The sequence below is a fragment of the Massilia sp. IC2-477 genome, from assembly GCF_020707265.1.
GTDB lineage: Bacteria > Pseudomonadota > Gammaproteobacteria > Burkholderiales > Burkholderiaceae_D > Telluria.
The window spans coordinates 1-54,595 of record NZ_JAJFEQ010000006.1; the positions used below are offsets into that span (position 1 = coordinate 1).

Consider the following 54,595-nt stretch of genomic DNA (forward strand, 5'->3'; position numbering starts at 1 on the left):
CCTGCCCGATTCCGGACAGATGCCGCTGCTGCTGGCGATGCTGGTGCTGCTGGCGACCCTGGTGGTGACCTTTACCGCCTGGAGCAGCGCCAAACGCAGCGCCGAAAGCCAGCTGCTCGAGACCTTCGACTACCGCACGCGCGACATGGTGTACAGCATCAGCCGGCGCATGGCGATCTACGAACAGGTGCTGCGCGGCGCGCGCGGCTACCTGCGCGGCTCGGTCGAGCTCGAGCGGCGCGACTGGGAAGAATACTATCGCGTGCTGCGCCTGGACCAGTCCTTCCCCGGCATGGAAGCGCTCGGCATCGCCAGCATCGTGCCCCCAAGCGAGGTGGCCAGGCACGAAGCCCTCATGCGGCGCCGCGGCCATCCCGACTACACGCTGCACCCGCCCGGCCCGCGCGAGCTGTACACGGCAATCACCCACATCGAACCTTTCGGCGGGCGCAACCTGCGCGCCTTCGGCTACGACATGTTCAGCGAACCGGTGCGCCGCGCTGCGATGGAACGCGCGCGCGACAGCGGCCAGGCGGCCCTGAGCGGCAAGGTGGTGCTGGTACAGGAAGGCCTCTCGCACGAGGGTCCGGGCCGGCAGCAGGCCGGGGCCCTGATGTACCTGCCGGTGTACCGCGCCGGCGAGCTGGCCGGCACCGTCGAGCAAAGGCGCAGCGCGATCGTCGGCTGGGTCTATGCCCCGTTCCGGATCAACGACCTGATGCGGGGACTGGGCGGCGCCCATTCGCTCGACCTCGAGGTCGAGATCCACGACGGCGAGCCGGTCGACGGCGCCAGCTTGCTGTACCGCTCCCCGAACACCTGGAATGGTCCGAGCGACCGCGCGCGGCTGCGCACCAGCGCCCAGATCATCCCGGGCGGGCGCACCTGGACCATCACGATGCGCTCCAGCGCCGCCCTCGAGGCCAGCCTCGACACCACGCGTCCGCTCCTGATCGCGGCGACCGGCATCGGCCTCAGCGTCCTGCTGAGCCTGGTTGTCTGGCTGCTGGCCAGCGAGCGCCGCCGCGCGCTGCAGCTGGCGCAGGACATGACGCTCGAGCTGCGCCAGTCGCACGACCGCATCGCCAGTGAGCAGAAGCGCATCCAGGTGATCCTCGAGAACGCGCCGGACGCATTCGTCACGCTCGATGCGCAGGGCTGCATCACCGGCTGGAATACCCAGGCCAGCCGCCTGTTCGGCTGGAGCGCGGCGCAGGCGATCGGGCGCAACGCAGAGGAACTGCTGCCGGAAGAACGGCGCGCCGCCTTCCGCGCCGGCTTCGCGGTGTTCGCGCGCGGCGGCAGCTGCGCGATGCTGGGCGCGCCGACCGAACTGCTGGTCGTCGACCACGAGGGACAGCGTATCCCGGCCGAGGTGACCGTGGCGCAGCTGGTGGTGGAAGGCGGTTTCGGCGCCACCGCCTTCGTGCGCGACATCCGCCAGCGCAAGGAAGCGGAAGCGCGCGAGCAGCAGCGCCAGCAAGGCCTGGTCGAGGCGCGCCGGGCGCTGGCGCGCGCCCAGAAGCTGGAAGCGGTGGGCAAGCTCACCGGCGGCGTGGCGCACGACTTCAACAACATCCTGCACATCATCAGCGCCAACGTGCAGCTGATGCTGCGCGCCGACAACACCAACCGCAAGCGCCTGCTCAGCATCCTCGACGCGGTCGAGCGCGGCGCGAAACTCGCGGGCCAGCTGCTGGCCTTCGCGCGGCGCCAGCCGCTGCACCCGCAGGAAGTGCACGTGGACGCGCTGCTGGAACGCATGGACAGCCTGGTGCAGCGCGCCGCGGGCGACCACATCACGCTGGAAAAGCGCGTCCCGCCCGGCCTGTGGGCCACCCTGGTCGACCCGAACCAGCTGGAAAACGTGCTGCTCAACCTGGTCATCAATGCGCGCGACGCGATGGAAGGCAACGGCCGCATCGTGCTGGCCCTGGACAATGTGCACATCGGCGAAGACCCCGACCTGGCGCCGGGCGACTACGTCACGGTGGCGGTCGCCGACAGCGGCCACGGCATGCCGCAGGACGTGATGGAGCGCGCCTTCGAGCCCTTCTTCACCACCAAGCCCGAGGGCAAGGGCACGGGCCTGGGCCTGTCGATGGCGCATGGCTTCGCGCGCCAGAGCGGCGGCGACATCCGCCTCGCGAGCGAACCCGGCAAGGGAACGACGGTGACGATCTACCTGCCGCGCCACGTGACTTGACAGGATTGCATTTCGGTAGGGTGGGCGGGTCTCCCGCCCACGCGGTCAACCAACGCATACCCTGTTACAACGCCTATTCAAAACGCATTCCTTCACAATCCGGATTGCCTCCCCAATCCACTGCATAGATTCCGTCTCGCACACACCGTGCAAACGTCGAATACGGCCATTCCGACACTGCACCCACCAAGCCATGCTTCACCGGATTGAAATGGATGTAATCGACGTGGCGCTCCATGTCGATTTCGTCCTGGATCTGATGTTCCCAGAAGCGCCGCTGCCAGATGGGAGCTTCACGCTTTTGCCGGCGTGATGTGGAAAGGCTTAACTCGTATGCATCGCGGCATGCGTAGGACACGGCATGCTTGATCTGAGACCAGCGTGTCGAGAAATTCGTGTCTCCGTCTGACAGCGTCCAGATGCAATGCAAGTGGTCAGGCATCAGGACCATCGCGTCGATCCTGAATGGCAGACGAAGACGGACGCGTTCGATTGCAGAACGCAAAGCCTCCCGTATTGGCTGGTCGCACAAGATCGGACAGCGCCTGTGGCTGACGACGGTAAAGAAGTACGAAGTGCCAGTAGTGGCGCGACGGTAGCGGGACATCGGCGCATCGTACGGTAGAGCCGGACGTAAGCCGTGTGGCGGATCAAACGTGCGTAGACCGCGTGGGCGGGAAAACCCGCCCACCCTACGCCTGGTAGGCGGCGGTCACGCGGTTGCGCCCGTGCGCCTTGGCGTCGTACATCGCCAGGTCGGCCGCGTGCAGCAGGGCTTCGGCGTCCATGCCGTCGTCGGGGAACAGGGCGATGCCCAGGCTGCCCGAGATGCGCAGCACCAGTTCGCCGTCCTCGAAGGGCTGGTTCAGCTGGTACAGGATGTTCTCGGCCACGGTGGAGGCATCGGCCAGGCTGTCGCAGCGCGGCAGCAGCACGACGAATTCGTCGCCGCCCACGCGCGCCAGCGTGTCGGCTTCGCGCAGGCCAGCGCGCAGGCGCCGCGCCACCAGCTGCAGCAGGCGGTCGCCGACGGCGTGGCCATGGGTATCATTGACGGGTTTGAACTGGTCGAGGTCGAAATAGATCACCGCCACCTTGTGGCCGTCGCGGCTGGCGGTGCGGATGGCCTGGCGCAGGCGGTCGCCCAGCAGCACGCGGTTGGGCAGCCCGGTCAGCGCGTCTTCGTGCGCCAGGCGGCGCATGCGCGCTTCCTCGTGCTTGCGGGCGTCGATATTGGAGAAGGTGCCGACCATGCGCATCGGCATGCCGAGTTCGTCGCGCTCGCTGACGGTGCCGCGCGCGTCGGTCCAGCTCCAGTCACCATTGCGCAGGCGTACACGGAACTCGGCCGCGAAGTCCTCGGTCTTGCCCGCCAGGTGGCCGCGCAGTTGCGCACGCAGCTCCGGCAGGTCGTCGGGATGGACAATGGCGTCGAGCGCGCTGCCGTACCAGGAGATCACCGAGCGCTCGGTGTCCAGGATCTTGCGGGCGCGCGCCGACAGCGTGGCCAGGCCCGTTACCACGTCGCAGTCCCACACGCCGTCGCCGGTGGCGCTCAGCGCCAGCTTCCAGCGCGCCTCGGCCGCGGCCAGCGCCTTCAGCGCCCGGCGCCGGCGGTCGGTGGCGCCCAGGGCGGCCCAACCCAGCAGGGTCAGGACGAGCGAGACGGCGGCGCCGACCCAGGTCAGCACCGCGCGCTGCTGGGTGAAGCGGGCCTCGGCATCCTGCACCGCTTCGCCGACCGTCACTACCATGCCGTATTCGGGCAGCTTGTGCCAGGTGTAGAAGCGCTCGATGCCGTCGATCTGGCCGACGCGGCGGAAACTCCCCGTCACCGGGCTGTGCGACGCATGCGGATTGTCCTTCAGCACCTGGCCGGTGCCGTGGTTGATGCTGCCGCGGGTGCTGCGCGCGATGACGGTGCCGTCGGTGCGCATCAGCGACACCGAGGCGTTGGGACCAAGGTCGATGTCGTCGTAGAAGCGCACGAAGTAATCCGGCGCGACGGTGGCCATGATCACTCCCTGCAGGCGGCCTTGGGCGTCGCGGACCGAGCGGCTGAACTGCACCGCCCAGGCGTGCGTGAGCGGACAGATCACCGGCCGGCTCACGTAGATGCGGTCGTCGCTGATCCCGAGGTGGGCCTGGTAGCTGATGGCCTGCTGCATGTCGCGCCCGCCGTGCGAGGGGGCGGCATTGGTGTAGGCCACCCTGCCCTGCGCGTCGAACACGGTGACCATCAGCGGCACCCGCTGGCGCAGGTGGCGCGCATGCTCGCCGACGGCCTTGGGAAAGTCGGCGCGGTCGTTCTGCCAGATACTGCGCAGCTGGATCAGCGACAGGTCGACGATGCCGACGGTGGCGCGCACTTCCTCGGTAAAGACGCGGGCATAGTTGCGCAGGTCGCGCTTGCTGCCGGCCTGGGCCAGGCTGGCGAAGCGCGACTGCTCGACCGCCACCAGACCCCAGACGATGGGCAGCATCAAGGCCAGGTAGATGGCCAGGTCGCGCAGCACGCGGGGCCGGAAGAAATCGCCCAGGCGTACGCGGGATGGGGGCTTGGCGGAGGGAGTAAGCGAAGGCATGGACGACGGACTGCGGCAGCGGAACAATGGCGAAGGAGGCGAAGCCGGGCGTCTTGCTTGCGCCTGCTATAAGTTCTCGATCGCGCCCGTCGTGATGGAGTCGATTATACCTGTCGTTTCCTTGTGGAACTTATTGTTGGCTTAAATTTGATGGATTTGATGCCGCAAAGCAACGCTATTCCCGGCCAGGAGCTGCATGCTAGAGTGCGAGCATGAAACCCTTCTATAACGCGGCGGGGGTGCTGGCGCTGTTGCTGGGCATCCTCGGCATCTTCCTGCCGCTGCTGCCGACCACGCCCTTCCTGCTGCTGGCGTCGTGGTGCTTCGCGCGTGGCTCGGAGCGCCTGCACGGCTGGCTGCTGTCGCACCGCGTGTTCGGGGAATACCTGCGCAACTTCGAGGGCGGCCGCGGCATTCCGCTGAAGGCGAAGATCGTCGCCACGGCCATGCTGTGGGTATCGCTGCTGCTGGCGATGCGGCGCCTGCTTGAAACGGATCGCCCGCTGCTGGTCGGCGTGCTGCTGCTGACCGGCGCGGGCGTCAGCATCTACCTGTGGCGCTACCTGCCGACGCTCCGGCTGGAGCGCCCGGGGCGAGGCTAGACTGCCTCAGGAACAGCCGCGCTTGAAGCGTCCGCGGCTGTCGGCCGGATAGCTGAGCACAATGGTGTCGGTGCGCTCGCCCGGCAGCCAGGTCATCTGGACGTCGCCCTCACGCGAGGCGAAACGGTGCGGACCGACTTCGTCCAGCCGCACCCGGCTCCATTTGCCGAAATCGGCATACACCTGCTGGTCGAGGTCGATCAGCTCGAGCCGGCGGCCATTCGACAGCGCATAGCTGCCCTCGACTTCACTGGCAAGCTGGGCGCCAGTGGCGATGAAGCCGTTCGGGCCGGCCACGGTGGCGCGTTGCGCGGTGACGTTCACCTTGCCTCCGGGACCGCACTGGGCGGCTGAGGCAAGGGGTGCGGCCAGCAGGCATGCTGCCGCGACGAGCGGATAAATGCTGCGCATGACATCTCCTTTGCATGGTCAGAAGGCAGCCGCACCATGGCGGCCGTCCTGCCAATTCAGACAGCGCAAGCACCTAGGAGTGCACGCGGTTCCCGTGGTTGCGAAAACGCTTTGAGACCGATCAAGCTTCATGATGTTTGCACGCCGCAAGCAAGCTGACGCCGCATTGGCCCGATTCCGGATAATGTCCTTACTTATGGAAATCCAATTCCTCGGAACCTCCTCCGGCACACCGACCCGGTCGCGCAACATGACGGCGATCGCCCTGCGCACGCGCGGAGCAAAGCACTGGTCGCTGGTCGACTGCGCCGAAGGCACGCAACATCGCCTGCTGCGCACCAGCATGTCGCCGATGAGCCTGCGCGCCATCTTCATCACCCACCTGCATGGCGACCACTGCTACGGCCTGCCCGGCCTGCTGGCCAGCGCCGGCATGCTGAATCGCACGGCGCCGATGGCCATCGTCGGCCCGGCGCCGCTGCGCGGCATGATGGAATGCATCATGGAAGCGACCCAGCTCACGCTCCCCTACCCGATCGACTGGGTGGCGATCGAGGACCTGGCGCACACCGACATCCTTCCTGACCTGCGCGTGCACGCCACGCGCCTGTCGCACCGCATCGATTGCTGGGCCTACAGCTTCACCGAGGCCGCGGTCGAGCGCAAACTCGACATCGGCAAGCTGAAGGCGGGCGCCATCCCGGCGGGACCAGCCTGGGGCGAGATCCAGCAGGGCCGCAACGTGGTGCTGGCGGACGGGCGCGTCGTGGTGGCGGAGCAGTTCCTGCTGCCGCCGCGCCGCTCGCGCAAGGTGATCATCGCGGGCGACAACGACAGCCCCGAGCTCCTGGCGAGGGAAGCGAACGGCGCCGACCTGCTGGTGCACGAGGCAACCTATACCGAAGCGGTCCTGCACAAGGTCGGCCCCGGCCCGCAGCACAGTTCGGCCGCGATGGTGGCGCGCATGGCGCAAGAGGCGGCGCTGCCGAACCTGATCCTGACCCACTTCAGCCCGCGCTACCAGGACCGCGAAGGCGCGCTGACATTGAACGACATCGAACGCGAGGCGCGCGAGCACTATACCGGCACGCTGTTCCTCGCGCGCGACCTGGCCAGGTACGAGCTCGGGAAGGACGGCAGCCTGCATGCGCTGCAGTAAAGCGAGCCCGGCTACAATCGCCCCATGCCCAAGAAGACCCCCATTTTTCCCGGACCCCAGACCGCGCGCGGCGCCGTGCTCGCAGTGCTGCTGTCGAACGAAGACCAGCTGGGTGCCGAACCGCTGCGCGGCCGCATCACCCTCGCCGCCATCGTGCGCGCGCTCAAGCGCAAGTACCACTGGCCGATCGAAACCGAAAGCTTCCCGTCGAACAGCGCCGACGGCCGCGCCACCTGGGCCACTGTCTACAGCCTGCCGCCGGAAGTCATCGCCAAGGCCCTGAAGGCGGGCGGGCACGACTGGCTCAGGAGCCGCAGGTCGGGCGGCGGCGGCGACGCATAGCATGGACAAGCGGCCCTTCGACATCGACCTCGCGCTCGAGCGCATCGAAGCGGCCGTGCAGCCCTGGCCCAAGGCGGCCTTGTTCCAGCTGGCCGAAGAAGGGTTTACGTCGACCTTCGAGCAGCTGCTGGCCTGCATCATCTCGATCCGCACCTACGACGAAGTGACGCTGCCGGTGTCGCGCCGGCTGTTCGCGCAGGCGCGCACGCCCTCCGCCATCGCGGGGCTCGGCTGGGAAGAACTGGACGCCCTGATCAGCCCCTCGACCTTCCACGAGCGCAAGGCACAGCAGATCCTGGCAATCGCGCGCGAGGTGGTCGAACGCTTCGGCGAAACCCTGCCGGGCGAACGCGAGGTGCTGCTGTCCTTTGCCGGCGTCGGTCCGAAGTGCGCCAACCTGGTGCTGGGCGTGGCCTGCGGGACGCCCGTCATCAGCGTCGACATCCACGTGCACCGGGTGACTGGGCGCTGGGGCTATGTGAAGGCGGCGACGCCCGAGAAGACCCTGCTGGCGCTGGAAGCCACGCTGCCGCGACAGCACTGGATCACCATCAACCGGCTGCTGGTCCCGTTCGGCAAGCACATCTGCACCGGGACGAAGCCCAAGTGTTCGACCTGCCCCGTGCTCGACATGTGCCGGCAGGTGGGCGTGACGGAGCATCGCTAAGCCTGGCGAATCAGCGGCAGCTGCCCCAGCTCTTCCACCGCGAAATCGACGAAGGCCCGCACCCGCAGCGCCATGTGCCGCGCACTTGGGAAGACCAGGTGCACGGGAAGCGCCTCCGGTTCGTAGGCACTTAACAGGCGCACCAGGCTGCCCGCCTGCAGGTCGGGCGCCGCTTGGTAGGACAGCGCCTGCGCAATGCCGAAGCCCGCGCGCGCCGCGTTCAGGACACCCTCGATGTCGTTCAGCCGCAGGCGCGGCGTGAAGCGCACGATGTGCTCGCGCTCGCCCGTACGGTAGCGCCACTCCGCCAGGCCCCGCACCGCGGTGCCGAGGATCAGCTCGTGCCCTCCCAGGTCCTCCGGTGTGGCCGGTTCGCCATGCTGCGCCAGGTAAGCGGGACTGGCCAACGTCATGCGCCGCACCTCGCCCACCCGGCGCGCCACCAGGCCGGAACTGTCGAGCGGCCCGATGCGCAGCGCGACGTCGATACCGTTTTCTATCAGGTCCATGTTGCGATCGCCCAGGACCAGCTCGACCTGGATTTCCGGATAGCGCATCAGGAAGCGCGTGACGATCGGCGCCACGTGGCGGCGGCCGAACACCATCGGCGCCGTCACGCGCAGCAGGCCGCGCGGCACCGCCGCGTCGTGCTCGCTGATCGCGCCCTCGTAGTCCGCCAGCAGGCGCCGCGCCTGCTCGGCCAGGCGCAGTCCCTCGCTGGTGGCCGTCAAGCGGCGCGTGCTGCGCTCGAACAGGCGCAGGCCGACGCGCTCTTCCAGGGTGGCGAGGCTGCGCGTGACGGCCGAAGGCGAACGGCGCAGCTTCTGCGCGGCTGCGGACATGCTGCCCGCGTCCAGGATGGCCAGGAAGACCTGCAGTTCGTCCAGACGGTCCATGATTCTTGCAATCTGCGAAAGAGTGAATTGCGATTATGCCCCATTCCGCAACGACGCTGCCGTGGATAGCATGACCTATCCCAATCAACTGGATCCCACCATGACCACGACTGCCATCACCCTCCACGGCACTGCCCTGTCCGGCCACACCCACCGCGTCCAGCTGCTGCTGCACATGCTGCAGCTGCCCTACCGCTTCATCGATGCGCCGGCTTCGGTGCGCCAGAGCGAAGCGTTCCGCGGCATCAATCCGCTCGGCCAGATCCCTGTCCTGCAGGACGGCGAGCTGGTGCTGGCGGACAGCAATGCGATCCTGGTCTACCTGGCGAAACGCTATGCACCCGGCAGCGGCTGGCTGCCGGAGGATCCGGTCGGAGCGGCCCAGGTGCAGCGCTGGCTGTCGCTGGCGGCCGGCGAGATCGCCTTCGGTCCGGCCAAAGCGCGGGTGACGGCGCGCTGGGGCGATACCGGCATGCCCCAGGAACTCATGCACAAGCTGGCCGACAAGGTGCTGGGCTTCATGGAAGCGCAGCTGGCGCGGCAGGACTTCCTGGCGGGACCTGCGCCGACGCTGGCCGACCTGGCCTGTTATTCCTATGTCGCGCACGCGCCGGAAGGCGGCGTGTCGCTGGCGCCCTATCCGCAGCTGCGTGCCTGGATCGCACGGGTCCAGAGCTTGCCGCATTTCGTGCCGATGCCGGAGGACTGAGCATGAACGACTACCGCATCCCGCAACCCTTCCACGCCGGCGAACTGCGCGCCCAGCAGCTGGCAGGCGGCGGGCCGCCCGGCGCGCCGATCCGCTCGCAGATGCCGGACCAGCACCGCCAGTTCTTTGCCCTGCTGCCTTTCGTGTGCGTGGCGCTGGCGGACGGGGACGGCCGGCCGCTGGCCACGCTGCTGCATGGCGAACCCGGCTTCGCGAGCTCGCCCGAACCCGGCCAGCTGCGCATCGCCGCCCTGCCGGATGCCGCCGACCCGGCCCATGCCTGCCTGCACGCAGGTACCGACGTCGGCCTGCTCGGCATCGACCTCGGCACGCGCCGCCGCAACCGCGAGAACGGCGTCGTCGCGCAGGTGGATGGCGGCGGCCTGCTGGTCGACGTGCACCAATCCTTCGGCAACTGCCCGCGCTACATCCACGTGCGCCGGCTCGAGCGCGTGCAGCGCCAGGCCGGACCAAGCGAGGTCTTCGGCGCGCAACTGCCGCCGGAAGCCGCACGCCTGGTCGCCGCATGCGAGACCATGTTCGTGGCCACCTCGAGCGGCGCCACCGGGGGAGGCGCGGCACGCGGCCTGGACATCTCGCACCGCGGCGGCGAAGCCGGTTTCCTGCGCCTGCAAGGCCATGTCCTGCACGTGCCCGATTACGCGGGAAACCGCTACTTCAACACCCTGGGCAACCTGCTGCTGGAGCCGCGCGCCGCGCTCGTGATGCTTGACTTCGACAGCGGCGACATCCTGCAGCTGCAAGGCATCGCCGAAGTCGACTGGCACGGCGATGCATCACCCGATCCCGGCGCCGAACGCTGGTGGAAGTTCAGCATCGAGCGCGGCTGGCTGAGGCGGGGCGCCTTCCCATTGCGGGAGGCTTGGCCGCAGGCGTAAAAATCGGCTATCGTTCGGTGTTTGCAGCAGCCACCGAATGCCCTCATGATCAAGCCACCGATTCCCGACAACGAGCAGGAGCGCCTCGCGCTGCTGTATGACATGCTGCTGCTCGACACGCCGCCCGAGGAGCGGCTCGACAAGATCGTGGCGTTTGCCGCGAGCGAGTTCGACGTCCCCATTTGCCTGATCAGCCTGGTCGACAGCGAGCGCCAGTGGTTCAAGGCGCGCGTCGGGCTGGAAGCCTGCGAAACCTCGCGCGACATTTCCTTCTGCGCGCATGCGCTGCACAGCAACGACATCCTGCTGGTGCCGGACGCCCTGCTCGACCCGCGCTTCCACGACAATCCGCTGGTGACGGGCGCGCCGCACATCCGCTTCTATGCCGGCGCGCCGCTGGGCAAGGATGGGCTCGTGATCGGCACCCTGTGCCTGATCGACACCCGCCCACGCACGCTCGACGCGGTCGAACTGTCGATCCTGAAGAGCCTGCGCGAACTGGCGATGCTCGAACTGGCTTCGCCGGGGGTGGAGACCAATGCATAAGCCGGGGGCCTTCAACCTGCTGCTGGTCGAACCGGCGAACCTGCTGCGCCGCACGGTGTCCCTCACCCTGCGCGACCTCGGCGCGGCCGACGTCACGGAAACGGCCACCTATCCGACCGCGCACCAGATGTGCGAGCTGCGCCGCTTCGACGGCCTGGTCATCGCGCTCGAGTGGCCGGAGCCGAGCGATGCCTTGCGCGGGCTCACCCTGATCCAGCAGATCCGCTCCGGCAAGGGCGCTTGCCCGGCCACGATCCCAATCGCGGTGCTGGTGGAATCCGCCAATGCCGAGCTGATCCAGGTGCTGCGCTCCTGCGGGGTCAGCCGCATCCTGATCAAACCCTTCCGCGTGCGCGATGTAATCGAGACGGTCGAGAACATGAAGGGGCTGGCGCGCGCCGTCGCCACCAGCTAGACGGGCCTGCCATGCGCTGTTACGCCGGAATCAGCCCTTGGCGCCGGTGGCGTTGAGCATGCACTGCGACAGCCTGTCGAAGTGCTGCAAGGCCGCCTGGGTCAGGTCGACCTGCTTGCGGCGGCTGTCCTCGGTATCGGTGAGCACGATCCAGCCCTTCTCGCGCATCGATTTCAGGCGGTTGTGCACGGTAGCCGGAGAACCCAGCTGGTCCTTGGCCATCATGTCGCGCACCGACAGGCGCTCGTTCTCCTGGCGCGCCCGCGCCACCAGGGCCAGGATGCGTTCTTCGAGGGGATCGAGTTCCGGCAGCGTAGGCAGGCCACGCAGTGCTTCGGTGAGCTGCAGAAAGCGTAGATAGATGTCGGCTGGGCGGGTTGGCTTCATCTCAGGCAGTTGCAAGTTGGTGAACAGATAAGCTATGCTCGGGTCCCTCGTCGCGGCTGGATTGGCCATTTTACTGTAGCGCTGTTCACAATGAACCAATTCAAGTTGCATACTGCCATGGTTGCGGTGACCATGCTGCTGTTTTTTGCGGTATTGAAGGTCAACCAGCTGCTGTTTGCGGCGCTCGAGTTTGCTCCCGGGATTGCCTGGATCTACCTGCCGGCCGGCGTGCGCCTGCTGGCCATCCTGCTCTTCGCCGAAGCCGGCGCCATCGGGCTGCTGTTCATTTCCTGGATCGTGTGCGTGGTCGAGTTCTTTCCGAACGATCCGGTGCGCTCCTTCGCGGGCGGGATCCTGGCCAGCGCCAGCCCCTACCTGGTGTACCGCGCGATGCAGCACTTTTCCGGCTTGCAGCCTTCGCTGCAAAACCTGACGCCGAAGCGCCTGCTCATCCTGTCGCTCATGTTCTCGCTGGCGAGTCCTTTCCTGCATCACCTGTGGTTCGCGCTCTACGAGCAAAAGGAAAACCTGGGCGCCAGTTTTGTCGCGATGGCGGCGGGCGACCTTGGCGGAACGCTTGTCGTGCTCTACTTTGCGAAGTTCATGCTGTGGTGCCTGGCAGGCCGTATGCGTAGCAAATAAATTATGGTTGGTTCTTTACAGAAATATTGCAGTCCTGTAACTTGAACGCTCTAAAAACCATAACAGTTCAGCTGCCATGTCCAAAACCTTCAATGCCACAGTCCTCGCACTGTGCTTCGCTATTCCCCTCCTCTCCGCTTGCGACAAGAAGGCCGACCCCGCCCCGGCCAGCGCGATCGACAGTCCTGCCGCACCAGAAGCACCGGCCGCTCCGGAAGCGGTGAAGGCAACCGCCGATGGCGTGCAGGCCCAGGCTGCAGCGGCGCCCGCGGCGCCTGACGCCAGCGCCAGCGTCGGCGCCAAGGGCGTCGAAGCCAGCGCCGGCGACGTCTCGGTCAAGCTGCCGGACTGATTCGCCCACATCCCACCTTCTCGCAGAACACAACATGAAGAAAACCCTTATCGCATCGGCGCTGTTCGCGCTCGGGCTCAGCATGGCACATGCGGAGCCACTTTCCGCCAACGGCTCGATCGAAGTGAGCGTCAAGGCGAACAACGGCGACCTGATCAAAGCGCGTCGCGTGGCACGCGAGCAAGCCGAGAACGACGCCGTCCTGCGCCTGCTCAAGCTGAGGCTCGGCGCCGATCCCTCCAGCGCCAAGGTGCGTGACGGGCTGGTGGACCTGCGCAAGCAGCTGGCCGACAACATGAAGACCAGCTTCAATGCCGAAGGCGACGTGCTGACCGCAAAGACCGCCCTCGAAGTGGACGCCGCCCAGTTCATGGACATGGCCCGCGTGCTCGGCATCACCTCGACCGCGTCGTCGGCCAGTGCGAAAGTGCTGTTCCTGATCGACGAATACTACGGCGTCGGCACCAAGCTGGACCCGTCGCAGCCCCTGGTGACGGAAATCGACTACTCGCACGACAAGAGCTCGATGTCCGACTACACCGCGACCAGCTCCGGCGCGAAGAGCGCATCGAGCAGCTCGGCCAGCGCCCAGAAGTCCAGCTTCGCCGCAGCATCGTCCGAAAAGTCGGCCTTCGCCGCTAGTTCCCAGTCGGCCGTTGCAGCGCGCGACAAGTCCGCCTTCGCGGGTTCCGACAAGGCGTCCTTCTCGGGTTCGGACCGCAGCTCGGCCGCCCTGCAGGATGGCTACGGCGGCGCGGCCGCGGGCGCACGCAGCACCCAGGTGGCCGGCGCCCGTGACACCCGCGTGGCAGGCTCGAGCGACTCCAGCTTTGCCGCCTCCCAGAAGTCGGCCGCGGCAGGAAGCTCCTCGTCCCAGGCCGCCGTGAGCGCCTCCTCGTCCAGCGCCAGCGCCGCGAAGTCCGCCAGCGCATCGAGCTTCGCCACCCGCCAGAACGCGGTCGAGAAGCAGAACGACGTGGTCAACCTCAAGGTGCGCCAGGTGTTCCCGGGTATCGACAACGCCAAGCCATCGGACGATTCGGCTGCGATGATCAACCAGAAGCTGCAGCAGGTGGTGCGCGAATACAACCTCTCGTTCACGGACGAGAAGGACTTCCGTATTGAAAACGGCCGCCGCCTCACCAACTCGGAAATCGCGCGTCAGCAGAAGTTCGACATGTATCTGCAGAAGGCTGCCCAGGGCAACTACAAGGCCAAGTACCTGGTCTATGGCACCGCCGTGATGAACTCGGAAGGCACGACATCGAGCGGCCACGTTTCCTGCGCCGGCCAGCTGATGCTGACTTCGTCCGACGTGGATACCGGCGAAGGCTTCATCTCCGGCACCATCGTCAAGCGCGCATTGGGCTCGTCCGACCAGAACTGCCGCGCCAACCTGTCCGAGGCGATGGCGCGGGCCCTGGCCGACAACGTCGGCACCAATGCGCAGCGCGAACTGCAGGTGGCGGCAAGCCGTGGCCGCACCTACGTGGTGGCGCTCTACAGCGACTCGCGCGTGCCGGCCAAGCTGCGCCGCGACTTCTCGGCCAAGATCAAGGACGCCGCAGGCGTGGTCGAAGTACAGGCGGACGATAACGCCTCCGAGGGTATGCGCCGCTGGACCGTCGTCGCCAAAGGTAATTTCTCCGAAACGGTGGAAGACCTGATCGACGAGATCGCCGAGGGCGAAGGCTCGGTCTACAAGAACGCACGCTTCGAGCAGCGCGGCAACCGCATGGTGTTCTGCGTTGAGGGCAAGTGCCCGGTGGAGATCTGATGCGTCAAGTGGCCCGCGGTATCGCTGCGGCCTGTGCGCTGGCGCTGAGCGCCGGCGCATCCGGTGCGCAGTTCTACCTCTTCCCCGTCAAGGAAATCGAGGGCGTCTCCAAGGAGGCGCGCGACAAGTACAAGCTGCTCGACCAGAAGCTCATGGCCAGGCTGTTCGACGACGAGGCCGGACGGCAGGCCCAGCGCCAGCTGATCAAGGGCTTCGTCGGGCGCCTGCACGCTGCCTACCCCGAATCGCTGGTGCATCCGCGCCAGGTGGCCGACGTCAAGGTGGCCGGCGCGCACAAGTTCGTCGACGACGATAACCTGCAATGCAAGGCCTCGCCTTCCGTCGCGGTGGGCGACACCTATGCCGTCATGCTCGGGATCACCCGCGCCTCGGTCTACGAGGTGCCCAAGGGCGAGAACATCGACGTCCTGATTCCGATCACCCTGAACGTGCAGTTCGTCCGCCCGAGCCTGGGCAAGGTGGTCTACACGATCAGCGAAACGGTCTATTCGCCCTTCAGCCTGGGCCGCAGGGAATACGAGTCGGGCGCTGCCGACGCCGTCATCCGCCAGACCCTGATCCGCAACCTGGAAGCCCAGGCGGCCAGCCTCGTCGCCAGCGCGCGCCAGGCCTTCGATCCGAAGGACGTGAACGTCAAGATCGTCGGACGCGACGGCGACTTCTATGTGACCGACCGCGGCGCGGAAGCCGGTTTCGTCAAGGGCGAGCAGGTCGAGGCGCGTGACGCGGCGGGCAAGGAAGCGATCTTCGACGTGCTGTACGCGGACACCGGCTACGCCGTCATCAAGGCCGCGGCCGGCAGTGCTTCGGTCGGCAGCAGCCTCAAGTTCATCTTCGAGAGCGCGGCCGACGCCAGCACCAAGCCACGCATCATGCCGGTCGTCTCGCAGGATGGCAGCGACAGCTGGGCCAGCTCGGTGGCGGCGCTGTTCGAGAAGGATATCGGCTTCAAGGCATCCTTCCAGATGGCGCCGGTGGACGTGAACTTCGCCCAGACCAAGGAACTCCTGACCCGCTCGGCCAACTGCGTGACCTGGCAGAAGATCGCCGGCATGGCCGAGGCGACCGGCTCGCCCAAGGATGCGCCCGATTACTTCCTGCGCTTTACGCCGACGGTCAGCCCGTCCGTGACCCTGGCAGGCGCCGGCGGCACCAAGACCGAGGAAATGTTCCGCACCCTGGTGACGGCGCAGGTGATCGATCGCCACGGGCGCGTGATTTATTCCGGGCTGGGCGACGACAACTACGCGATCAAACGCATCGACGGCGAAGGCCTGGGCCTGGCACAGGCCAAGGAAGTGTCGCTCAAGAATGCGACCGCCAAGCTGGCGCAGAACTTCCTGGCCAACGTGCGTTTCGCGCCACGTGACTACAAGATCGAGCGCGTCGACAAGGAGAAGGTGTGGGTAAGCGGCCTGTCCGGCATGCCGGCCGGCGGCAAGGTGGCGTTCGACATCCTGCACCCGCTCGACGCCAAGGTGGGCGGCAAGCCCGCCCTGCTCGACCTGGAAGCCGGTAGTGGCTCCGGCGGTGCCGTCACCGAAGGCGAGCTGGTGGGCTTTCCCTACGCTGCCGTCAACCCGGCCTTGCCGCGCCCGCGCAATGGCGACCTGCTGCGCCTGTACACCGAGGTGCCGCCGAATGCCACGCGGGTGATCGATTGCGACGAGCCGGTCTATGTGGGCAAGGACAACCTGATCGACGTCGGCTACTTCTCGCCGCTGGCGCGCCATGCCCAATACCAGTCGAAAAAGTTTGCCTCGTACGTCGGTGATCCGAAGTTCTACGCACAGGCCAACTCGCTGCTGAGCCTCGGGCTGTTCGACACCAAGCTCGAGCGTCCATCGGTGGAGGTCTGCAGCCAACCGGGCTATACGGTCCGCGAGGTGGCGGCGCCCCAGTGCGACGGCCCGCAGAGCTGCAAGGTGACGGTACAGACCGGAATGCTAGTGCACCTGAAAAAGGATAGCCAGGTACAAAAGACCTTTGTCTCCGGGCTGCGCACAGATTTCGGCGGCTTTCCGTCGTCGGAAAAGAATGCTTTCTACGGATATAGAGGGCTAGAAAACGGGCTGTCCATGCAGGCAGACCTGATCAACAAGATGAACTCAAACTAGGGAAAACCATGAAAATGATTCGCAAAGCAATCGTCATTGCCGCCTGCCTGATGGCCGCCGGCGCAGCCAATGCCCAACTGGGCGGCCTGGGCTCGATGCTGGCCGGCGCCAAGTCGCCTGTCTCCGGCGGCGATATCGGTGCCGATGTCGGTACCTTCGTCGCGAAAAGCGCAGCGCTGGGCGAGCTGGCCGGCCAGTCGGTCACCGCCATCAATGCCGCTTTCGCAAGCGACCAAGAAATCGAAGGCAAGCGCGCCAAGCTCGCCGACATCAAAAAGATCACCGACCCGGCCGAGAAGGCAGCCAAGTTCGCTGAACTCTACAAGTCCGAGCAGGCGGCGGCCCAGACCCTGTTGGATTCGGGCGAGATGGAAAAGCGCATCGGCTCGCTGAGCAGCGACAAGAAGAAGATGATTGGCCAGGCACTGCTGAACTTCGGCATCGGCGGACTGCAGGCGGTTGACCTGACTAAGACCGGCCAGTCGCTGATCGCGAAAGCCAGTGCAAACCCGCTGAGCCTGCCGAAACTGATCCCCGTGAAGGACTCGCTGCCGGTGCTGGGCAAGGTCGTGACCGATTCCGGTTCCTTCCTGATCGGCGTGCTGAAAGTCGCCAAGGGCGCCAACATTGCGGTGCAGCCGGCAACGGCTTCGTCGAAGGCGGCTGACTTTACTTTCTAAGTCGCTGCCTTCGCTGACGAGAACCGGCCTTCGGGCCGGTTTTTTGTTTACCTGCCCTGCCCTCGCTCTGCTGTTATGCTTGCTTCATTCGTTGATGGGTCCATTACCGAGGGAACATATGAAACGGCTGGTCGTCGGATTGCTTGCATGCTTCGCCTTCATTTCCGCCAGCTGGGCGGAGCCGCAGTTCAAGCTGCTGGTGCTGGGAGGACCCAACAAATACCACTACGAATACATCCCGGTGGCGCGCGACAGCCTCGAACAGATGGGCAAGCTGCATGCCTTCGACGTGACCTGGTCCACCCAGATGCAAGCCCTCGAGGGCGAGCTGAAACATTATGCGGCGATCGTGCTGATGAATTCCTCTGGCGAGGAGTTCAACGAGAAGCAGCGCAAGGCTTTTGAAGAGTACGTAAATGGCGGCGGCAACGTTGTGATTGTGCACCGCGCTGTGATCTTCAATCCTCCCGGCGCCTGGCCTTGGTATGAAAAGCTGGTCGGGCGCTCGTTCCGGATTCATCCGATGCTGCAGACGGCCGTCATCGATACCGTCGACAAGAACTTCCCCGCCACCTTCGGCGTGCCTCAACGCTGGATCTGGAGCGACGAATGGTATGAGCTGACCAATCCCTACAACGTGAAGATCAATACCGTGCTAGCAGTGGACGAAGCCAGCTACGACCCGACCAAAATCTGGAAAGGGCAAGTCGCGAACGGCATGGGCAAGGACCATCCGGTGGCCTGGTATCACCAGGTCGGCAAGTCGCGTGTGTTCGTGACGACTCTTGGGCACGATGTGCGGGCGTATCGCGATCCGCAGTACCTTGCTCACCTGCTGGGCGGGATGTATTGGGCGACGACCGGACGCGGGATACAGTAAGCGGACGAACGGAGATGTCTGGCATTACTCGCATTATGGTATGGGACCTACAGCTCGAACTATAGAGGATGGCGCGATTTCGGCGCAGCAGAACAAGACAAAGTCGAAGCTGTGGATTGCCATTGAGGGCGAGCTTAAGGCTGTCATAGACCGCATCCTTGCGTACGACAAACCGAGAAAGTGACCAGCCTTCAGTTAGTTCCTATGAGCGAAGGCCAGTTCCGCTGTGCTTTCAATCAAGCTCGGTATTGGGCCGTAGCCTGGCGTCCTGATCTTGAGATGGCATTCGCGACTTTTAATTCCGCGACCTACGCGCCAAGGCCGGGACGAACAAGGATGAACAACAGGGCATGAAAGCGGCACAGAGTCTGCGTGGCCATGCTTCGGCAACGATGACTAGGCAATACATCCAGTACCAGAAGGGAAACTAGTGATCCTACTAAATGACCTGAACCAATAATCAACCAGCTAGGCCGATAGCCGGGCAGCTGCTCGGCATGATTAACTAAAGAACCTGTGGCTTCAGATTTTTTTCAAACTTCGCGAGAAACGCCTCTGCATTCGGATGCTCACGCACGGCGACTGGAAGGAATTCTTCAACGTGCTCGCGTGCAAGCGCCCACGCCTCATCGCCAAACGTGTACGGCACACGCCAGACAGTTCCGGACCCCATAACCATCATTCTCTTGCCAATAAGGGCCCCGGCAATCGGGTGATGCGCTTCACCAAACACTGTTTGCTGGCCGTGGTAGAGACAATACTGGAGCAAGCCGAGCTCATCAGGGCTTAGACCACGGAGTCGCTCGAGCATTAAGCCACGGCGCGATGCTTTAGCCTCAGCAGCCTTTTGATGCTCAGCACGCCGCGTCCAGTAGCTGAGAAAAAAACTCTTGAGTGCTGGTCCCGCCGAGCTAACAAATAAAGCGAGAGAAGCAACTAAGCCGATCCAGAGGTATCCGCGATATGCAGTGCGAATCGTGTGAATCCCTAAGTCAACGGCGACATGCCAAGGAACGAACAACACGAATGCTATAGCTACGGATGAAGCCCACGCATATTTCGCGGCCAGTTCCACAGCTTTAAGAATATGCTCCATAGACTACCCTCACCATGCGCAAATTAATTCTTCGGAACTGACAACGTTATGCAGAACTACTCGGTAGACTGCATCCGCAATCGGCTAGATCCAGTCCGTCGTGCCAGTCTGAAATTTCGTCCTCACGCTTCTGCTGCAATGACGAGGAAGTAAGCTAATCAACCGTCGTCAAATATTTTTCGGTGCAATGCCTCAGTTACTTGCGTGACGATTACATCACGAGTCATTCCGATTCTATCTCTCGATGGACTGCAGTTTAAATAGTCATCAAATATTTGGAAATTGCCGTTCGCGGAAAACTCAATCTCAAGTAAATTCTCGCCATCGAAAACGTCTACGATTCTAGGATCCCGATTTTTCTGAAAAAATTCGATCCTGCCCATTGGAACAAAAGCGTTTTGAACTTTCCTTAGGATTTTAGAATAATATGCATAAATTTCCACACCCATTGTAGTAATCAAGAAATCGAATTCCGTATCTTCCACAGACTTTATAGTTACAAAGCTTTCGCTTTCAAAGCCTGACTCTGGATTCGGAATCATGATTCCTTTGAGACTTGCGGCTTGCCTGTCGATTATTTGAAATTGTCTTAATCGACTGGCAATTTCGCCTGAAAGAAACGGGTTCATATAACTCCTTGACTACTGCTTAAACTCCATATTTATTTAAAGACAATGAAGCTATTTATATATTTCAAAAGGTAAAAATAGGCTGATCCAATAAATAGGATTTTCAGGACAAAGAATGTAATCCCCGGGATATTGATTGATAATGGCGCCTGGAAACTATGCTTCGGATTGATCCCGCCGGCCTCTTTGTACCGGTGATATGACCCCCAAATAAGGGTTGACACAGCATATTGCAAAAGATCACATGCGAGCCCAACTACGATTAGCAGGAGCGGCAATTTAAGGTCAGCGGGAATTTGCGTAAACGTCTTATTGTCCTGCTTAAAGAGCCAGACGACTGCTATTCCCGCTAGACCCAGCTGACGAACAATTTCGCTCGTCTTTCCGCTGAACGTGTAGTAATTCTCGAGTGCGTCTTTGAGAATCATTTCTTCTTCCGAGGGCCGCCACTACTGGTCCCAGAATTTGACGCGGCAGCCTTCTGAGTCAATGCCGACCCGGCTGCGCTTTTAGATGCCGTACCAGTCCTACCATCTCGCAAAACTTTAGACGCAGCACTCGCTGCCGTCGTAGATGTCTTTTTATCGTTACCTTTCTGCGACAGTGCGCTTCCTGCCGCAGTTTTTGAACCGGCACCCGTTGAAGGGCTTTTTATCACTTTTGAGGCAGTCTTAGCTACCTTAGCACTTGTCGATTTCGTTGCCATTTGCACCTTTCATTACGAATGATGATCTTAAGCTAACCAGGAGTACATTCTAAAGGATCGAGCAATTCTAGCAAGAAACTTACTAAGCCGTGTGAAATTTGCAAGGTATGTCCGACTTTTCTTCGTAACTAGAAACAAAGGCAATTCTAACTACGTTAACGCCATTGCTAACAGGAATGTGAGCTAAACAGGGCGGTAGAAATCGGAATTTGCGGAACTTACGCTGATTTGCGGTACGTTGTTTCGTTACAAAACTAGTGTAAGTCTTTGATTTTATTGGTAGGCCTCCCCGGAGTCGAACCGGGCACCAACGGATTATGAGTCCGCTGCTCTAACCAGGCATGAGCTAGAGGCCCAGAAATCGGGACAGTGGCTAGAAAGTGATCTCGCCACCCGCTTCAGCGGCGCGGTACCGTGAAGCAGAGTGGCGAGAGGATATTGCTTTTAGTGCAGGTCCGTCAAGCTTCGATTACAACAATCAGCTGCTGCCCTCGAGGAAGCTCTTCAGCTTGTCCGAACGCGACGGGTGCCGCAGCTTGCGCAGGGCCTTCGCTTCGATCTGGCGGATGCGCTCGCGGGTAACGTCGAACTGTTTACCCACCTCTTCCAGCGTGTGGTCGGTCGACATCTCGATGCCGAAGCGCATGCGCAGCACCTTGGCTTCGCGCGGGGTCAGCGAATCGAGCACGTCCTTCACCACGCCGCGCATCGAGGCGTGCAGGGCCGCATCCGACGGCGCCAGCGTGTTGTTGTCCTCGATGAAGTCGCCCAGGTGCGAATCGTCGTCGTCGCCGATCGGCGTCTCCATCGAAATCGGTTCCTTCGCGATCTTCATGATCTTGCGAATCTTATCTTCCGGCATCTCCATCTTGATGGCGAGGGTCGCCGGATCCGGTTCGGCCCCGGTCTCCTGCAGGATCTGGCGCGAGATCCGGTTCATCTTGTTGATCGTTTCGATCATGTGCACCGGAATACGGATGGTACGTGCCTGGTCCGCGATCGAACGGGTGATGGCCTGGCGGATCCACCACGTCGCATAGGTCGAGAATTTATAGCCGCGACGGTATTCGAACTTGTCCACCGCCTTCATCAGGCCGATATTCCCCTCCTGGATCAGGTCGAGGAACTGCAGGCCGCGGTTGGTGTACTTCTTGGCGATCGAGATCACCAGGCGCAGGTTGGCCTCGGTCATCTCGCGCTTGGCCTTGCGCGCCTTCATTTCGCCGGCCGCCATTTGACGGTTGATGTTGCGCAGGTCCGGCAGCGGCAGCACGACACGGGCTTGCAGGTCGATCAGGCGCTGCTGCAGTTCCTTAATGGTCGGGATGTTACGGCCCAGGATCGCGCTGTAGGCGTGGCCGGCGTTGACTTCGCCGTCGACCCATTCCAGGTTCGTCTCGTTGCCCGGGAAGACCTTGATGAAGTGGGCGCGCGGCATGCCGCAGCGGTTCACGGCCACGTCGAGGATCTGCTTCTCGATGTGACGCACTTCGTCCACTTGGCCGCGCAGGGTGTCGCACAGCTTTTCGACGACCTTTGCCGTGAAGCGGATGCCCAGCAGCTCGTCGGAGATCGCATCCTGGGCCTTGACGTAGGCCTTGGAGTTGTAGCCATCCTTTTCGAAGGCCTTGCGCATCTTGTCGAACTGGTCGGCGATGTTGTTGAACTTCGTGAGAGCAGCCTGCTTCAGCGCCTCCAGCTGTTCGGCCGAGTAGCCGGCCGCGCCCGATGCGGCGCCGCCTTCTTCTTCCTCTTCCTCGGCTTCTTCCGCTTCGTCCTCGTCCTCGTCTTCGTCGTCGGTCGTGGTCGGGGCGACCGCGGTCGGCGAGGTGTTTTCGTCCTCGTCCGGGTCGACCATGCCGTCGACGATCTCGTCGATCTTGATCTCGTCCTTCTCGATGCGCGACGCGGTGTCGATGATCTCGGCGATCGTCACCGGGCAGGCGGAGATGGCCTGGATCATGTCCTTCAGGCCGTCTTCGATGCGCTTGGCGATCTCGATCTCGCCCTCGCGGGTGAGCAGCTCGACCGAACCCATTTCGCGCATGTACATGCGGACCGGGTCGGTGGTGCGGCCGAAGTCGGAGTCGACGGTCGACAGCGCCGCTTCGGCGGCCGCTTCGGCTTCGTCGTCGCTCGTGACGGTGGCGACATTGTCGGACAGCAGCAGGGTTTCCGCGTCAGGGGCATGCTCGTAGACGGCGATGCCCATGTCGTTGAAGGTGCCGATGATGCCTTCGATCGCTTCCGGATCGACGATGTTGTCCGGCAGGTGGTCGTTGATCTCGGAGTACGTGAGGAAGCCGCGCTCCTTGCCCGACTTGATCAGGGCCTTGAGCTTGTTGCGGCGGATCTCGAGCTCTTCTTCGCTCGCTTCGGTATCCGACGAGAACGCGTCTTTCAGCAGCGCTTTTTCCTTGGCCTTGCGGTCCTTGGCCTTGGCCTTGTCCGCGGCCTTCAGTTCGGCGCGCTCGACTGCGTTCAGTGCGGCGATCTCATCGTTCTCGGGCGTGAATTCCTTGGGCTTGCGGCCACGGCGTCCGGGGACCTTGACGGATGGCAGGACGTAACCGGACGTATCGATGGCGGCCAGTGCGGCCGCATCGGTCGTCGCGTTAACCGGTGCCGGGCTCGCCGTACGAACCTCGGCCTGGTCTTGGCCTTTGTCCACCTTGGCGGACGCTCGCGTGGTCTTTGCAGCCACTTTGGTTTCGGGTTTCTTGGTTGGCACAGGCGCTTTCGAAGTCACAACGACTAACTTTACGATGGTTAAAGATAAAGTTTTGTTACCTTACATCACCCTGCAGGCAATCATCTGTTGCCTCGCTAACTGAAACTCCACGCCGCGATTGAAACGAAAAATGGTTTCAAAGGTTGCAATAGTTAGCGTTTTATTATAGCACGCACCCCTGCTTTTTCCAGTCGCGAACACTGGCCGTCGAGGCCGCGTTGCCAAGGCTTATCGGGGCGACATATCCGCGGCAGCTTCTCGGGCCAGGAGGTCCTGCTGGGCGGTAATTTCGCGGTAGCGAGTACTCACCTGATCTGGGGTCAGGCCCGAGGAAAACAACTGGTTAAGTTCTTGTTTTAACGCGTCCATCTTGATTTGGCGCACCGCACTGAGCAGCCAGACACGGTCTGCGTCAACGTCCGACTCCGGCTCAGCGGCAATTTCCGAGATCAAACTGTCGTATTCTGCCGTCACTTCTTTTAACTGTTGTGACAAGGCCGCGAACGTACCGTACTCGCCCAGGCTCTGGGCCAGGTGCACCAGGTGGCGCAGCGCATCGGCGGCTTCCTGGCCGAAGTAGTCGAAGGAGGCCAGCGCCTCGTCGTTCAGCAGGTGCGCCAGGTGCGGGTGCGAGACCAGGATGCGCAGCATCTGCAGCTCGAGCCCGACCGGTTTCGGACGGCCTTGGCGCGGCGGCGCGCGGCGCACCACCGATACCGGCTTGGACAACTCGAACAGCGATTCGATCTCGGCCGACGTCGATTCGGTGAGGTTGGCCAGGCCGCGCACGATCTGCAGCCGCAGCGCGGTCGGCGCCATGGCCTGCAGCATCGGCTTGGCCTCGTGCTGGGCATGCGCCCTGCCCTCCGGCGTGTCGAGGTCGTGCTCGGCGCTGACTTCGCGCAGCAGGAACTGCGACAGCGGCATCGCGTCGTGAATTTCCTGTTCGAAGGCTTCGGCGCCGCGTTCGCGCACGAAGCTGTCCGGGTCGTGTTCCTGCGGCAGGAACAGGAACTTGATGGTCTTGTCGTCGGTCACCTGCGGCAGGCAGGCTTCCAGCGCACGGCGGGCGGCGCGGCGGCCGGCCTTGTCGCCGTCGAAGCTGAAGATCACGGTGTCGGTCTGGCGCAGCAGCTTTTGCACGTGGGTGCTGGTGCAGGCGGTACCGAGGGTCGCCACGGCCTGCGGGAAGCCGAGCTGGGTCAGGGCGACGACGTCCATGTAGCCTTCCGTCACCAGCACATAGCCGGCGTCGCGGATCGCTTGTCGCGCCTCGAACAGGCCGTACAGCTCCAGGCCTTTCTGGAACAGTGGGGTTTCCGGCGAGTTCAGGTATTTCGGTTCGCCGCCGTCGAGCACGCGGCCGCCGAAGCCGATCACCTGGCCCTTGGTATTGCGGATCGGGAACATGACGCGCTCGCGGAAGCGGTCGTAGCGTTTCTTGTTATTGCCGTCCTCGTCGACCTTGTCGATCACCAGGCCGGATTCGACCAGCGCCAGCGCGTCGTAGTCGGAAAAGACCGAGCGCAGGTTGTCCCATCCGCCGGGGGCGTAGCCCATGCCGAAGCGGGCGGCGACCTCACCGGTCAGGCCGCGGTTCTTCAGGTAGGCGATGGCGTGAGGGGCTTCGCGCAGCTGGGCACGGTAGTAGGCGCAGGCCTGGGTCAGGGCTTCCGTCATCGCCAGCGACTGCGCCTGCTGGGCGGCGCGCTGTTGCGGCGGGATCTTGTCGTCCTGGTCCGGGACCACCATGCCCACGCCCTGGGCCAGGTCCTTGACGGCATCGACGAAGCCCATGCCCGAGTATTCGATCAGGAAGCCGATCGAGGTGCCGTGGGCGCCGCAGCCGAAGCAGTGGTAGAACTGTTTCGTTGGGCTGACCGTGAAGCTGGGGGATTTTTCGTTGTGGAATGGGCACAGGCCCATGTAGTTGGCCCCGCCCTTTTTCAGCTGGACGTAACGGCCGACGATGTCGACGATGTCGACACGGTTGAGCAAATCGGTAATGAAGGATTGCGGAATCACTAGGAGGTACTCAGTGTTTGTCTCAACTCAGACTATACCGCAGCGCTGACTGCAAATTGATTTATGACAAGGCAGAAGGCCTTGATGGGATCGCTGTCGTAAGCGTGCACCGGGGTGACGCTTCGGCTGCTTGACCGCGTGGGCGGGAGACCCGCCCACCCTACGGAAAATCGCCGTTGTAGGGTGGGCAGGTCTCCTGCCCACGCGGTAACGGACGTCGAATCAACCGCCCGACAACGCCTTCTTCACCAGACCCGAAACCACGGTCATGTCCGCACGCCCCGCCAGCTTCGGCTTGAGCACACCCATCACCTTGCCCATGTCCGCCGGACCGGCAGCGCCGGTGGCAGCCACGGCCGCGGCCACTTCGGCGGCGACTTCCTCGTCCGACAGACCGGCCGGCATGTAGGCCGACAGGATCGCCAGTTCCGATTTCTCGATATCGGCCAGGTCGGCACGGCCGCCTGCTTCGAACTGGGTAATCGAATCCTTGCGCTGCTTGATCATCTTTTCGACGATGGCCAGGGTCTGGGCGTCGTTCAGTTCGATCTGCTCGTCGACTTCCTTGCGCTTGATTTCCGCCAGGATCAGGCGAATGGTCGCCAGGCGGGCGCTTTCCTTGGCGCGCATCGCGGTTTTCATGTCCTCGGTAATCTGGGCTTTCAGGCTCATGTCATCTCCATGTTCGAATGATATAAACGACAAAACCCGCCGCGGTAACAACCGGAGCGGGCTTGTGGACGCTCAGCGACTCGCCGGGACAGTGCTGTCACCGGACCAAGCCGTGGATGCAGTCGGATTAGTACAGCTTCTTCGGCAGCTGCTGGCTGCGGATGCGCTTGTAGTGACGCTTCACTGCGGCGGCCAGCTTGCGCTTGCGCTCTGCAGTTGGCTTCTCGTAGAACTCGCGAGCGCGCAGTTCGGTCAGCAGACCGGTTTTTTCGATAGTGCGCTTGAAGCGACGCATAGCGACTTCGAACGGCTCGTTTTCTTTAAGGCGGATAGTGGTCATGTAAAAATGAAACCGTTGGATTTGGGAAGAACGAAAGTGTAGCACCATTTGCGGATCAGTGGAAGCTTTTAACAAGCTGTCCCACAATTGCCACAAAGCTTAGACGCTGCTGCCTGCCACATAGCCCGAAGCCCACGCCCACTGGAAGTTATAGCCGCCCAGCCAGCCGGTGACGTCCACCGTTTCGCCGATGAAATACAGGCCCGGAACCTTATTCGCCATCATGGTCTGCTGCGACAGTTCGCGCGTGTCGACGCCGCCCAGGGTCACCTCGGCCTTCTTGTAGCCTTCCGACCCGGTCGGCACGATGGCCCAGCGGTTGATGGCGTCGCCCAGCTTGCGCAGTTTGGCGTCGGCCATGTCGGCCAGGCGCGCGTCCGGCGCGAAACCGTTGGCCACCAGCAGGCCTTCGGCCAGGCGCGCCGGCAGCCATTGGGACAGCACGTTGCCTAGCTGCTTCTTGACCGTGGTCTTGGAGGAGATCAGTTCCTCGGCCACATCCATCTCGGGCAGCAGGTCGAGCACGATCGGGGTGCCCGGCTCCCAGTAGCTGGAGATCTGCAGGATGGCCGGACCCGACAGGCCGCGGTGGGTGAACAGCAGGTCTTCGCGGAAGTGGCCGCCGCTCTTCTTTCCCTTCCCTTTGCCGCCGCCGGTGCTCACCTCGACTTCCAGCGCGATGCCGGCCAGCGGAGCAAAGGCTTCCCAGCTGGGGCCATCGAAAGTGAGCGGCACCAGGCCCGGACGCGGCTCGACGATCTGCAAATCGAACTGTTTAGCAATGCGATAACCCAGGTCGGTGGCGCCGATCTTCGGGATCGACAGGCCGCCGGTGGCGATCACCACGCTCTCGCATTCAATGTCGCCACCTTCCGCCGTGATGTGGAAACCGGTGTCGAGCTTTTCGATGCTGCCGATCTTGCAGGGCATGCGCCAGCTGACCTCGCCCTGCTCGCATTCCGCGCGCAGCATGCGGATGATCTGCTCGGACGAGTCGTCGCAGAACAGCTGGCCCTTGTGCTTCTCGTGGTAAGCGATGCGGTGCTTCCTGACCAGGGCGAGGAAGTCCTGCGCGGTGTAGCGCGACAGCGCGCTGCGGCAGAAGTTGGGGTTCTGCGACAGGAAGTTGGCCGGACCGGCGTTGACGTTGGTGAAATTGCAGCGGCCGCCGCCGGAGATGCGGATCTTTTCCGCCAGCCGCGTGGCATGGTCGAGCAGCACCACGCGCTTGCCGCGCTGGGCGGCTACGGCCGCGCACATCATGCCGGCGGCGCCTGCGCCGATGACCGCTACATCGTATTGTTTTGCCATGCTTGAGGGTGTTCGAGAATCGCCAAACCGGCCATTGTATACGGTTCAGAGGGTGGGGTGAAAGCCCAGGCTGGGCCCATCCTGCGCCCGCACATCCAGATCGCGCGCGTTGAGCACCGTCCCATCGCGTCCGATCGTGATGATGTGCATCCCCGTATCCGTCAGCCCCAGCCGCTTGAGCTGTTCCGGCGACACTCGCAAAAAGTACTCGCCAGGGAAGATGCCGGAAATGACGTAATACCCATCCGCCGCACTGCTCATGCTTGCCACCACCTTGCGCGAGGCATCCACCAGCTCCAGCTTCAGGTCGCCGACGGCGCGCCGCTTGCCGTCGGCGTACAGGTAGGTGGTGCCGTCCACCTCCCCCGTCAGGTTCACAGCGAACTCGACCTGGCTGACATTGCCGGGACGCGGCACGATGCGCACGCCGGGCGTGCGCGGCTGCCATTGCGGGTCTTCCAGGGTGTCCCGATCAAGGGCGATGTCAGTGTAGTGGTGGGTCAGCAGGCGCGGCAGGTAGGCAATGCCGCTGGCGTCGGTGCGTACCGCGGCGTAGGAGCCGTTGACGGTAAAACCGGCGCCAGGGATGGCTTCGTCGGCGCCGTCCATGATGCCGTTCAGGTCCTTGTCGAGGAACACGCGGATCGAAGCCGCGCCCATGTTCGCCATCGGCTGGGCGTCGGTCACCATGCGGCCACTCCTGGGCTCCAGCCCCATCGCCATGAAGAACTGCATGCCGAGCCCGTACTCGCCGCGATTCGAATAATAGCCGTTGATGCCGAGACCGTAGCTGCCCAGGCTCTTGTTCAGCGCGCCGGTGGCCCGCAGTTCGCGGTCCTTGAAGCTGCGCGCCAGGCCAAAGGTCAGCAGGTAGCCGCTGTGCAGGTAGTAGTCGGCAGACACCGCTGCGCCGCCCAGCGTGGTCTCGGGCGACAGCAGGTACTGCAACTGCCCGGTCAGGCCGACGCCGGCGACGCGCCGGCTCACCTGGAACTGGCCGTCGGCCAGTTCGTCGACGCCCAGCCGCTGCCAGCGCAGCGCGTTGGTCAGCGCAAAGCCATTGCGGTAGGCCGAGATCCGCCCCTGCACCTCGAGGTTGCGGGTGCTTGAAGCCAAGCGGTCATGCCGCAGCTGCAGCGACAGCGGAAAGAACTGCGCTCCGCCACCAAGGACGCCATCGGCGCGCACTTCGTCGCGCGAGCGCACCGGGTCCGTGGTCCGGTGGAAGAAATCGCTGGTGAAGCCATCCAGGCGCGCGTGGCTGGCCGACACCGACACAGGGCCCAGGCGCGTCTTCAGGCCCAGCTGCGCCAGCGTGCCGCCGTCGTCTGCCCTCGCCGCATCGGCTGTTGCAATGAAACTGTTCCAGTAGCCACGCAGGCCGAGGTTGGCGTAGCTGCGCTCGGCGCCATCGAAGGACGGCACGCGCTGCCAGCCGGCAACGGCGTTCAGCTGGTCACTTAAACCCCACTCGAATTGCGCGATGGCGCGCTTGCGCCCGAACCCGTCGCGGTGGGCGCCGACGTCGTAATACAGGGCGCCGCGCGGCACGGCCGACTGCTCCAGCAGGAAGTTCTGGCGCTCGACGCGCAGCTGGCCCAGCGGGCCGTGGAACACCAGCCTGAACTCGTTGGGGCCGTAGGCCAGCGGCTGGTCCTCGAAGCTGTACTTGCCGTCCGGGCCCGACTGCCGGACCCCGACCAGGGCATCGTTGTAGTACAGCTCGACGTCCCAGCCCGGCGGCAGCGCGCCCTGCAAGGTGTGGCGGTCGAAACTGGTCGGCTGGTTGAGGGGGCGGTTGCTGAGCACCACGCCATTGCCGGTCGGGCTGCTCGAGGAAATATTGCTCACGCCTGGCAGCGGCACGCTGCCGAACAGCGCGGTACGCGCATGGAGCGGGCCTAGCAGGCCGGCCTCTGGGTCGTGCCGGCCCAGGGTCAGGCGCAGCCTGGACGCGGCATCGTAGCGCTCACTGCTGGCATACAGGGCCGCCTCCATCCCCAGCAGGTCGGTCGTCAGGTAGGCGGTGTAGCTCGCGTCCGCCTGGCGCCGCCCGCCGCCGTTGCCGGCCGTGAGCCCGAGCGTCTGGTCGATGACGGGCACGCCTGCCAGCCGGTAGGGTGCGGCCAGGCGCGGGTAGCCAGGATCGACATAGGCCGAGCCCGGGCGGCTGCCATGCTTGCGCCGCTCCAGCCTTGCCTGGAGCGGCAACTGCTCGCGCGGGCGCACCTTGAGGGCGAGGCTGGACATGTCGAGCTCGAGGTCCAGCGGCAGCCAACGGGACAGCAGCTTGCTGGCCACATAGATCTCGTCGGCCTGCAGCTTGAACTGCGAACGGTCGAGCTCCTCGTGCCTGCCGTCGATGTCCGCGACGCCGCCGGGCACGTCCAGGCTGAACCCACGGCTTTCCGAGATGATATAGCCGCTGGCACGGCCTTCTCCGGGCGTCACCCGGATCGCCAGCGTCAGGAGGCGCGCCACCTCGCCGAGCGGCAAGTAGACGTCGCGCCCGATTTCGTAGCCGGTGACGGCGTCGGACAGGAGCTGGTTGCCGAGCCTGACTTCAAGCAGGATGAGGTTGTCCTCGGATTGCTTCGACGATGCTGCGGCCGCCTCCGGCTGTAAGGCCGGCAGCAACATCAATCCTGCAACAAATAACCCCGTTCGGAAAACCTGCATGGTGCCTGGATGCGCATATTGCCGGCCAACCGGCGGTCGGCCCGGCAATATGATTATTGCTCAAAAAACATCTATTGGGGAAGCTCAGCCCGCATCACGGCAGAGCGAGACTGGCCTGTGCCAGCAGCTTGCCGCCCGCTTCCGGACGATCGCGGTAGGCAACCTCGATCGTGCCGCCGGCCAGCGCGACGCCTGGCGGCACCTGCAGCGGCAGCATCGCCTTGCGCACGCGGTTCGGCGTGAACACGGCGATGCCGCTGACCTGCGCGAGGCTCTGCGGCTTGCCGCCGCGCGGCGTGAACGTCACGCTCAGGTCGCCGTACACCGAGCTGCTGCCCTCGCGCTGCAGGCGCAGCGCCAGCAGCGGGCGCTTTGCTTCATCCTTCTGCAGGGCGAGCCCGTCCAGGCTGACGTTCGCGCTGAGGTTCCCGTGGCGGACGATCACCGGCATCGCGGCGCCGACCAGGGTCTGGATTACCACGCCAACCTGGCCGTCCCCGGCGCTACGGTTCTCGATGCTGGCGCTGCCTTCGACATCCGGCAGCTTGTCGAACAGCAGGTGCGAGCGGTATTCGCCTTCGGCCAGTTCGGCGGGCTTGCGCAACATGACGCGCACCGTCTGCGCGGTGCCGGGCTGCAGCGTGACCTGGCGCGGCGAATAGCGCAGCATGTCGTCGGCGAAGCGCTCGCCTTCCATGGCGGTATCGGCCGGCTCGATCTGGCCGGTTTCGGTCATGCGGCGGTTCACCACCGAGATCCGGTAACTTGCCGGCTTGTTGCCGTTGTTGATCAGCTGGACCTGGGCCGCGCGCGCGTTCTTGTCGAAGACGATGCGCGTCGGATGCAGCATGAGGTCGGCAAACGCAGGCGAAGACGGGCCCAGCAGCAGGCAGGCGAGCACAAGCGACAGCGCCTGGCGCAGGCGGCCGAAGGAAACGGATGCGAACGTGGGGTAAAACATGGTGGTTTTCTGTGCCTGTTCTAATTGACGGACACGATGAACGTGCCGGTGTACCTGCCCGCCGGCTGGTTGGGCGTCACGACCAGGGTCGCGCCGATCGCCAGGTCCGTACCGACGGCCGGCACTGAAGCCATGGTCGGCGCAGGCGGGTTGCTGTTGAAATCATTGAGCGCCATGCTGCTGGCGTCACTGCTCAGCCGGACACTGCCATTCGTAGGCAGGGAAATGATGGCGCCCTTGTCCTTGGCGCCACTGTTGTTCCGGCGCACGTTGACGCTGGCAGCCTGGCCGAGCGAGGAATTGAGAAGGATGACGCCGCCGGAACTGCGACGTTCGCCGTTCGGCAGGAGGGTGACCGTGCCGGCGCTGGTGACAACGAAACTTCCGAAGTCCAGGCTGCGCCCCGGGGTAAGCAGGAGCTGCTGGGCCTGGGCCGGATGCTGGCCGAACAGGACCAGCGCCGCCAGCACGATCGTGCTGGCGGCGCGCAACGCGTGGTAACGGCGTGCCGACATGCTTCTAGTGAAAAACTGCGCCGCTACCGCTGCAATCAGCTGCCGTAGTTGACGGTCGCGGTCACGGTACCGGTGTAGACGCCGCCGACCTGGGCCGCGTCAACGGTCAGGACACCGCCGACGTAGATCTTGGTGCCGCTGGCGCCGATGGTGCCGCCAGTGACCGTTCCCGAGGTTGCAGCCGTTTGGGTCAGGGTGCTGATCGGGGTGAAGCTCATCGTCTCGGTACCGCTGGTGCGGGTCAATACGGTTGGGGTGACGCTGACCGTGAAGTTATCGCCCGTGTTACCGGTCACGTCGAACTCGGCGACGGTTGGTGCGCCGGCGCCCGCTGCCACCACGCCATTGAGGGTGCGGGTGCCGTCCGTGGCGAGGGTGACCGTACCACCGGTACCGCGTCCGAAGCTGCCGAAGGCCAGGTCGTTCACTTTGTTGATCGCGATCGGGACGATCACGGTGGCGGAGGTATTGGCGACGCCGTCGGCGGCAACGGCACTGCCGGTGGCTGCGGCGATCGCCAGTGCCAGGGTGGCTAGCGAAAGATGGGTTTTGGTAAAGCGAGCTTGCTTGGTCATTCTGGTCTTCCTTCAGATAGTGATGGAGCGGCAGCTAGCCGATGTGTTCTGACGATCCGGACCGCACTTGCATCCACAGAAACCATAAATCTTGCAGTTCGGTATCGTTTTGCTATGTTGCAAGAAAATAATAGCGGCTTTTTGCACTAGATCACTATTTCCTTAAACCAACGGCAAGAAAAACTTTGTCAAATTCATCAATAATTGTTAATAGATTACTTGTCTGTACAAATGTGCGGTTGTTGATCACCTTACGTTCGCGGCATATAACGAAAATTCATGTGATATCGGGACAATTTTGGGGCAATCGGGTTTCTGATATGCGCGGCATATAAAACCAACAAACATTTGTTTATGGCAACCAAATGTTGTTCTGATCCAACGTTGCTATCCGCTCTGAAAACAACAAAGCCACCTCGAGGGTGGCTTTGGCAGACAGGGGAACCCGGCGCAGGCCGGGCCGGCTGTCAGGGTCGGAGGGAACGGGCGACGCGCACGCAGTGGGCGACCTGGGCCACGATCGGCGGTGGAATCGGCACTTCGCCGCGCAGTGCGGCCGCGATCCAGGCAGCCGTGGTAGCGGCATCGCGCGCTTCCGGCACCTCGGCCAGCAGGTCGGTCGGCGCATCGCGTTCGACCAGCAGCGTGCGCTGGCCGCCATGGAACCAGTCGATCTGCGGGGCGCGATGCGGGTTGGCGACGGTCTCGCCTTCGGTGCCGCGCATCAGGAAGGCGTCGCCGCGTTCCGGCGGCGCGGCCGTCGTGAAATATTCGCCCAGGGTCTGCAGGTATTCCGGATGGGTGTAGGACACCAGGCGCAGCGCCGGGCCATCGTAGGGCTGCAGGATCTTGACCAGGGTATGCGTCGAGTTGCGCACGCCGAGAATGCGGCGCAGCGACAGCATGTGGGCCAGGCTCGGAGCCAGCAGCTCGATCGGGATGAATACGGGGCGGCGATTGGCTGCGGCATCCAGAATGTCGCTTGAGGACGCCGCCTCGGCCAGGCCGAGTTCGGCCAGGATCTCGCTGGTCGTGATGCGGCCCGGATCGCTGCGCACGCCGTGCACCAGGGTCGGCACGCCCTCGCGCGCCAGCAGCAGCGCCAGCAGCGGGGTCAGGTTGGCCAGCTTGCGCGCGCCGTTGTAGCTCGGGATCAGCACCGGGGCAAACTCCCCCGGCGGGCTGGGCAGGGGCGCGAAGGAGGCTTCCGCCGCATCCATGAAGCCGGCCAGCTCTTCCACGGATTCGCCCTTGATGCGCATCGCCAGCAGGATGGCGCCCAATTCGAGGTCGGAGACCCGCCCTTCCAGCATCGCCGCATAGAGCGCGCGCGCATCCTCGCGCGACATGCTGCGCGCGCCTTTCACGCCGCGGCCGATTTCCTTGATAAAAGGCGCCGCGGCAAATCGTTCGGTGTTCTTGTCCTGGTCTTCGTTCATCATGCAAGCATACAACGCTTGCGTCGGCCGTGAGCGCGCCTTGCAATTTTTGGGCACCATTGTGCAAGTGCAGCATTTTCGGTCTACACTGGATATTCCCTCTCGACATTTCGCATCATGATCAATACGCCAGCCATTGAAAACACCAACGTCAGTTCGTTCGCGCAGATGCCCACGCCGAACGAGCTGCACGCCACCCTGCCCCTGAGCGACCGCGCCTTTGCCACCGTGATGGGGGGCCGCGAGACGCTGCGCAATATCCTCGACCGTAAGGACCAGCGCCTGTTCGTGGTGGTCGGGCCCTGCTCGATCCACGACCCGGAAGCCGGCCTGGACTATGCGCGCCGCCTCAAGGCGTTACAAAGCGAAGTAGCCGACACCATGGTGCTGGTGATGCGCGTGTATTTCGAAAAGCCGCGCACCACCACCGGCTGGAAGGGCTATATCAACGACCCGTTCATGGACGACTCCTTCCGCGTCGAGGTCGGCATGGAACGCGCGCGCCGCTTCCTGCTCGACGTCTGCGAACTGGGCCTGCCGACCGCGACCGAAGCACTGGACCCGATCTCACCGCAATACCTGGGCGACCTGATCGCCTGGACCGCCATTGGCGCGCGCACGACCGAGTCGCAGACGCACCGCGAGATGTCGTCCGGCCTGTCGACCCCGGTCGGCTTCAAGAACGGCACCGACGGCGATGTGAGCATTGCGGTCAATGCCGTGCTGTCCTCGGCCAATCCGCACGCTTTCCTCGGCATCAATGGCCAGGGCAACGTGTCGATCGTGCGCACCAGCGGCAACGCTTACGGCCACGTGGTGCTGCGCGGCGGCGGCGGCCGTCCGAACTACGATTCGGTGTCGGTGGCGATCGCGGAGCAGGCGCTCAAGAAGGCCGGGCTGCCGGCCAACCTGGTGGTGGATTGCTCGCATGCCAACAGCTACAAGAAGCCGGAACTGCAGCCGCTGGTGATGTCGGACGTGATCCAGCAGATCAAACACGGCAACCGCTCGCTGGTGGGCGTGATGATCGAGTCGAACATCGTCAGCGGCAGCCAGGCGATTCCGGAAGACCTGTCGCAGCTGAAGTATGGCTGCTCGGTGACGGATGGCTGCATTGGGTGGGAAGAGACCGAGGCGATGTTGCGCAGCGCGCACCAGGAACTGCTGCAGCGGCCCTGATTATCACTGCGTGGGCGGGAAACCCGCCCACCCTACGGTAAAATCTCTTCTTTTCCTCCCTGCTGTTTCCCCCCATGATTGTTCTCGGCGTCGAATCCTCCTGCGATGAAACCGGCCTGGCTCTGTACGACACCGAGCGCGGCCTGCTGTCCCATGCCCTGCATTCGCAGGTAGCCATGCACGAAGAGTACGGCGGCGTGGTGCCGGAGCTCGCCTCGCGCGACCACATCCGCCGCGCCCTGCCGCTGCTGGAAGAGGTCTTGAAGCGCGCGGATATTCCGGCTGCCAGCATCGACGCCATTGCCTACACCCAGGGCCCGGGCCTGGCGGGCGCGCTGCTGGTCGGGTCCTCGGTGGCCTGCTCGCTGGCCCTGGCGCTGGACAAGCCGGTGCTGGGCGTGCACCACCTCGAGGGCCACCTGCTGTCGCCGCTGCTGGCGAGCGAGCGTCCGGAGTTTCCCTTCATCGCCCTGCTGGTCTCGGGAGGCCATACCCAGCTGATGCGGGTGGACGGCGTCGGCCGCTACACGCTGCTGGGCGAGACCCTGGACGACGCCGCCGGCGAAGCCTTCGACAAGTCGGCCAAGCTGCTGGGCCTGGGCTATCCGGGCGGCCCGGCGATCTCGCGCCTGGCCGAGTTCGGCGACCCGATGGCCTACACCTTGCCGCGCCCGATGTTGCACTCGAAGGATTTCAATTTCAGCTTCTCGGGCCTGAAGACCGCCGTGCTGACGGTGGTGAAGAATCACGAGGAAAAAGTGGTGGCCAATATCTGCGAGCAGGACAAGGCCAACATCGCACGCGGCTTCGTCGACGCCATCGTGGAAGTCCTGACCGCCAAGTGCGTGAACGCGCTGAAGCACACGGGCCTCAAGCGCCTGGTGATCGCCGGCGGCGTCGGCGCCAACCGCCAGCTGCGCGAATCGCTGAACGCGGCCGCCGCCAAGCGCAAGTTCAAGGTCTACTACCCGGAGCTGGAATTCTGCACCGACAACGGCGCCATGATCGCTTTCGCCGGCGCCATGCGCCTCGAACGCAAGCCAGAGCTGGCCCAGCGCGACTACGCGTTCAATGTGCGCCCGCGCTGGCCGCTGGACGAGCTGGAAGCCGCCTGAGCCCTGTCTGAACAGGCTTACAATACCTGTTATCAATATTGAACTTGCATACTTAACATCGATCCTACCGTGTGACCGCCCCTTGCCAAACAATGGCAATATCCGACGGTTAAGTTTTACGGAGGTTGCACGATGCGCGTTGTAAGTTGGAATATTCGCTGGGGTTGTGGCAAGGACGGAAGGATTCGCATCCACGCGATTATCGACGTTCTGCGCCGGCTGAATCCGGATGTCATCTGTCTGCAAGAAGTGGCGGCCAACCACCCGGAGCTGGAAGGCGGCGCCACCGCCAACCAGTTCAAGCAACTGGGTGGCGCCTTCGGCGGCTTCCACCTGATGGAACATGCCCCGAGTGAACTCTACAAGAACAATTCCCCGCGCCTGTTCGGCAACCTGATCCTCTCGAAGTACCGCATCTCGCAGGTGCACCGGCACCTGCTGCCCTGGCCGGCCGATCCGGACAACCCGGCCGGCATGCCGCGCGGCCTGATGGAAACCGTGATCGATGCGCCCAGCGGCAAGCTGCGCCTGATGACCACCCATCTCGAGTACTATTCGGTGCTGCAGCGCATGGCGCAGGTGCGCCGCATCCGCGAGCTGCACGTGGAGGCGAGCGCGCGTTCCCGCATCTTCCAGCCCGATCCGAACCTGGACGCGCCCTACCAGCTAGGCTTCCGTCCGGCATCGAGCATCCTGTGCGGCGACTTCAACTTCGCCCCGGACGCGGAGGATTACCGCGCGCTGCTGGCGCCGATGGAAGGCGGCGCTCCGGCGTTTCTCGACGCCTGGCGCGTCGCGCACGGCAACGTGGCGCGCGCGCCGACCACCGGCCTGCACGGTTATCCGTGGCCGGAGCGGCCGGAGTGCTACGACCACTTCTTCGTCACCGAAGACCTGGCGCCGCGCGTGGCCTCGGTCGACGTGCAATCCGAGACGGCAGCCTCGGACCACCAGCCGGTGGTCCTCGACCTGAACTGACTCTTACTGCTGCGGGGTGTCGTCGCGGGAGGCGATCTCGCGCAGCGCCTGCTCGAACACTTCCGGCGGCTGCCCGCCCGAGATCAGGTGGCGCTGGTTGATGATGATGGCCGGTACCGAATGGATGCCGGCGCGCTGGAAGAACTGCTCGCGCTCGCGCACTTCGTCGGCGTACTCGTCGCTCGCCAGGATGCGCGCGGCGGTCTCGCGGTCGAGGCCCACGCGCTCGACGCAGCGCAGCAGCACGTCGTGGTTGCTGGGGTCTTCGCAGCGGGTGAAATAGGCTTCGAGCAGGGCCATCTTGAGGTCGCGCTGGCGCCCTTCGCCCTCGGCCCAGGACAGCAGGCGGTGCGCATCGAAGGTGTTGTAGATGCGGCCGCGCCGCTCCATGTCGAAGGTGAAGCCGACATCCAGCCCGCGCTGGCGGATCATCTCGCGGCTGTTGGCCTGCTGCTCGGCGGTGGCGCCGTATTTCTCGGTAACGTGCTCGACGATGTCCTGGCCGTCGGGCCCCATGTTCGGGTTCAGCTCGAAGGGCTGGAAGTGCATGTCGGCCTGGACCTCACCCTTGACGCGGGCCAGCGCCAGTTCCAGCGAGCTGAGACCGATCGCGCACCAGGGGCAGGAGACGTCCGAGACGAAGTCGATGCGGAGTTGCTTGGTCATGGGGTGCCACCTTTCATGTTCGTTGCGGCACGGGGGTGCCTGGTGGCGACATGGTAACGCGATGTGGGTTTGGGTGTTGGTGGGGGGAGAGTTTGCGGTGTGCTACGAACTTGGGTCCCGGCCTGCGCCGGGATGACGGCTCATAGCGTAGTGGCCAGCTCAAAGACCGTCATCCCGGCGCAGGCCGGGATCCAATTTCAGCCAGCAGGCCGCAAGCTTATTTCTTCTTCGCCCCCGCCGCCTTGCTGCCGATCTTCGACTCCTTCCCCGCCATCAGATTCGCGATGTTGCCGCTGTGCCGCCACAGGAGCAGCGCGCTCATCGCCGCCACCGCGAACAGGATCTCGTCCGCCCCGAACAGCAGGCCGTAATAGAAGGGCGCGAAGATCGAGGCCACCAGCGCGGCCAGCGAGGAATAGCGGAAGGCATAGGCCACGATCAGCCAGGTCGCCAGCGTCGCCAGTCCCAGCCACACATTAATCCCCAGCAGCACGCCGAGCGCGGTAGCCACGCCCTTGCCGCCGACGAATTTGAAGAACACCGGCCACAGGTGGCCCAGGAACACCGCGATCGCGACCAGCGCGATGCCGTCCTCCTCCAGGCCGAATTGCGGGCCGTAGTGGACTGCCAGCCAGACCGCCAGCCAGCCCTTGGCGGCGTCGCCGATCAGGGTGGCGATCGCGGCTTTCTTGCTGCCGCTGCGCAGGACGTTGGTGGCGCCCGGGTTCTTGGAGCCGTAGGTGCGCGGGTCGGACAGGCCGAAGGCGCGGCTCATCACGACGGCGAAGGAAATCGAGCCTATCAGGTAGGCGGCGATGGTGGCGATCAGGGTATTCATGTCTCTCTGTTCTTATGGGTCTGGATAATCAGGCGGCTGGGACTATACACCATCAGCCATGCCCTTTGGCAATCACTCGGCCAGCGCGCACTGCACCGCGCGCGCGCCGAGGGTCTCGGTGAGCACCGCCGGCGCAATGCCGATCAGGTAGCCGCGGCGGCCGCCGTTGATGTAGATCTTGTCGAGCGCCAGGATCGATTCCTCGACGTACACCGGCATCGCCTTGCGGATGCCGAAGGGCGAGGTGCCGCCGACCATATAGCCCGAATGGCGCTGTGCGACCTCGGGCTTGCAGGGCTCGACCGACTTGCAGGGAATCGCGCGCGCCAGATTCTTGGTCGAGACCTTGCAGTCGCCGTGCATCAGCACGATCAGCGGACGCGCGGCCTCGTCCTGCATCACCAAGGTCTTGACGACATTGTGCTCGGGCACACCAAGTTCACGCGAAGAAACGGCTGTGCCGCCATGCTCTTCATACTCGTAGGGATGCTCGGTAAAAGCCACGCCATGCTTGCGCAGGAACTGCGTCGCGGGTGTCTCAGAAACGTGCTCTTTCTTGGCCATGCGTGGTACGCTAAAGATGAATATAGGGGCTTTCTATTATGCAGCAAGAAATTCGCTTTGCCACCTTCAACACCTTCAACCTGGCGCCGCCGGGGATGCGCTGCTACGAGAATCTCGATCCGTGCACGCCGGAGGAGTTCGAGGCCAAGCTGGCGTGGACGGCGCACCAGATCGACCTGCTCAATGCCGACGTGATCGGCTTCCAGGAGATCTTTTCGCAGGCCACCTTGCGCGAAGTGCTGTCGCGCACCCGCCGCTACCGCGATGCGGCGCACCTCGGTTTCGATCCCGATCCCGACGCGCCGCGCCTGACGCCGAGCGTGGCGCTGGTGTCGCGCCTGCCGGTGCGCAGCCTGGGCAAGGCGCTGACGATGTTCCCCGAGAACGTGTCGATGCCGCCCGGCAGCCGCGACCCCGACCGCTTCACGCGCGCCCCGCTGCATGCCGAAGTCGAACTGGCGCCGGGCATCATCATCGACGTGGTGGTGGTGCACCTGAAGTCGCGCCGCCCGGATTACCGCGCCAGCGACACCGGCGAGGATCCGAACCTGTACGCCCTCGCCTGCCTGCGCTCGCTGGTGCGGCGCGGCACCGAGGCCACTGCGCTGCGCGTGCTGCTCACCGACATGGCGCGCGACAAGCAGCGCCCGCGCATCGTGCTGGGCGACTTCAACGACGTCGCCGATTCGGTCACCACTGAGATCGTGCTGGGCGAAGGCGCGCCGCTGGCCGAGCGCATGTTCGACGCCGCCCGCCTGCACATGCACCAGGATAACCTGCGCAACGTGGGCTTCTCGATCGTGCACGAAAGCCGCCACTCGACCATCGACCACATCCTGGTATCGCAGGAATTCAATCCGGTGCTGCCGAACGCGATCGGAGAAGTGGTGGACGTGGTCTACCTGAACGACCACCTGAACCTGGGCTTGCCGGAAGCCTCGGACCACGGGCAGGTGCTGGCGCGCATCCGCCTGTATTCCCGGTCGGAACAGTTCAATCGGCTGGATTGACACACGGCCGTTACATTGTGCGCATTAGCCGGGCCGATAAATCGCTAGACTGCACTCCTGGAATAATATGGAGGTGCAGGTGGTAGCAACAGCCCAGATCAATGGTATTGCCGATGAATTGCTCGCACAGGCGCGCGCCAGCAAATTCGGCTACACCGACCCGTCCGGCGTGCCGGTGCCGTCGATGTACCAGTGCGCGGACCTGGCCCGCCTGCCGAACGGGCTGCAGTCGGACATCGTGAGCGCCGCGAGCCGGGCCGTCGGCACCAGCCCGGCATTCCTGCTGAGCGTGCTCGGCCTGGTCATCGCCATCATCCTCATCTTTGGCGCCGCGCGACAGCTGGCAGGCACCGCCCTGCCCTATTCCCTCATGCTCTGCATCGCGCCATTGGCCCCGCTGCTGCAAGTGATGCTGGTGCGGCACGCGGTCAGGCGCATCGCCGCCCGGGTCGCGGCCTCCTGGCCGGCCGCCGCGCGCGTCTAACAGCTCTCCCCCTCAGCGCACCGCCGGATTGAAATCCGGCCGGCTGCTCGCCCCCGCCGCATAGAAGCCCTGGTAGTGGTCGCAGCCGTGCCGGCGCAGGAAACGCAGCTGCTCTTCGGTTTCGACGCCTTCGGCCACCACGCGCAGGCGCAGGCTGCGCGCCACCGCGATGATGGCCGGGATCAGGGCCGCGTCCATGGGGTCGTGCTCGATGTCGCTCACGAAGCTGCGGTCGATCTTCAGCTTCGACAGCGGAAAACGGCGCAGCGACGACAGGCTCGACAGCCCAGTGCCGAAGCGGTCGATGGTGAGTTGCACGCCGCGTCCACGCAGGGCCGCCACCGTTTCGTCGAGTACCTGGTCGCCGCGCATGATGGCGCCTTCCGTGATTTCGAGGTCGAGCCAGGCCGGCGCCAGTCCGGACTGAGTCAGCGCGGCGTCGACCGTGTCCAGCAGGCGGCTATGCAGGAACTGGATATCGGACAGGTTCACCGCCACCGTCACCGCATGCCCCGCGTCACGCCAGGCCCTGGCCTGGGTGCAGGCTTCGCCCAGCACCCATTCGCCGATCGGCACGATCAACCCGCATTCCTCGGCCACCGGCAGGAACTCGTGCGGCAGCAGCAGCCCGCGTTCTGGATGGCGCCAGCGGATCAGCGCTTCCATGCCGATCACCTTGCCGGAGCCGACGTCGAGTTCGGGCTGGTACTCGAGCACGAACTCGCCGCGCTCGAGCGCCTGGCGCAGGCGCCCTTCCAGTTCGCCGCGCTCGACCACGCGCGCGTTCATCTCGGGGCTGAAGAAGCGGAAGCTGCTGCGGCCGCTTTCCTTGGCGTGGTACATCGCCACGTCGGCGTGGTGCATCAGGGTGTCGACATCCTGGCCGTCGGTGGGACAGATCGCCACGCCGATCGAGGTGGTGAGCGAGAGCTGCTGGCCGGCCGCGTCGATGGGCCGCGACACGGCCTGCATCACCGCGCTGGCGACGTGGGCGGCCTGGTCCACGCCGCCGATATCGGCCAGCAGCATGACGAATTCGTCGCCGCCGAGGCGGCTGATGGTGTCGACCCGGCGCACGCAGCCGCGCAGGCGCGCCGCGACTTCGCGCAGCACGGCGTCGCCGGTCTGGTGGCCGTTGGTGTCGTTGACGGCCTTGAAGTGGTCGAGGTCGAGGAACAGCACGGCGAAGCTGTCGCGCTGGCGGCGCCAGGTGGCCAGCGCGTGGTGCATGCGGTCGAGGAACAGGGCGCGGTTGGGCAGGCCGGTGAGCGCGTCGTGCTCGGCCTGGTGGCGCACCCGCTCTTCCACGCGCTTGCGTTCGCTGATATCGGACAGCATCGCCATGTAGTTGCTGGCCTGGCCATGCGGGTCGCGGATGGTGGTCAGCGCCACCCAAGCAGTGTAGGACTCGCCGTTCTTGCGCACGGCGGGCAGCTCGCCCTGCCAGCGATCGTGGCCGTCGAGCTGGGACCAGATCTTTTCGTAGAAGCCGCCGCCCTCCTGGCCCTGCCCCCAGGGCAGGCTGGCGAGCGTGGAACCGATGATGTCGGCTGCGGAGAAGCCCGTGATGCCGGTGAAGGCCTGGTTGACGGCCTGCACCCGGTACTCGGCATCCATCACGATGATGGCTTCGTGCGCGTTCTCGAACACGCGTGCCGCCCGCACCAGGTTGTCCTCGACCTGCTTGCGCGCCGTGATGTCCACTTCCATGCAGAACACCTGCTGGGTGGCGCCGTCGCGCTTGACGGGGAAGTGGTTCGAATGCAGCCACAGGCGCCGGCCGGCCGCGGTTTCGACCTGCCAGTCGCGCGGTGCCGGTGTGCTGCCCGCCTGCCAGATGGCGGCGATGGTGCTCTCGAACTCGGTCTGGCGGTCGAGGTGGGAGACCAGTTCGCGAAACGGCCGGCCCAGCGCATGGCTGGCCGGGATGCCGAACAGCTGCGCGCAGGCGTGGTTCCAGAAGCGCACGGTGCCTGCTGCATCGGTGGAGTGGACGGCGACCGCCGGCGCCAGCTCGATCGCGGTCACGAAGCGGTACAGCCAGTCGAGCGCCTGGCGCCCGGGGCCATCGTATTCGCCGGCTTCGGCAAGGGCGCCGGCGCCGGCGCCGGCGGCCGAAGCGACCGGCATGGCGCCCTGCGGCGCCTCGGACAGCCGCGGATCGCCGGGCAAGTCGAGCCCGCGTGGCCCGCCGGGCCAGCCGCTCGAGTCTTGCACTTGTTCGCTCACGGAAGAATCCTTTTCAGACAGAAACGGTCATGGCTGCGATGACAATCCCATCATTCTTCCCGCTCCGTGACAGCGGCGTTTGCGGGTGCGCAAACGCCCTTTGCGCCTGCATTTCGTCGCGCTTTTCGGCATTCCAGACCCGCCGGCCAACCGCCTGTCGCATCCGACTGGCGGTGCGCGCCGCGACTCACTACATTGACACCATGCGCGAGGAGCTCCACCCTGCTTCCAGGACGGAGCCTGAGCGCGATGAATTCTTCAGGCTGCGCGGGACGCGTTCAGGCGTCCTGGGCGGCCGGTTCCTGGGACGGGTCCGTGTCCTGGACCTCGCCGGCGGGCCCGCCTTCGCCCCCTTCGCGCTTGGCTTCCTGCTTGCGCCGCGCCTTTTCTTCCGCCTTGCGCTTCTTCTCGAGTTCGCGCTGCCGCTTTTCGTACTGGAAGTTCGTCCGTGCCATGTTCACCTCTTGCCTGTGGTTGGAGGGATATTGCGGTTTGCCGTGCCATTATGGCCGACTGGCGACGCGGCGGCTTGAATTAACCCCGCGGGTGGTGCTGGGCGTGCAGGTGCTTGAGGCGCTCGCGCGCAACATGCGTATAGATCTGTGTGGTCGAAATGTCGGCGTGCCCCAGCAGCAGCTGCACCACGCGCAGGTCGGCGCCGTGGTTCAGCAGATGGGTGGCGAAGGCGTGGCGCAGGGTGTGGGGCGACAGCGGCCCCTGGATGCCGGCCTTTTTCGCATGTTTCTTGATCAGGATCCAGAACATCTGCCGTGTCATTGCTCCCCCACGCCCGGTAACGAACAGGGCGTCGTCGATCTGCCCGTTGAGGATGATGCCGCGCGCATCCTTCAGGTAGCGCTCCAGCCAGGCGCGCGCTTCCTGCCCGAAGGGCACCAGGCGCGTCTTGCTGCCCTTGCCCGTGATGCGCAGCACGCCGTCGTTCAGGCTCACTTCGACAAGTTTCAAAGCGACCAGTTCCGACACCCGCAGCCCGCTGGCGTACATCAGTTCCAGCATCGTGCGCTCGCGCAGGCCCAGCGGCGTCGAGACGTCCGGCGCCTGTAGCAGCGCCTCGACCTGGGCTTCGGTGAGCGTATGCACGAAGCGGAGCGGCTGCTTGGCCGAGGCCATCTGCAGGCAGGGGTCGTGCGGGATCTGGTTGCGGCGCAGCGCCAGCTGGTAGAAGCGCTTGAGCACCGACAGGCGCCGGTTGGCCGTGCTGGGCCGGGTGTCGGCATGGCGCTCGGCGAAATAGGCGGCGATGTCTTCAGCCTCGACTCCCAGCAGGCTGGTGCGCTGCGGGCGCTTGGCCGCAAGCCAGCCGGCGAACAACTTGAGGTCGCGGCGGTAGGCGTCGAGCGAATTTTTGGCCAGCCCCTGTTCCAGCCAGAGGGTGTCGCAGAACTCGTCGATCAGTCCCAGATCGATTGCTGCTGCCATGGAGATGCGGTGGCGCCTTCGTGGCGCAGCAGCCAGCGCTTGACCGAAAGGTGGAAGCCGTTCTCGTCGTCCTGGTTCGAAAAGCCGCCCAGGCCCCCGGATGCGGTCACGCGGTGGCAGGGAACGATGAGGGGGAACCAGTTGGCGCCGCAGGCCTGGCCGACCGCGCGCGGGGCCGAGGCGATCAGCTTGGCCAGCTGGCCATAGGTCTTGACGCTGCCGCGCGGGATGGACGAGATCTCGGACCAGACGCGGCGCTGGAATTCGGTGCCGGCCTCGACCAGGGGCAGGTCGAAGCGGAAATCGGGGTCTTGCAGGTATTGGGCGACCTGTTGCGCGGCCAGTGCGGCGACCTCGTTGTCGGCCGCTTTTTCCTCGAACGAAGGCGGCAAATAGACCAGTTCGCGCACGCGCCCGTCGCTGGTACGGATGCCGATGGCGCCGAATGCCGCAGGGACAATGGCGTTGAACAAGGTGCTGGCTTGGTCGTTCTTCATCCCCTCATCTTAACCGCTGGGATGGCGCCCGGCCAGTCCCGGGGCAGGCGCCAGGCGAAAAAAAAGCGCACCCTCAGGTGCGCTCCAATTCGGGTCACGTCCCCGGCCGTTTAGCAGTGCTAACGGCTTCTGTAAAACGTGTGTCTCCTCGATTTGTCTCCGGTATGGATTACCGTGATTTTATCTATGCTCCCCAAAACTGTGTGTGTTCTGTTCGCGTACGCACCATGTCAGTGCGAGAAGGCCCCATCATATCGCAAGCTTTTGCCACAAACGTATCTTTTCGACCACATTACAGAAAATTATTTTAGTTATGAAGAAAACGCATGATCGTTCGCCTCACTTGTGTTACCCCATGTCATTTGGATGTGATGCAGGGGCCTAACGATTCGCCTCGCGCCGGATCGCCCCGACGATGTCCTTGCCGATCCGGTCTTCCATCTGCGTATACACAGGCTGCATGGCGCGCCGCCATTCGGCCTGCTGCTGCGGGCTGAGCGTGTGGATGGTGGTGGTGCCGGCGCGCCGGATCGATTCCAACGCCGCGTCGTTGGTGCGCTGGGCGATGGTCTTCTCGTAGGCGGTGGCTTCCAGCATGGCGCGTTCCAGCTGCTTGCGGACGGCGCCCGGCAGGCCGTCCCAGAACTTCTTGTTGACGATCACGGCATAGCCCAGGTAGCCGTGGTTCGACACCGTCAGGTGCTTCTGCGACTCGTGCATGCGCTGGGTGAACATGTTCGAAGGCGGGTTTTCGGTGCCCTCCACCACCCCGTCGCGCAGCGCGGGCGCGGTTTCCGAGAAGGCCAGCGCCACCGGCTGGGCGCCGAGCGCGCGCATCTGCGCGTCCAGCACCCGGGAGGCCTGGATGCGCATGCGCAGGCCGCGGAAGTCGCCAGGCGCCAGCAGCGGCTTGTTGGCCGACATCACCTTGAAGCCATTGTCCCAATAGGCCAGGCCGGTGATGCCCTTCGATTCGAGCTTGCGCAGCAGGCCGCGCCCGATGCGGCCCTCGGTCACCGCATACAGCGCCTCCTTGGACGGGAAGATGTAAGGCAGGTCGAAGGCTTCGAATTCCTTCACGCCCAGCGGCGAGAACTTGGCGAGCGAGGGCGCCAGCATCTGCACCGCGCCCAGCTGCAGGGCTTCGAGCTCTTCGCGGTCCCTGTAGAGCTGGCTGTTCGGGTAGACTTCCACCTTCACCCGTCCGCCGGTCATCTGCTCGGCCAGCAGCTTGAAGCGCTCGGCCGCGCGCCCTTTCGGGGTGTCCGGCGCGACCACGTGGCTGAACTTGATGACGATCGGCGCCTGCGCCCTGGCAGCACCGGTAGCAGTGGCGGCGCAGGCCAGCAATACGGTGGTCAGCAGCTTGAGGTAGGGGGCGCTTCGGTTCATCCTGATCGCGATGGGAATATGATGGGTGGGCCCAGTCTGCGCGGCATACCGCCGCCCTGCCATCGTGGACTTCCACAATAGCCCGACAGTGTAACGAAAACCGGAGTCTTGATGAAATTTCCGTTCACCCAGCAGCCCGACCCGCTGGGCGCCACCGAGCGTGCGCGCTCCTGGCGCTGGCTGGTGCCGGTGCTGCTGGTGCTGCTGTTCCTGGCCGTCCTGATCTGGCTGCCGTGGCAGGCGCGCCAGATGGAAGCCACCGAGCGCCAGGAACAACTGATCGCCGATACGCTGTGGGTCGAGCAGACCCTGCGTTTCGAGCTGGCGCGCAGCGAAGAAGCGCTGGCCGGCCTCGGCACCGACCTGGTCACCCGCCCGCCCTCGCCCCAGGTACTGCAGGCGCGCTTCCAGCAGATGTTCAACAACGGCCACGAGCTGGTGCGCATCGTCTGGTACGGCCCGGATGGCGACGTGCTGGCCAGCCACGGCCTGGAGCCGCCCGCCGCCCTGCCCGCGCCGACCCGGCTGGCGGCCAGCGTGGCCGTGCCTTCCAGGCGCGGGCGCTATGGCGAAGCCTACGGCGCCACCCCGGCTACCTCCGGCCTGATCGACTACTACCTGCCGCTGTACGCCAACGGCGGGTCCAGCAAGACCTTGGCTGGCAGTCTGGTCGCCACCTACAGCCTGCAGGTCCTGCTCGACGAGACCGTGCCTTGGTGGTTCGCCCAGGACAATGCATTGACCCTGCTCGACCGCGACGAGCGCCCCGTCGCCCGCCGCGCGGCCGGCGGCCCGGGACGCGGCGTGTACACCCACCGGCGCGAGCTCGACCTGCCCGGCGCCCTGGTGGTGCTCTCCACCGACAGCGTCAAGGGCGCGCCGAAGCTGCTACCCAACCTGCTGGTGGGCTCGGTGATCGTGCTGGCCCTCGGCCTGGTGCTGAGCCTGGCCTCGCTGTGGCGTCACATCTCGCGCACGCTGGCGGCCGAGCGCGCGCTACGCCAACAGATGGCCTTTCGCACCGCAATGGAAAATTCCCTGATCACGGGCCTGCGCGCGCGCGACCTGGAAGGGCGCGTCACCTACGTCAACCGCGCCTTCTGCGAGATCGTCGGCCTCCCGCTCGAAGAACTGGTGGGCAAGAAGCCGCCCATGCCCTACTGGGCGCCGGAAGTCATGCTCGAGTACGAGGAGCGCTTCCGCGGCGTGCTGGCGGGAACCATCACGCCCCAGTTCGAAACCGTGTTCCAGCGGCCCGACGGCACCCGGGTGCCGGTGCTGGTCTATGAGGCGCCGCTGGTCGATGCCGACGGGCGCCAGACCGGGTGGATGAGTTCGGTCCAGGACATCACCGACCGCAAGCGTGCCGAAGAACTCAACCGCCAGCAGCAGGAAAAGCTGGAAACCAGCGCGCGCCTGGCGACCATGGGCGAGATGTCCTCGATGCTGGCGCACGAGCTAAACCAGCCGCTGGCGGCGATCTCGAGCTACACGGCCGGCGCCCTCAACGTGCTGGAGCGTACGAATCAGGCGGGCGAGCCGGTCAATGCGGGCATGCTGCGCCATGCGCTGGAACAGGCGCGCCAGCAGGCCCAGCGCGCCGGCCAGATCATCCGCAGCATCCACGAGTTCGTCAAGAAACGCGAGCCGCGGCGCGAGCCGGTCACGATCCGCAGCGTGGTCGACGGCGTGCGCGCCCTGGTCGAGCTGCAGGCGCGCCAGGCCGGCGTGACCCTGCGCGTGGAACTGCCCTCGCTGCTGCCGCAGGTGGAAGCGGACCGCGTGATGCTGGAACAGGTGCTGCTCAACCTGACGCGCAATGCGATCGAAGCCATGCACGATACGGCGCCGGATCAGCGTCTGCTGCGCATTGCGGCTTTTCAGGAGGACGGCAAGGTGGCGGTGTCGGTGATCGACCGCGGCCATGGCATTGCGCCGGAAGTGGCGGCCGGCCTGTTCTCGCCCTTCTACTCGACCAAGGCCGAGGGGATGGGCATGGGCCTGTCGATCTGCCGCACCGCGATCGAGTTCCACGGCGGGACGCTGACCCATGCGCCGAACCCGGAAGGCGGCACGATCTTCACCTTCGCGCTGCCGGCGCAAGCGGCGAGCCGGGCGCTGGGCTAAAATCCGCCTGCGGCCCGGCCGCGCATCATATAACGAGAAACGCAGGAGACACCCACATGCTGCACATCGTCGACGATGAAGACGTCATCCGCGACGCCCTTGCCTGGCTGGCGCAGTCGCGCGGCCTGGAAGCGCGCGGCTACGCCAGCGGCGAAGCCTTCCTCGAAGCGATCGGCGCCGCCGGGGCGCTGGGCACCGGGGGCGACTGCGTGCTGCTGGACGTGCGCATGCCCGGCATGAATGGCGTCGCGGTATTTGACCAATTGGTCAAAAATGGCCTGATCGCGCGCCTGCCCGTGATCTTCCTGACCGGCCACGGCGACGTGCCGATGGCCGTCGATTCGCTCAAGCGCGGCGCCTTCGACTTCTTCGAGAAACCCTTCAACGACAACGTGCTGATGGACCGCGTTGACGAAGCCCTGGGCGCATCGCGCAAGGCGGCGGAAGCGGCCGTGGTGCAGGCGCGCCTGGCGACCCTGTCGGCGCGCGAGCGCGAAGTGCTGGACCTGATCCTGGCCGGCATGATGAACAAGGTCGTGGCCGACAAGCTCGGCATCAGCATGCGGACGGTGGAAGTGCACCGGGCCCATATCTTCGACAAGATGCACGTCAAGACGGCGGTGGAATTGGCAGGACTGTTGAAGTAACAACAGCGCAACCGCGTGGGCAGGAAAACCTGCCCACCCTACGTCTTGCAACTGTTTCGTCTGCCCTCAATTGCCCTCTGTTCTCCTCTTTTTGCACACGGCAAGCGTCCCTGCGATTTGAAGGAAGCCTTGTAAAATGAACCGGAACGCACCGCGACGCCGCATCGTGCGTCGCTCGCGGAGCTATTGCATTTAGGAATTCTCATGAGCGAAAAAACAGTTGCAGACAAGATGTTCCTGAGGACGGCGAAATCGATGCTGATCCTTAATGGACAGGCCAATCCGGGTGTGACGGCGCAAATGCCGCCCAACCTGGTCAAGGAAGGCGATGGCCCCTTCGACGTGATCATGATGTTCGCGCTCAACCGCAAGGAGCTCGAGCAATACCTGCCGCTCGCCAAGGAGCGGCTGGGAGAAAAGGGTTCGCTGTGGATTGCCTACCTGAAGCAGACCGCTTCGAAAGCGACCGACATCAACCGCGATTCCATCAATGCCTATGCCAAGGAAAACGGCATCACGGCGGTGGCGATGATTTCGATCGACGGCGACTGGTCAGCCCTGCGCCTCAAGCGTATCGAGTGAAGGTTCAGCTTTAATGCGCATGGCGCGCCAGCGCCCAGGCCACATGCTCGCGCACCAGGCTTGACGGGTGTTCGGCGCGCGCGCGCAGGGCGGCAAGGATCGTCGCCTCTCCCTTGAACGCGTCGCTGGCGGCGGCATTGCCCAGCCCCACGGCCAGGTTGCGCAGCCAGCGCTCGTGGCCGATACGCCGGATCGGACTGCCTTCCATCCGGCGATTGAATTCTTCCTCTTCCCACCCGAACAGTTCGACCAGGCTTGCCTCGCCCAGGCCATTCCTCTCGTCGAAGTCGGGCAGGCTGGCCCGCTGCGCGAACTTGTTCCACGGGCAGGCCAGCTGGCAATCGTCGCAGCCGTAGATCCGGTTGCCGATCAGGGGACGCAGTTCTTCCGGGATGCTGCCTTTCAGTTCAATGGTCAAATAGGAAATGCAGCGCCGCGCATCCAGCCGGCCGGGGCCGAGGATGGCCTGGGTCGGGCAGACTTCGATGCAGGCCTGGCACTGCCCGCAATGCGCGCCCGTGGGCGGATCGACGGGCAGCGGCAGGTCGACCAGGATTTCGCCGATGAAGAAGGTGGAGCCGGCCGCGCGCGACAGCAGCAGGGTGTGCTTGCCGCGCCAGCCCAGCCCGGCTTTTTCCGCCAGCGGCAGTTCCATCACCGGCGCCGAGTCGGTAAACACGCGGTAGCCGAGTTCGCCCACTGCCGCCTTGACCCGTTCGGCCAGCGCCTGCAGGCGGTTGCGCAGCACCTTGTGGTAGTCGCGTCCCCGGGCGTACACCGAGACGACGGCGGCGCCGGATTCGCGCTGGCGCGCGTGTTCCTGCTCGCGCCAGTCTGCGGCGCGGCTCATGGGCAGGTAGTCCATGCGCGCCACGATCGCGCGCACCGTGCCCGGCACCAGTTCGCCGGGCCGCGCACGCTTCATGCCGTGGCTTGCCATATAATCCATCTCGCCATGGCAACCGGCATCCAGCCAGGCCTGCAGGCCCTCTTCCGCATGCGCCAGGTCGACGTCCGCGATGCGCACGTCGGCAAAACCGAGCTCCGCGCCCCAGGTCTTGATGGTGCGGGCTAGCTCGTGCAGGTCGGGTGGGGATGTCAACATGGCAGGATTGAACAACACGGCGCGGGAACGCGCGGAACAACCTCGTATTTTATTCGATGCAGCCCTTCAAAGCCTACTTGCCCGACGAATCCGCCACCGCCGCCCTCGGCCAGGCCCTGGCCCGTGCCCTCCAGCCGGGCCTGGTGATCTACCTGCACGGCGACCTCGGGGCGGGCAAGACGGCGCTCACGCGCGCCCTGATCCAGGCGGCCGGGCACAAGGGCACGGTCAAGAGCCCGACCTATACCCTGTCGGAGCCCTACCGCGTGCAGGTCGATGGCCAGTCCGTCAACATCATCCACTATGACCTGTACCGGATGTCCAGTCCGGAGGAATTCCTGGATGCGGGCTTCCGCGAGGATTTCGACGGCAGGAACATCTGCATCGTCGAATGGCCCGAAAAAGGCGACCCGGTGTTGCCGCCACCCGACGTCCGCGTATTGCTGGAAGTCAGCGGTCTCGGCCGTGAGGTAGAATTGCAGGCGTTGTCCCAATTAGGCCTGCTATGCCTCGACCGTCTCGCCTACACCCCCTAGATCCCCTGATTCCCGGCTCGCCGCGGCGCCGCACCCTGCTCAAGGCCGGCGGCACGCTGCTGCTGTCCGTCATCGCCCCGCTGCCGGCCAGCGCGGCGCAGATCCTGGCCGTCCGTGTCTGGCCCGCGCCCGACTATACCCGCGTCACGCTGGAGAACGACAGCGACCTCAAGGCCCAGCACTTCCTCGTGCCCGACCCGCCGCGCCTGGTGGTGGACATCGACGGCCTGGGCCTGAACAACACCCTCAAGAGCCTGGTCGCCAAGGTCGAGCCGAACGACCCCTACATCAAGCAGGTGCGGGTCGGCCAGAACCGTCCGAACGTGGTGCGCCTGGTGTTCGACCTGAAGGAAGACGTCAAGCCGCAGGTGTTCACCCTGGCCCCGGTGGCCGGCTACCAGCACCGCCTGATCTTCGACCTGTATCCGACCAAGCCGGTCGACCCGATCGCCGCCATGATCGAAAAAGGCGACTGGAAGCTCGATGGCGCGGCCGCGGCCGACAGCGCCAACCCGGCTTCGCCGCTGCCGGCCACGCCGCCGGCCCAGACCGAGGTCGCGCCCGACGCGATCGCCAAGCTCGAATCCGAGATGTCGGCCCTGAACGGCACCCCGCCGCCGCAGCCGGTGCAGCCGACGCCGTCCAAGGGCGTGAAGCAGCCCTCCCAGAAGGTGGTGCGCATGGTGACCATCGCGCTCGACCCGGGCCATGGCGGCGAAGACCCCGGCGCGATCGGCGCCACCGGCGCGCGCGAGAAGGACATCGTGCTGGCCGTGGCCAAGCGCCTCAAGGACAAGCTCGAGCAGCTGCCGAACACCCGCGTGATGCTGACCCGCGACGGCGACTACTTCGTGCCGCTCGGCCAGCGCGTGCAGAAGGCGCGCAAGGTGCAGGCCGACCTGTTCGTGTCGATCCATGCGGACGCCTTTGTCTCGCCGACGGCGCGCGGCTCCTCGGTGTTCGTGCTGTCCGAAAAAGGCGCCAGCTCGAGCGCGGCGCGCTGGCTGGCGAACGACCAGAACAAGGCCGACCTGATCGGCGGCGCCAACTTCGCGGTGCAGGACAAGCAGATCGCGAGCGTGCTGTTCGACCTGTCAACCACGGCCCAGATCAACGACAGCCTGAAGCTCGGCAAGGCCGTGCTCACCGAGATCGGCGGCATCAACCGCCTGCACAAGAACGCGGTCGAACAGGCCGGCTTCGCAGTGCTGAAGGCGCCTGACATTCCTTCGATTCTGGTGGAAACTGCATTCATCTCCAACCCCGAGGAAGAAGCCAAGCTGCGCGACGACGGCTACCAGAACCAGCTGGCCGATGCCATCACCAAGGGCATCAAGCGCTACTTCGCCGACAACCCGCCGATGGCCAAGAGCCGCCTGACCTGACCCTCTTTACCATGACCCTCGCCACCCATACCACCTTCGGGCAGCTGCCCGCGATCCACCTGAGCGCGCCGGACGGCGCCGAAGCCACCATCACCCTGTACGGGGCGCACCTGGTGTCGTGGAAGGGGGCGGACGGGCGCGAGCGCATGTTCGTAAGCGCCAAATCGGCGCTGGATGGGAGCAAGGCCATCCGCGGCGGTGTCCCGGTGATCTTCCCCCAGTTCGCCGAACGCGGCAAAGGCATGCGCCATGGCTTCGCGCGCGTGAGCACCTGGCGCCTGGAAGACAGCGGCCTGGAAGACGGCGCGGCCTGGGCCTGCTTCGACCTGGCCGCGGGCGACCTGCCCACTACCATCGCCGACGCTTGGCCGCACACCTTCGCCCTGTCGCTGCGGGTGGCGGTGCGCGCCAACGAACTGACGATGACGCTCACCGTGCGCAACCTGGGCGCGGCGCCCTTCCCCTTCTCGGCGGCGCTGCACACCTACCACCTGGTGCCGGACGTATGCGAAGTGCGCATCGAGGGCATTTCCTCTGACGAGATCTCGGTCATCGACAAGCTCGACGAGGTCTACCAGCATGTGACGGGACGCGCCCAGATGACGACCAGCACCGGCACTCTGGTGCTGGAGCAGAGCGGCTTCCTGGATGCGGTGGTGTGGAACCCGGGCGCGGTGGATGCGGCGGCGCTGGCGGACATGGAGAACGACGAGTACAAGCGCTTCGTGTGCATCGAGCCGGCGCTGCTTGATCCCTGCACGCTCGATGCAGGGCAGGCCTGGACCGGGACCTACAAAGTCTGCAAATCGTAGGGTGGGCGGGTCTCCCGCCCACGCGTTCAAATCACGGCGATGCAGCCCGTACGACTGCTCAAATCCTAGCTATCACCGCGTGGGCGGAAATCCGCCCACCCTACAACTGACGCAACAACCGTCAGTTCGACTCCTTGATCATCCTGCCATTACTCGGCTGTACCGGCCGCGCATTCAGCGGATACAAACGCGAGAACAGCGCCATCTGCGCCGGCGACGCCTGCATCGGCTGCTTCATGACGATCCACAGCACATCCTCCGTGCAGGGCGGTTCGGTCAGCGAGCCCATATAGGTAAAGTATTCGCGCTTTTCCGGCAGTCCTTCGTTCGGGTCGAGCACGATCGAGGGCGACACGGTCTGCTGCTTTTCCAGCGGCAGGTGGTTCCACACGGTCTGGATCAGCGGGTTGGCCTTGCCGCGCTCGAGCAGCACGGCCAGCACCAGCAGCTTGCCTTCGAAGCTGCGATGCACGAAGTGGATCACCATCTCGGTGCCGCGGCCGTTGATTCGCTCTTCCGACGGGCGGTGGAAATGGAACTGCTGCAGCTCGTAGGCCTGGTTGCCGACCGTGAGGAAGTTGCCGCCGCCGACCGTCACCTGGATCGTGTGGCCGTTGTCGATCTCGCTGAAGGAGGTGGGACGGTAGTCGAAGGCGATCTGTTCGAGGTCGACCTTCATGCCGTCGCGCAGGTCGATCGGCGACTGGCGCTTGCCGGTGCTGCACTTGGCCCAGCTCGAATTGATGTTGGACCAGTTGGCCGGGCCGTACTCGCCCTCGTAAGACCAGTGGGTGCCGTTCTTCGGCTTGTTGGCGGCGGCGATCGCGGCCTCGGCTTCCTTGCGGCGTTTGGCGTCCGCAGCTTTCTTCGCCTTGGCGGCCGCGGCGGCGCGCGTGGCCTGCTGCTCGCGCAGCTGGGCCAGGCGCTCGGCGATGCGCACCGATAGGTCGACTTCCGACTGCTCCTCGTCGGCGGCGGCCGGCGCAGCCGCTTTTGCGGGCTCGGGCTTGGCCGGACGCGCGTCGGCCTGCGCGGCC

At 64.7% G+C, this 54,595-nt stretch carries 54 protein-coding genes and 1 tRNA gene (1 of these 55 cut by a window edge); 26 read left to right on the forward strand and 29 right to left on the reverse strand.

Translation table 11 applies throughout. From position 1 onward, the window contains the following. Positions 1 to 2,206: CHASE domain-containing protein (locus LK542_RS13280; RefSeq protein ID WP_307728969.1), on the forward strand; the 2,206-nt coding region annotated here is incomplete at its 5' end. Positions 2,207 to 2,279: 73 nt separating this feature from the next. On the opposite strand, the gene LK542_RS13285 is transcribed toward LK542_RS13280, so the two are convergent. Beyond that, positions 2,280 to 2,813: a transposase gene (locus tag LK542_RS13285; RefSeq protein WP_227812264.1), complete on the reverse strand. Its 534-nt coding sequence runs from the start codon at positions 2,811 to 2,813 to the stop codon at positions 2,280 to 2,282. A gap of 85 nt (positions 2,814 to 2,898) precedes the next feature. Then, the gene (locus LK542_RS13290; RefSeq protein ID WP_227812265.1) at positions 2,899 to 4,791 is read right to left on the reverse strand and encodes a diguanylate cyclase domain-containing protein; all 1,893 of its coding nucleotides are present in this window, start codon (positions 4,789 to 4,791) and stop codon (positions 2,899 to 2,901) included. A gap of 212 nt (positions 4,792 to 5,003) precedes the next feature. On the opposite strand from LK542_RS13290, the gene LK542_RS13295 reads away from it, so the two are divergent. Continuing rightward, a complete protein-coding gene (locus LK542_RS13295) occupies positions 5,004 to 5,393 on the forward strand; it encodes a YbaN family protein (protein ID WP_227812266.1) in 390 nt (129 codons plus the stop codon). A gap of 6 nt (positions 5,394 to 5,399) precedes the next feature. Here LK542_RS13295 and LK542_RS13300 read toward each other — a convergent pair whose 3' ends face one another. Beyond that, a complete protein-coding gene (locus LK542_RS13300) occupies positions 5,400 to 5,804 on the reverse strand; it encodes a hypothetical protein (RefSeq protein WP_227799675.1) in 405 nt (134 codons plus the stop codon). Between the two features lie 196 nt (positions 5,805 to 6,000). Between LK542_RS13300 and LK542_RS13305 the strand changes: the two genes are divergently transcribed. From LK542_RS13305 to nth, 3 genes are read left to right on the forward strand one after another with little or no spacing between them, the layout of a single operon-like run. Beyond that, a complete protein-coding gene (locus LK542_RS13305; protein WP_227812267.1) occupies positions 6,001 to 6,963 on the forward strand; it encodes a ribonuclease Z in 963 nt (320 codons plus the stop codon). A gap of 24 nt (positions 6,964 to 6,987) precedes the next feature. Then, a complete protein-coding gene (locus tag LK542_RS13310) occupies positions 6,988 to 7,305 on the forward strand; it encodes a hypothetical protein (protein ID WP_227812268.1) in 318 nt (105 codons plus the stop codon). Between the two features lies 1 nt (position 7,306). Beyond that, complete coding sequence (gene nth / locus LK542_RS13315) at positions 7,307 to 7,972, forward strand: endonuclease III (protein ID WP_227812269.1); 666 nt, start codon at positions 7,307 to 7,309, stop codon at positions 7,970 to 7,972. On the opposite strand, the gene LK542_RS13320 is transcribed toward nth, so the two are convergent. Further along, positions 7,969 to 8,868: a LysR family transcriptional regulator gene (locus LK542_RS13320; protein WP_227812270.1), complete on the reverse strand. Its 900-nt coding sequence runs from the start codon at positions 8,866 to 8,868 to the stop codon at positions 7,969 to 7,971. The two genes, nth and LK542_RS13320, sit on opposite strands and share 4 nt — an antisense overlap. A gap of 100 nt (positions 8,869 to 8,968) precedes the next feature. Here LK542_RS13320 and LK542_RS13325 point away from each other — a divergent pair, with 100 nt between their 5' ends. Genes LK542_RS13325 through LK542_RS13340 form a run of 4 tightly spaced genes read left to right on the forward strand, consistent with a single transcriptional unit; the run spans position 8,969 to position 11,437 of the window. Beyond that, positions 8,969 to 9,577 (forward strand): glutathione S-transferase family protein, encoded by a 609-nt coding sequence (locus LK542_RS13325; protein ID WP_227812271.1) that lies wholly within the window; start codon positions 8,969 to 8,971, stop codon positions 9,575 to 9,577. Positions 9,578 to 9,579: 2 nt separating this feature from the next. After that, the gene (locus LK542_RS13330) at positions 9,580 to 10,476 is read left to right on the forward strand and encodes a pyridoxamine 5'-phosphate oxidase family protein (RefSeq protein WP_227812272.1); all 897 of its coding nucleotides are present in this window, start codon (positions 9,580 to 9,582) and stop codon (positions 10,474 to 10,476) included. Between the two features lie 45 nt (positions 10,477 to 10,521). After that, positions 10,522 to 11,022 (forward strand): GAF domain-containing protein, encoded by a 501-nt coding sequence (locus tag LK542_RS13335; protein WP_227812273.1) that lies wholly within the window; start codon positions 10,522 to 10,524, stop codon positions 11,020 to 11,022. Continuing rightward, complete coding sequence (locus LK542_RS13340; RefSeq protein WP_227799683.1) at positions 11,015 to 11,437, forward strand: response regulator; 423 nt, start codon at positions 11,015 to 11,017, stop codon at positions 11,435 to 11,437. The genes LK542_RS13335 and LK542_RS13340 overlap by 8 nt, the downstream gene beginning before the upstream one ends. Positions 11,438 to 11,467: 30 nt before the next feature. Here LK542_RS13340 and LK542_RS13345 read toward each other — a convergent pair whose 3' ends face one another. Beyond that, the gene (locus LK542_RS13345) at positions 11,468 to 11,824 is read right to left on the reverse strand and encodes a winged helix-turn-helix domain-containing protein (protein ID WP_227812274.1); all 357 of its coding nucleotides are present in this window, start codon (positions 11,822 to 11,824) and stop codon (positions 11,468 to 11,470) included. 132 nt (positions 11,825 to 11,956) lie between these two features. Between LK542_RS13345 and LK542_RS13350 the strand changes: the two genes are divergently transcribed. From LK542_RS13350 to LK542_RS13375, 6 genes are all read left to right on the forward strand, one after another. Next, positions 11,957 to 12,466, forward strand: a complete 510-nt coding sequence (locus LK542_RS13350) for a hypothetical protein (protein WP_227812275.1) — start codon at positions 11,957 to 11,959, stop codon at positions 12,464 to 12,466. 76 nt (positions 12,467 to 12,542) lie between these two features. Next, complete coding sequence (locus LK542_RS13355) at positions 12,543 to 12,818, forward strand: hypothetical protein (RefSeq protein WP_227812276.1); 276 nt, start codon at positions 12,543 to 12,545, stop codon at positions 12,816 to 12,818. Positions 12,819 to 12,852: 34 nt separating this feature from the next. Then, positions 12,853 to 14,595 (forward strand): hypothetical protein, encoded by a 1,743-nt coding sequence (locus tag LK542_RS13360; RefSeq protein WP_227812277.1) that lies wholly within the window; start codon positions 12,853 to 12,855, stop codon positions 14,593 to 14,595. Next, a complete protein-coding gene (locus LK542_RS13365) occupies positions 14,595 to 16,733 on the forward strand; it encodes a hypothetical protein (RefSeq protein ID WP_227812278.1) in 2,139 nt (712 codons plus the stop codon). The genes LK542_RS13360 and LK542_RS13365 overlap by 1 nt, the downstream gene beginning before the upstream one ends. 8 nt (positions 16,734 to 16,741) lie before the next feature. Next, positions 16,742 to 17,413, forward strand: coding sequence for a hypothetical protein (locus LK542_RS13370; protein WP_227812279.1), 672 nt, complete (start codon positions 16,742 to 16,744; stop codon positions 17,411 to 17,413). 118 nt (positions 17,414 to 17,531) lie between these two features. Then, positions 17,532 to 18,293, forward strand: coding sequence for a ThuA domain-containing protein (locus LK542_RS13375; protein WP_227812280.1), 762 nt, complete (start codon positions 17,532 to 17,534; stop codon positions 18,291 to 18,293). Positions 18,294 to 18,798: 505 nt separating this feature from the next. Here LK542_RS13375 and LK542_RS13380 read toward each other — a convergent pair. The 14 genes from LK542_RS13380 to ybiB form a co-directional block, all read right to left on the reverse strand. Beyond that, a complete protein-coding gene (locus tag LK542_RS13380; protein ID WP_227812281.1) occupies positions 18,799 to 19,389 on the reverse strand; it encodes a super-infection exclusion protein B in 591 nt (196 codons plus the stop codon). Positions 19,390 to 19,547: 158 nt separating this feature from the next. Beyond that, positions 19,548 to 20,018 carry a hypothetical protein gene (locus LK542_RS13385; RefSeq protein ID WP_227812282.1) on the reverse strand — a complete coding sequence of 157 codons (471 nt, stop codon included), beginning with the start codon at positions 20,016 to 20,018 and terminating at the stop codon, positions 19,548 to 19,550. Between the two features lie 32 nt (positions 20,019 to 20,050). Continuing rightward, complete coding sequence (locus tag LK542_RS13390) at positions 20,051 to 20,446, reverse strand: hypothetical protein (protein WP_227812283.1); 396 nt, start codon at positions 20,444 to 20,446, stop codon at positions 20,051 to 20,053. Between the two features lie 555 nt (positions 20,447 to 21,001). Next, positions 21,002 to 21,080 (reverse strand) — tRNA-Ile (locus tag LK542_RS13395). A 122-nt stretch (positions 21,081 to 21,202) separates the two neighbouring features. Further along, complete coding sequence (gene rpoD, locus LK542_RS13400) at positions 21,203 to 23,395, reverse strand: RNA polymerase sigma factor RpoD (protein WP_374040141.1); 2,193 nt, start codon at positions 23,393 to 23,395, stop codon at positions 21,203 to 21,205. A 288-nt stretch (positions 23,396 to 23,683) separates the two neighbouring features. After that, positions 23,684 to 25,480, reverse strand: coding sequence for a DNA primase (gene dnaG / locus LK542_RS13405; protein WP_227812285.1), 1,797 nt, complete (start codon positions 25,478 to 25,480; stop codon positions 23,684 to 23,686). Positions 25,481 to 25,702: 222 nt separating this feature from the next. After that, positions 25,703 to 26,152, reverse strand: a complete 450-nt coding sequence (locus LK542_RS13410; protein WP_227799701.1) for a GatB/YqeY domain-containing protein — start codon at positions 26,150 to 26,152, stop codon at positions 25,703 to 25,705. Positions 26,153 to 26,279: 127 nt separating this feature from the next. Further along, the gene (rpsU, locus tag LK542_RS13415) at positions 26,280 to 26,492 is read right to left on the reverse strand and encodes a 30S ribosomal protein S21 (RefSeq protein ID WP_005665410.1); all 213 of its coding nucleotides are present in this window, start codon (positions 26,490 to 26,492) and stop codon (positions 26,280 to 26,282) included. Positions 26,493 to 26,591: 99 nt separating this feature from the next. Then, positions 26,592 to 27,803 carry an NAD(P)/FAD-dependent oxidoreductase gene (locus LK542_RS13420; protein WP_227812286.1) on the reverse strand — a complete coding sequence of 404 codons (1,212 nt, stop codon included), beginning with the start codon at positions 27,801 to 27,803 and terminating at the stop codon, positions 26,592 to 26,594. A 45-nt stretch (positions 27,804 to 27,848) separates the two neighbouring features. Then, positions 27,849 to 30,443: a carboxypeptidase-like regulatory domain-containing protein gene (locus tag LK542_RS13425; RefSeq protein ID WP_227812287.1), complete on the reverse strand. Its 2,595-nt coding sequence runs from the start codon at positions 30,441 to 30,443 to the stop codon at positions 27,849 to 27,851. A 133-nt stretch (positions 30,444 to 30,576) separates the two neighbouring features. Further along, a complete protein-coding gene (locus tag LK542_RS13430) occupies positions 30,577 to 31,443 on the reverse strand; it encodes a molecular chaperone (protein WP_227812288.1) in 867 nt (288 codons plus the stop codon). A gap of 20 nt (positions 31,444 to 31,463) precedes the next feature. Continuing rightward, on the reverse strand, positions 31,464 to 31,958 hold the full coding sequence (locus LK542_RS13435; RefSeq protein ID WP_227812289.1) for a DUF4402 domain-containing protein: 495 nt from the start codon (positions 31,956 to 31,958) through the stop codon (positions 31,464 to 31,466). Between the two features lie 35 nt (positions 31,959 to 31,993). Further along, positions 31,994 to 32,533 carry a DUF4402 domain-containing protein gene (locus LK542_RS13440; RefSeq protein ID WP_227799706.1) on the reverse strand — a complete coding sequence of 180 codons (540 nt, stop codon included), beginning with the start codon at positions 32,531 to 32,533 and terminating at the stop codon, positions 31,994 to 31,996. A 467-nt stretch (positions 32,534 to 33,000) separates the two neighbouring features. Then, the gene (gene ybiB / locus LK542_RS13445) at positions 33,001 to 33,972 is read right to left on the reverse strand and encodes a DNA-binding protein YbiB (RefSeq protein WP_374040147.1); all 972 of its coding nucleotides are present in this window, start codon (positions 33,970 to 33,972) and stop codon (positions 33,001 to 33,003) included. Positions 33,973 to 34,089: 117 nt separating this feature from the next. On the opposite strand from ybiB, the gene LK542_RS13450 reads away from it, so the two are divergent. The 3 genes from LK542_RS13450 (at position 34,090) to LK542_RS13460 (ending at position 37,244) form a co-directional block, all read left to right on the forward strand. Continuing rightward, positions 34,090 to 35,151: a 3-deoxy-7-phosphoheptulonate synthase gene (locus LK542_RS13450; protein WP_229521271.1), complete on the forward strand. Its 1,062-nt coding sequence runs from the start codon at positions 34,090 to 34,092 to the stop codon at positions 35,149 to 35,151. 74 nt (positions 35,152 to 35,225) lie between these two features. Further along, positions 35,226 to 36,266, forward strand: coding sequence for a tRNA (adenosine(37)-N6)-threonylcarbamoyltransferase complex transferase subunit TsaD (gene tsaD / locus LK542_RS13455; protein WP_227812291.1), 1,041 nt, complete (start codon positions 35,226 to 35,228; stop codon positions 36,264 to 36,266). Positions 36,267 to 36,398: 132 nt separating this feature from the next. Beyond that, positions 36,399 to 37,244 (forward strand): endonuclease/exonuclease/phosphatase family protein, encoded by an 846-nt coding sequence (locus LK542_RS13460; protein WP_227812292.1) that lies wholly within the window; start codon positions 36,399 to 36,401, stop codon positions 37,242 to 37,244. A gap of 3 nt (positions 37,245 to 37,247) precedes the next feature. On the opposite strand, the gene LK542_RS13465 is transcribed toward LK542_RS13460, so the two are convergent. From LK542_RS13465 to ybaK, 3 genes are all read right to left on the reverse strand, one after another. After that, positions 37,248 to 37,910: a DsbA family oxidoreductase gene (locus LK542_RS13465; protein ID WP_227812293.1), complete on the reverse strand. Its 663-nt coding sequence runs from the start codon at positions 37,908 to 37,910 to the stop codon at positions 37,248 to 37,250. 217 nt (positions 37,911 to 38,127) lie between these two features. After that, positions 38,128 to 38,748, reverse strand: coding sequence for a glycerol-3-phosphate 1-O-acyltransferase PlsY (gene plsY, locus LK542_RS13470; RefSeq protein WP_227799711.1), 621 nt, complete (start codon positions 38,746 to 38,748; stop codon positions 38,128 to 38,130). Positions 38,749 to 38,820: 72 nt separating this feature from the next. Further along, positions 38,821 to 39,312, reverse strand: a complete 492-nt coding sequence (gene ybaK, locus LK542_RS13475; RefSeq protein WP_227812294.1) for a Cys-tRNA(Pro) deacylase — start codon at positions 39,310 to 39,312, stop codon at positions 38,821 to 38,823. A 38-nt stretch (positions 39,313 to 39,350) separates the two neighbouring features. Between ybaK and LK542_RS13480 the strand changes: the two genes are divergently transcribed. Further along, positions 39,351 to 40,322, forward strand: a complete 972-nt coding sequence (locus tag LK542_RS13480) for an endonuclease/exonuclease/phosphatase family protein (protein WP_227799713.1) — start codon at positions 39,351 to 39,353, stop codon at positions 40,320 to 40,322. 79 nt (positions 40,323 to 40,401) lie between these two features. Further along, the gene (locus tag LK542_RS13485; protein WP_227812295.1) at positions 40,402 to 40,806 is read left to right on the forward strand and encodes a hypothetical protein; all 405 of its coding nucleotides are present in this window, start codon (positions 40,402 to 40,404) and stop codon (positions 40,804 to 40,806) included. Positions 40,807 to 40,818: 12 nt separating this feature from the next. Here the strand turns inward: LK542_RS13485 and LK542_RS13490 are convergent, their stop codons facing one another. From LK542_RS13490 to LK542_RS13510, 5 genes are all read right to left on the reverse strand, one after another. After that, on the reverse strand, positions 40,819 to 43,035 hold the full coding sequence (locus LK542_RS13490) for an EAL domain-containing protein (RefSeq protein WP_227812296.1): 2,217 nt from the start codon (positions 43,033 to 43,035) through the stop codon (positions 40,819 to 40,821). 278 nt (positions 43,036 to 43,313) lie between these two features. Further along, on the reverse strand, positions 43,314 to 43,490 hold the full coding sequence (locus LK542_RS13495; RefSeq protein WP_227812297.1) for a hypothetical protein: 177 nt from the start codon (positions 43,488 to 43,490) through the stop codon (positions 43,314 to 43,316). Positions 43,491 to 43,569: 79 nt separating this feature from the next. Then, positions 43,570 to 44,475 (reverse strand): site-specific tyrosine recombinase XerD, encoded by a 906-nt coding sequence (gene xerD / locus LK542_RS13500; protein ID WP_227812298.1) that lies wholly within the window; start codon positions 44,473 to 44,475, stop codon positions 43,570 to 43,572. Then, positions 44,448 to 44,972, reverse strand: a complete 525-nt coding sequence (locus tag LK542_RS13505; RefSeq protein ID WP_227812299.1) for a methylated-DNA--[protein]-cysteine S-methyltransferase — start codon at positions 44,970 to 44,972, stop codon at positions 44,448 to 44,450. Before LK542_RS13505 ends, xerD begins: the two co-directional genes overlap by 28 nt. 381 nt (positions 44,973 to 45,353) lie before the next feature. After that, a complete protein-coding gene (locus LK542_RS13510) occupies positions 45,354 to 46,364 on the reverse strand; it encodes a TRAP transporter substrate-binding protein (RefSeq protein ID WP_227812300.1) in 1,011 nt (336 codons plus the stop codon). A 111-nt stretch (positions 46,365 to 46,475) separates the two neighbouring features. Between LK542_RS13510 and LK542_RS13515 the strand changes: the two genes are divergently transcribed. The 3 genes from LK542_RS13515 (at position 46,476) to LK542_RS13525 (ending at position 49,720) form a co-directional block, all read left to right on the forward strand. After that, the gene (locus tag LK542_RS13515) at positions 46,476 to 48,491 is read left to right on the forward strand and encodes a sensor histidine kinase (RefSeq protein WP_227812301.1); all 2,016 of its coding nucleotides are present in this window, start codon (positions 46,476 to 46,478) and stop codon (positions 48,489 to 48,491) included. Positions 48,492 to 48,547: 56 nt separating this feature from the next. Then, positions 48,548 to 49,138, forward strand: coding sequence for a response regulator transcription factor (locus LK542_RS13520; protein WP_227799721.1), 591 nt, complete (start codon positions 48,548 to 48,550; stop codon positions 49,136 to 49,138). A 255-nt stretch (positions 49,139 to 49,393) separates the two neighbouring features. Beyond that, positions 49,394 to 49,720 carry a DUF3052 family protein gene (locus tag LK542_RS13525; RefSeq protein WP_227799722.1) on the forward strand — a complete coding sequence of 109 codons (327 nt, stop codon included), beginning with the start codon at positions 49,394 to 49,396 and terminating at the stop codon, positions 49,718 to 49,720. 10 nt (positions 49,721 to 49,730) lie between these two features. Here LK542_RS13525 and queG read toward each other — a convergent pair whose 3' ends face one another. Next, positions 49,731 to 50,825: a tRNA epoxyqueuosine(34) reductase QueG gene (gene queG / locus LK542_RS13530; protein ID WP_227812302.1), complete on the reverse strand. Its 1,095-nt coding sequence runs from the start codon at positions 50,823 to 50,825 to the stop codon at positions 49,731 to 49,733. Between the two features lie 56 nt (positions 50,826 to 50,881). Here queG and tsaE point away from each other — a divergent pair, with 56 nt between their 5' ends. The 3 genes from tsaE to LK542_RS13545 are packed head-to-tail and all read left to right on the forward strand — an operon-like array spanning position 50,882 to position 53,558. Continuing rightward, entirely contained in the window at positions 50,882 to 51,361 is a 480-nt protein-coding gene (tsaE, locus tag LK542_RS13535; protein WP_227799724.1) for a tRNA (adenosine(37)-N6)-threonylcarbamoyltransferase complex ATPase subunit type 1 TsaE, read from the forward strand. Further along, positions 51,331 to 52,746: an N-acetylmuramoyl-L-alanine amidase gene (locus LK542_RS13540; protein ID WP_227812303.1), complete on the forward strand. Its 1,416-nt coding sequence runs from the start codon at positions 51,331 to 51,333 to the stop codon at positions 52,744 to 52,746. The genes tsaE and LK542_RS13540 overlap by 31 nt, the downstream gene beginning before the upstream one ends. An 11-nt stretch (positions 52,747 to 52,757) precedes the next feature. After that, positions 52,758 to 53,558 carry a D-hexose-6-phosphate mutarotase gene (locus tag LK542_RS13545; protein ID WP_227812304.1) on the forward strand — a complete coding sequence of 267 codons (801 nt, stop codon included), beginning with the start codon at positions 52,758 to 52,760 and terminating at the stop codon, positions 53,556 to 53,558. A 121-nt stretch (positions 53,559 to 53,679) separates the two neighbouring features. Here the strand turns inward: LK542_RS13545 and LK542_RS13550 are convergent, their stop codons facing one another. Next, on the reverse strand, positions 53,680 to 54,595 hold the 3' portion of the coding sequence (locus LK542_RS13550) for a carbonic anhydrase family protein (protein ID WP_307728970.1). 128 nt of this gene lie beyond the right edge of the window; the window shows 916 of its 1,044 coding nt (coding positions 129–1,044); its start codon lies off the right edge, out of view — the gene reads right to left on this strand; it ends in the stop codon at positions 53,680 to 53,682.

Excerpts from the sequence above, each read along its gene's own strand:
- LK542_RS13480 (WP_227799713.1), top strand. The coding sequence starts at position 39,351 with ATGCAGCAAGAAATTCGCTTTGCCACCTTCAACACCTTCAACCTGGCG.
- tsaE (WP_227799724.1), top strand. The coding sequence starts at position 50,882 with ATGCAGCCCTTCAAAGCCTACTTGCCCGACGAATCCGCCACCGCCGCC.
- LK542_RS13520 (WP_227799721.1), top strand. The coding sequence starts at position 48,548 with ATGCTGCACATCGTCGACGATGAAGACGTCATCCGCGACGCCCTTGCC.
- LK542_RS13330 (WP_227812272.1), top strand. The coding sequence starts at position 9,580 with ATGAACGACTACCGCATCCCGCAACCCTTCCACGCCGGCGAACTGCGC.
- LK542_RS13450 (WP_229521271.1), top strand. The coding sequence starts at position 34,090 with ATGATCAATACGCCAGCCATTGAAAACACCAACGTCAGTTCGTTCGCG.
- LK542_RS13355 (WP_227812276.1), top strand. The coding sequence starts at position 12,543 with ATGTCCAAAACCTTCAATGCCACAGTCCTCGCACTGTGCTTCGCTATT.
- LK542_RS13375 (WP_227812280.1), top strand. The coding sequence starts at position 17,532 with ATGAAACGGCTGGTCGTCGGATTGCTTGCATGCTTCGCCTTCATTTCC.
- LK542_RS13440 (WP_227799706.1), bottom strand. The coding sequence starts at position 32,533 with ATGACCAAGCAAGCTCGCTTTACCAAAACCCATCTTTCGCTAGCCACC.
- plsY (WP_227799711.1), bottom strand. The coding sequence starts at position 38,748 with ATGAATACCCTGATCGCCACCATCGCCGCCTACCTGATAGGCTCGATT.
- LK542_RS13540 (WP_227812303.1), top strand. The coding sequence starts at position 51,331 with ATGCCTCGACCGTCTCGCCTACACCCCCTAGATCCCCTGATTCCCGGC.
- LK542_RS13460 (WP_227812292.1), top strand. The coding sequence starts at position 36,399 with ATGCGCGTTGTAAGTTGGAATATTCGCTGGGGTTGTGGCAAGGACGGA.
- LK542_RS13365 (WP_227812278.1), top strand. The coding sequence starts at position 14,595 with ATGCGTCAAGTGGCCCGCGGTATCGCTGCGGCCTGTGCGCTGGCGCTG.
- xerD (WP_227812298.1), bottom strand. The coding sequence starts at position 44,475 with ATGGCAGCAGCAATCGATCTGGGACTGATCGACGAGTTCTGCGACACC.
- LK542_RS13505 (WP_227812299.1), bottom strand. The coding sequence starts at position 44,972 with ATGAAGAACGACCAAGCCAGCACCTTGTTCAACGCCATTGTCCCTGCG.
- LK542_RS13300 (WP_227799675.1), bottom strand. The coding sequence starts at position 5,804 with ATGCGCAGCATTTATCCGCTCGTCGCGGCAGCATGCCTGCTGGCCGCA.
- LK542_RS13350 (WP_227812275.1), top strand. The coding sequence starts at position 11,957 with ATGCTGCTGTTTTTTGCGGTATTGAAGGTCAACCAGCTGCTGTTTGCG.
- LK542_RS13495 (WP_227812297.1), bottom strand. The coding sequence starts at position 43,490 with ATGGCACGGACGAACTTCCAGTACGAAAAGCGGCAGCGCGAACTCGAG.
- LK542_RS13510 (WP_227812300.1), bottom strand. The coding sequence starts at position 46,364 with ATGAACCGAAGCGCCCCCTACCTCAAGCTGCTGACCACCGTATTGCTG.
- LK542_RS13515 (WP_227812301.1), top strand. The coding sequence starts at position 46,476 with ATGAAATTTCCGTTCACCCAGCAGCCCGACCCGCTGGGCGCCACCGAG.
- LK542_RS13390 (WP_227812283.1), bottom strand. The coding sequence starts at position 20,446 with ATGATTCTCAAAGACGCACTCGAGAATTACTACACGTTCAGCGGAAAG.
- LK542_RS13525 (WP_227799722.1), top strand. The coding sequence starts at position 49,394 with ATGCTGATCCTTAATGGACAGGCCAATCCGGGTGTGACGGCGCAAATG.
- LK542_RS13340 (WP_227799683.1), top strand. The coding sequence starts at position 11,015 with ATGCATAAGCCGGGGGCCTTCAACCTGCTGCTGGTCGAACCGGCGAAC.
- LK542_RS13545 (WP_227812304.1), top strand. The coding sequence starts at position 52,758 with ATGACCCTCGCCACCCATACCACCTTCGGGCAGCTGCCCGCGATCCAC.
- LK542_RS13410 (WP_227799701.1), bottom strand. The coding sequence starts at position 26,152 with ATGAGCCTGAAAGCCCAGATTACCGAGGACATGAAAACCGCGATGCGC.
- LK542_RS13370 (WP_227812279.1), top strand. The coding sequence starts at position 16,742 with ATGAAAATGATTCGCAAAGCAATCGTCATTGCCGCCTGCCTGATGGCC.
- queG (WP_227812302.1), bottom strand. The coding sequence starts at position 50,825 with ATGTTGACATCCCCACCCGACCTGCACGAGCTAGCCCGCACCATCAAG.
- LK542_RS13385 (WP_227812282.1), bottom strand. The coding sequence starts at position 20,018 with ATGAACCCGTTTCTTTCAGGCGAAATTGCCAGTCGATTAAGACAATTT.
- tsaD (WP_227812291.1), top strand. The coding sequence starts at position 35,226 with ATGATTGTTCTCGGCGTCGAATCCTCCTGCGATGAAACCGGCCTGGCT.
- LK542_RS13465 (WP_227812293.1), bottom strand. The coding sequence starts at position 37,910 with ATGACCAAGCAACTCCGCATCGACTTCGTCTCGGACGTCTCCTGCCCC.
- LK542_RS13420 (WP_227812286.1), bottom strand. The coding sequence starts at position 27,803 with ATGGCAAAACAATACGATGTAGCGGTCATCGGCGCAGGCGCCGCCGGC.
- LK542_RS13310 (WP_227812268.1), top strand. The coding sequence starts at position 6,988 with ATGCCCAAGAAGACCCCCATTTTTCCCGGACCCCAGACCGCGCGCGGC.
- LK542_RS13435 (WP_227812289.1), bottom strand. The coding sequence starts at position 31,958 with ATGTCGGCACGCCGTTACCACGCGTTGCGCGCCGCCAGCACGATCGTG.
- LK542_RS13430 (WP_227812288.1), bottom strand. The coding sequence starts at position 31,443 with ATGTTTTACCCCACGTTCGCATCCGTTTCCTTCGGCCGCCTGCGCCAG.
- LK542_RS13425 (WP_227812287.1), bottom strand. The coding sequence starts at position 30,443 with ATGTTGCTGCCGGCCTTACAGCCGGAGGCGGCCGCAGCATCGTCGAAG.
- LK542_RS13380 (WP_227812281.1), bottom strand. The coding sequence starts at position 19,389 with ATGGAGCATATTCTTAAAGCTGTGGAACTGGCCGCGAAATATGCGTGG.
- LK542_RS13290 (WP_227812265.1), bottom strand. The coding sequence starts at position 4,791 with ATGCCTTCGCTTACTCCCTCCGCCAAGCCCCCATCCCGCGTACGCCTG.
- rpsU (WP_005665410.1), bottom strand. The coding sequence starts at position 26,492 with ATGACCACTATCCGCCTTAAAGAAAACGAGCCGTTCGAAGTCGCTATG.
- LK542_RS13335 (WP_227812273.1), top strand. The coding sequence starts at position 10,522 with ATGATCAAGCCACCGATTCCCGACAACGAGCAGGAGCGCCTCGCGCTG.
- LK542_RS13305 (WP_227812267.1), top strand. The coding sequence starts at position 6,001 with ATGGAAATCCAATTCCTCGGAACCTCCTCCGGCACACCGACCCGGTCG.
- LK542_RS13345 (WP_227812274.1), bottom strand. The coding sequence starts at position 11,824 with ATGAAGCCAACCCGCCCAGCCGACATCTATCTACGCTTTCTGCAGCTC.
- LK542_RS13320 (WP_227812270.1), bottom strand. The coding sequence starts at position 8,868 with ATGGACCGTCTGGACGAACTGCAGGTCTTCCTGGCCATCCTGGACGCG.
- LK542_RS13325 (WP_227812271.1), top strand. The coding sequence starts at position 8,969 with ATGACCACGACTGCCATCACCCTCCACGGCACTGCCCTGTCCGGCCAC.
- LK542_RS13285 (WP_227812264.1), bottom strand. The coding sequence starts at position 2,813 with ATGTCCCGCTACCGTCGCGCCACTACTGGCACTTCGTACTTCTTTACC.
- ybaK (WP_227812294.1), bottom strand. The coding sequence starts at position 39,312 with ATGGCCAAGAAAGAGCACGTTTCTGAGACACCCGCGACGCAGTTCCTG.
- ybiB (WP_374040147.1), bottom strand. The coding sequence starts at position 33,972 with ATGAACGAAGACCAGGACAAGAACACCGAACGATTTGCCGCGGCGCCT.
- LK542_RS13295 (WP_227812266.1), top strand. The coding sequence starts at position 5,004 with ATGAAACCCTTCTATAACGCGGCGGGGGTGCTGGCGCTGTTGCTGGGC.
- LK542_RS13360 (WP_227812277.1), top strand. The coding sequence starts at position 12,853 with ATGAAGAAAACCCTTATCGCATCGGCGCTGTTCGCGCTCGGGCTCAGC.
- nth (WP_227812269.1), top strand. The coding sequence starts at position 7,307 with ATGGACAAGCGGCCCTTCGACATCGACCTCGCGCTCGAGCGCATCGAA.